Source organism: Clostridium sp. UMB9555A (genome assembly GCF_030222355.1).
In the GTDB taxonomy this organism is placed as follows: Bacteria; Bacillota; Clostridia; order Clostridiales; family Clostridiaceae; genus Sarcina; species Sarcina perfringens.
In genome coordinates, this window is the sequence record NZ_JASORQ010000010.1 from 1 (window position 1) to 50744 (window position 50744).

The window sequence follows — 50744 nt, forward strand, 5'->3', positions numbered from 1 at the left end:
AGGGGCTCGAACCCTCGACCTCCGGCGTGACAGGCCGGCACTCTAACCAACTGAGCTACTGAGCCATTAAAAGTTTTATGGTGGTCGCAACAGGGATCGAACCTGTGACCCCCTGCTTGTAAGGCAGGTGCTCTCCCAGCTGAGCTATGCGACCATGTTGGTGACCCCTAGGGGAATCGAACCCCTGTTACCACCGTGAAAGGGTGGTGTCTTAACCGCTTGACCAAGGGGCCACATTAACTCTTAAAACCACATCATTTTTGACCAGTTTTAGCTTTAAACTAAATTTGTTTATTTTGTTTTTCGTCTTTCGCACTTGGCGACCTGACAAGGAATATAATACCCAAAAACTAAAGTTATGTCAACACTTTTTTTAGTTATTTTAGGCTATTTATAGCTATTTAACAAAATTACAATTATAATTCGCCATTTTGCTCAAAATTACTCTCTTTTTCTATTTTTTCAACTATTTTTTTATAGACATTTAACTGCCTTTCTCTCCAACCTATTTGATTCTTTAATTTTCCTATATTAAAATGGCACATTTCAATGAATTCTGCTTCTTCTAGAACCTTAATATTGAACTTATAACTATCTTCCCTAAAATTTCTTCCACTTGCTTCAATTTTTATTGGATAGCTCTCGTTTAGGTATATAAGTATCTCTTTATCCCAAATTCCTCTTTTACTTGTTGATTTAGTAAAATCATTTAAAACTTTTAAGGATTTTACTTCCTCAATAGATTCTTCAATTGAATCTATTATACCTTTATAAAACAAAGCTGATGTTCCTCTATTTATTTTTATTTTTAATAAATCATTGTATTTTTTAATTATATCATCAACTTCTCCTTCTGAAACTAATTCTCCTTCATTCATTTTAAATGTTTTTATTCCAGAATTATTTTGATAATTTACCACTACTTGATCATAATTCATTCTTCTAATCTTTAATTCTGTATTATACCCCTCTATATTTTCATTGGTAATCCTAAATTTCATAATATTCACCTCATTATTTAGTATTACTCCTTAAATAAAATAATATAACCTTATAATTTCTTCTCTTTAAGTATCTATTACTAGTCAAATATGATACAATTCAAAGTTAGAAATGTTATGATTAAACATATAAGAATTTTAGAAAATTATTTTGATTATTAATATATATAAATTTAGAAGGGAGAAATTAAACTTATGATATACCATGATGTAGTTATTATAGGAGGCGGAGCTTCTGGTATGACAGCTGCAATTACAGCAAAGGATTTTGGATTAGATGTTGCCATAGTTGAAGGAACAGACAGAATAGGTAAAAAAATTCTTACTACAGGAAACGGTAGATGTAATATAACAAATTCATTAATAAGTTTTCCATTTGAGAACTTTCATAGTACAAATGATGGATTTTTTATTAAATCTTTAAATAAATTTTCCGTAGAAGATACAAAAGCCTTTTTTCTTAATCTAGGATTACCAATAATAGAACTTGAAAAAGGAAAGAATTATCCTCAATCTTTACAGGCATCTTCCGTTGTAGATATTTTAAAAATGGCCTTAGAAGAACGTGAAATTCCTGTTTATAATTCTTACAAAGTAAAATCTATCCATAAATCTAAAGGAAAATTTACTTTATCCACAGGAAATGAGTATTCACCTGTGATTAAGTGTAAAAAGTTAATAATGGCTTGTGGAGGAAAATCTGCTCCTAAAACAGGTTCTGATGGCTCTGGATATACTCTTGCTAAAAGTTTAGGCCACTCTATTATTGAACCTAATCCAGCTATAGTACAATTAAAACTATCTCACAATAAACTTAAGGCTTTATCAGGAATAAAGTTTAATGGTTATGCTGAAGTTTTATGTGATGGAAAAAGTATTAGAAAAGAATTTGGAGAGATTCTTTTTACAGACTACGGCATATCTGGCCCTCCAATATTACAAATATCTAGAGAAGCTTCCTTAGGATGCTTTAAAGGTAAAGAGGTTAAAATATTAGTTGATATGATGCCTGATAAATCATTAAAAGAGTTAGAAGATTTCTTAGAAGGACATTTTGCTGTTTTTTCTTGTAGAGAAGTTATAAACTCACTTATAGGTGTTGTTAACAAGAAAATGATACCTATATTATTAAGAGAAGCAGGTATAGATAATTTACATAAACCATGTTATGAACTTACTTGGAAAGAGAAAAAAGCCTTAATAAGCCTTATGAAATCTTGGGAATTTAAATGTATTGGAACAAATGGCTTCCAAGCAGCTCAGGTAACTACTGGTGGAATAAATACAAAGGAAGTTGATTCTGAAACTCTTCAGTCAAAGTTAGTAGATAATCTTTATTTTTGTGGTGAATTGTTAGATGTAGATGGTGATTGTGGAGGATTTAATCTTCAATGGGCTTGGAGTTCTGGATTTACTGCTGCACTTTCTTGTACCCTTCAGTAATATATTTTCTATGAATAATATATTTTTTAATTAAATAAAATTTATTTTTATATAATACAAAACCCTTGGTATAACTAGGCTACAAACTCCTAGCCATACCGAGGGTTTTATTACTTTTAAAACTCTTTTTTCCAAATTGTTTCTATTGAGGCTGAAACTTCACCTAATCTATTGTTTACAATCTTGTAAAGGCACTTATAACCTTCTTCAATCTCATCCCATTGGCAGATAATATTTACATCATCTCCAAGTCTAACTTCCTTCTCATACTTTATTTTAGCTGATATAAGGCTATATTCATCTAAAATACACTCTGGTGTAGCCTCCATAGTCCATTCTAAGTATTTAGTGTTATTAACATGTTTATTAAAATCTATATCACTTCTTCTTACAGAAATATTTGATTCTAAATCTTCTCTAATTAATTTTTCCACCTTAGTTGATTTTAACTCTACTTCTCCAGTATCACTCATGTTTATTAACTCACAATACTCCTTAGGAATTCTCACAGCTCTACGCTTCTCTAAATCTATTAGTAAGAAAATAATCTTACCTTCAGCCACAAGTTCATTTTTTTCATTATAAACTTTATATACTCTACAAGCATAAAATTTCTTTATTCCTTCTAGATAAGTTTCCACATTTATTGAACTTTTATATGGTATTGGCTTTTTTATATCTATTGAATAACTATAAATAATCCAACTTAATTCATGATCTTTTAAATACTTAATTCCTTCATAAGCTAACTCTTCCTCATGGATTGCAGATACATCACCAAAGATTTTCATAAGTGGAACCATTCTTATGTTTTCATTAACATCTGAATCATAATATAGTACATCATATTTTTTCATAAATTTATTTTCGCTCATAATTAATTCTCCTAGAAAAATTTTAATACCAATAAGTTTCTGCTAAAGTAATGCTTTCTCCCTCTTCATTTTCTACTTTATGAAGAACCTTTACTTCATCTTCACCCTTAATTATTTTTGACTTTATAATTACATTATGACCATATGTAATTTCTTTTTCAAATTTTATTTTTATTTTTTTCATTTTGTAATTTAAAACGATATCAACTGGTACTGTTTCTAAAATCCACTCTACATACTTAATATTACTTACATGCATATTTAGATCTATATCTAAATATCTTATGTGAAATTTCATCTCTAAATCTTCTTTATCAAATTTCTCAAAGTTTAATTTTTTTCTTAATAATTTTGAAGACTCCTTACTTAATCCATGAATCTCATATTCTTCGTCGCTTATTCTAGCTGGTCTTCTAGTTTTTTTGTTTATTAAGAATGCTAATACATCAGCTCTAGCTACTAAGGCCCCATCCATATCATAAGCCTCAAATACTCTGTTAGAATAAAACTTTCTTATAGATTCAACATAAGTTTTTACCTTAATTTTCTCTCTATATCTTGGATATCTATTAACTATTATTTCATAATCAAAAAATACCCAAGTAGTTTCACTGCTATTATCTGCATAGTTCATTGAATTCTTTTCTTCTTGACTTAAGCAACAGTCTGAAAAAAAGTTCATCATTGAAGTTATTCTACAGTCTTTTCTTCCATCTGTTTCTCCATAAGTAACTTCATAAACTTTTTCATAAGCTTTCCCCATTTTAATCACTCCTCATTTGGAAGTATATCAAATCAAAAAATACCTTTCAAACTAGAAAAACACCACTAAACTAGGTGTTTTAGTGGTGTTTTCTTTATAAATATATCAATACAAACAATTTGTGATGGATTCTTATTTAAAGTATCTGTTTAATAATCCAGCGAAAGCTTTTCCGTGTCTAGCTTCGTCTTTACACATTTCGTGAACTGTGTCGTGGATTGCATCTAAGTTTAATTGTTTAGCTAAAGTAGCTAAGTCTTTTTTACCTTGGCAAGCTCCATGCTCTGCATTTACTCTTGCTTGTAAGTTAGCTTTTGTATCAGCTTCTACAACTTCTCCTAACATTTCTGCGAATTTAGCAGCGTGCTCTGCTTCCTCGAAAGCTATTCTTTTATAAGCTTCAGCAACTTCTGGGAATCCTTCTCTGTCAGCTTGTCTTGACATAGCTAAGTACATTCCTACTTCTGTACATTCTCCTACAAAGTTAGCTTGTAATCCTTCGATTATTCTTTCATCTACACCTTTAGCAACTCCGATTCTGTGCTCATCTGCAAATGCTAAATCTTCTCCTTGTTCTACGAATTTGTCAGCTCCAACTCCACATACTGGGCATTTTTCTGGTGCTTTTTCTCCTTCATAAACATATCCACATACTGTACAAACAAATTTTTTCATAATCTTATTCCTCCTACAAAACAAACAATTTATCTAATTTCAATTTATATCATAATTTAAAAGTCTTTATTTAAGTGTTTTTTGTTGATGTATTTCCTCATCAACCTTATGTCATTATTATATAATAATAATTATTATTTAGCAATAGTTATTTTTATTTTTTCAAAAAAATTTTTTAAATATACAATTTACAAATAATGTATTTAAATTAATCTTATATTTAAACTTAATAATTAACTTTTAAAGTAAATAGTATAAAAATAAGAAGCACTTATGAAAAAGCACTTCTTATTTTAAACAGAGCTTAAAATTAATATTCTATTTTATTTATAGCTTCTATTAAATCATCTAAGTTTATTCCGTGAACTATTGCAGCCTCTTCTAAAGTTTCTGCTTGAGCTGATGGACATCCAACACATCCCATACCAAAGCTCATTAATACCTCAGCAGCTGTTGGCATTTTTCTTATTACTTCTCCAATTGTCATGTCTTTAGTTATCATAATAAACTACACCTCTCTTAATTAAATTAAAAGTTATATCCTTAATTATACTCCCTATAAATTTCAAATACAAGTATTTCACTCTGGATTATAATTTTTAAAATAAAACTTATATATACTCTTCTATATTTAACTTTCCTATTATATCTTTTATCACAATCCTATCTGGGGGATTAACCTCTTCTAACGAAGGAATATCACTCTTATTAAAAAATACAGCATCTGCGCTTTCTTCTCCATCTAAGACTACTTCTCCTTCATAATCATTGGAAATAAATATAGAAGATGCATTATAAATCTCATCTCCATTAGGATACTTATTGTAACACTCCTTACCAGAGTAAACATTAAACAAGCTTAAACTCTTAACCCTAAGCCCAACTTCTTCATATGCCTCTCTAATAGCAGCTTCCTCAAAACTTTCTCCAAGCTCTAAGCTTCCTCCAGGAAGTCCCCATTTATTATTGTCAGTTCTTTTTTGTAATAATACTCTTCCCTTTTTATCAATTATTATAATTCCAGCTGAACACATTATAAGTGGTCTATGTGGATTAGGAAGTTCTTTTCTTAAATCCATTATATATCCCATACAATTCTCCTCTTAACTTACATACTTTTATTCTAAATTAATTTAAAAATATTATACCCTAAAATAAAAAATAGCTTAAGATTAAATAATCTTAAGCTATTTTAAACTAATTATTCTTTACTACTTATTAAAGTTCTTCTCTTACTCTTATAGTTTGATTTCTCTTTGGTCCAACACCAACTATAGAAACTTTAGTTCCTGTGAACTCTTCTATTCTTCTTAAGTAAGTTTTAGCATTCTCTGGTAACTCGTCGTAGCTTCTTGCATCAGCAACTTCTTCGCCCCATCCTTCGAACTCTTCGTATATTGGTTTACATCTAGCTAAATCTTCTAAACTAGCTGGGAAGTAATCTATAACTTTTCCATCTAATTCATATCCAACACACATTTGTATTTTATCTAATCCAGCTAATGTATCTATTTTAGTTACTACTAATGAAGTTAATCCACAAACTCTTGTAGTAGTTTTTAAGATAACAAGGTCTAACCAACCACATCTTCTTGATCTTCCTGTAGTTACTCCGTACTCATGACCTTTTTCTCTTATCCAATCACCAGTTTCATTTTCAAGCTCTGTTGGGAATGGTCCTTTACCAACTCTTGTAGTATAAGCTTTAGCTATACCAACAGCATTAGTTACCATGTTTGGTCCTATACCTGCTCCACTAGCAACTCCACATGAAGTTGTGTTTGATGATGTAACATATGGATAAGTTCCATAGTCTATATCAAGAAGCATTCCTTGAGCTCCTTCAAATAATACATTTTTATCAGCTTGGATAGCATTGTATATTTCAACTGAAGTATCTTTAACATATGGTCTTAATCTTTCAGCAAATGCCATATATTCATTGTATATTTCATCGAAGTTTAACTCTTCTCCACCTAATAATTTGATGTATCCATTTTTCATTTCGATGTTTATTCTTAATTTTTCAGCAAAAGAATCCTTATGCATAAGGTCACAAACTCTTATTCCTGATCTTTCATATTTATCTGTATAACAAGGACCTATTCCTTTGCAAGTAGTTCCTATATCATTTTTTCCTCTAGCTTTTTCTTTTAACTTATCTAAAGTTATGTGGTATGGCATTATAAGATGTGCTCTATCACTAACTATTAATTTCTCTGGAGTTACTTTTACTCCTAAGCCTTCTAAATAATCTATTTCTGTAAATAGTGCTTTAGGATCTACTACAACACCATTTCCTATTACGTTTAATTTCTCGTCATGTAATATTCCTGAAGGTATTAAGTGTAACTTGTATTGTTTGTCTTCAACTTCAACTGTATGTCCAGCGTTATTTCCTCCTTGGAATCTAACAACTACTTCTGCCTCTTCTGCTAAGTAATCTGTCATTTTTCCTTTTCCTTCGTCTCCCCATTGAGCTCCTAATACAACAAATGCTGACATTTTTTATTTCCTCCTTATAAAAAGAACATTAACATTCTTTTTTTATAAACCATAACGGTTGATTAACTTTTCCCGAGCAGACAACGTTCGTATTTATAGGTATTTTTGCTATAAATTTCATTGTCCTATACCATATTAACAGAGTAAAACTCTTAGGTCAAGGCAATAAAAACGAATATTTTAACATATTTTCAGCCTCAAAGTTCATTTTATTTAATTCAATTAAATAATATTTAATTTAATAATATTTCTTCGTCAAAATTCTCATTAATATTGCTCTTTTTCCTTATACTTATTCTTATCAATAAATTGATTTTTTACTAAATATTTTTGCTTCTAAAACTAATTAAATTATTAACATTAAATTTAGGTAAAATTTCAATTTTGATTTTTAAAAATGTTATACTATATTTAACGAATTAATTACTTAATTAGACACTAAAACATCTTATTTTATTACACATAACAAAGGAGGATAAAAAATGAATACATATGGTGTTTTCGATATCCTTGGACCAATTATGATTGGACCATCTAGCTCTCATACTGCAGGGGCTGCTAGACTTGGAAAAGTAGCTAGAGCTATCTGTGGTAAACCAATGAAAAAAGTTACTTTTCTTTTACACGGTTCTTTTGGTAAAACTTATAAAGGTCATGGTACAGATAAAGCTTTAGTAGCAGGTATCCTTGGAATGGAACCTTCTGATACACACCTTAGAAATTCTTTAGAAATAGCAAAAGAAAAAAATATTGAAATAGAGTTTAAAGAAGTTGATTTAGGAGATGCACATCCTAATACAGTTAAATTTATAATTGAAGATATTGATGGTGTTTTTCATGAAATAGTAGGATCATCAATAGGTGGTGGAAGTATTAAAATCACAGAGGTAAATGGTAGCGTTGTCGAATTTACTGGTGAATACCCAACACTAATAATTTCACATAAAGATATTCCTGGAGCTGTATCTAAAGTAACAGCAATAGTTTATGAGCATAATATTAATATAGCTTTCATGAAAGTCTTTAGAACAGAAAGAGGAAAGGCTGCAAGAATGGTCTTTGAAATGGATAGCCCTATTACAAAGGACATTATTGATGAAATCAAAAAAGTTGAAGCTGTTGAAAAACTAGTTGTTATAAATCCAGTAAAGGAGGATATTTAGATGATTGCAAGAAATGATGCTGAATTATTAAAAATATGTAGAGAGAATAATTTCTCCTTAGCTGAATATGCAATTCAATATGAAATGGAAAGTAAAAACTGTACTAGAAAAGATGTAATCAAAGGTATGGAAAAAGTTCTTCAAGTTATGAAAGAGGCAGCTAATGAAGGACAAGAAAAAGAAGTTTATTCTGTAAGCGGATTAATTGGCGGAGATGCTTATAAATTAAAAAAATACTTAGAAAAAGGTAATACTTTAACTGGTGATGTTATGGTTGGTGCTATGGCAAGAGCCTTATCTTGTTCAGAGGTAAATGCTTCTATGGGAAGAATAGTAGCATGTCCAACAGCTGGTTCTTGTGGAATATTACCTGCTGTAATATTAACAGTAGGAGAAAGATTAAATCTAAGTGATGAAGAACTTATTCAAGGTTTATTAGCTTCCTCAGCCGTAGGTATGATAATTGCGCAAAACGCAACATTAGCCGGTGCTGAAGGTGGATGCCAAGCTGAATGTGGATCTGCTGCTGCTATGGGAGCTGCTGCCACTGTAGAAATGATGGGTGGAACTCCTGAAATGGCTTTAGATGCAGGTGCAATAGTATTTAAGAATATACTTGGTCTAGTTTGTGATCCAATAGCTGGCTTAGTAGAAGTGCCTTGTGCTAAAAGAAATTTTGCAGGAGCAGTTAGTGCCTTAACAACTGCCGACTTAGTTATGGCAGGCATACATAGCAAGATTCCTTTTGATGATACAGTTGAAGCTATGTATAGAGTAGGAAAATCTTTACCTGCTTCTCTAAGAGAAACTGCCTTAGGTGGTTTAGCAATTACTAAAACAGGACTTAAATTAAAAGAAAAAGTTTTTGGTAAAGATAAATAATTCTTTTTTAATGAGCATATGTAATTATATATGCTCATTTTATTTTTAAATAATTAGCATTAAATACTAATATAAGCATTTTAATTTTATATTGGTATTTCTTCAAAGTTACTAGTAAATTATTGACATTTATTATGATAATATTGTAATATTAACTTGTAATAACATCATTATCTTTGGTGCTTTTTTATTTATACCAACTGGTAATGACAACATTATAATAGGGGTGAGATTTATGAATAAAATTTTTGGATTTACTCAAGAGGAATTATCCAACTTAAAAGCCACTTATACAGCTAATGAAATATATCAACAACCAGAATTATGGAGAGAGACTTTAAACATAGTAGAAAATAATAAAGAAGCTATAAATAAATTCTTAGAGAAAAATTTAAATAAAGACAATGTAAGAATAATCTTAACTGGAGCAGGAACATCTGCCTATGTGGGAGATACTATATACCTTTATTTAGCTAAAAAGTTAGGTAAAAGGGTTGAAGCTATAGCAACTACTGACTTTGTTTCAAACCCAGATGAATATATAGATGAAAATGCAAATACTATCTTAGTTTCTTATGCTCGTTCTGGTAATAGCCCAGAAAGTGTTGGAACTTATGATTTATTTGAAAAGAAAGTTAAAAATCTAGCGCACATAGTTGTTACTTGTAATAAAGATGGTGAGCTTGCTAAGAAGTCCCAAGAAAAAGAAGGAAACTTAGTTTTATTAATGCCAGAAAAATCAAATGATAAGAGTTTTGCTATGACAAGTTCCTTTACTTGTATGACATTAGCTACTCTACTTTTATTTGATATAGCTAATCTAGAAGAAAATAAAAAAATCGTTGAAGAATTAGCTACTAAAGGACAAGCTTCTCTTGATACTCAATGGGAAGATGCAAAAGCAATTTCAGATTTAGGATCAGAAAGAATTGTTTATGTGGGTTCTGGCGCCTTAAAGGGTCTTTGCCATGAAATGGCTCTTAAAAATTTAGAATTAACTTCTGGTAAACAAGTTACTGTTTGTGAATCAATCTTAGGCTTTAGACATGGTCCTAAGTCAATAATAAATAATAATACTTTAGTTATATTCTTATGCTCTACAAATGATTATACAGCTCTTTATGATTATGACTTAATAAAAGAAGTTTATAATGATGAAGGTACTCAAAAAGTTGCTGTTTTAAGTTATTTTGACAGAGAAAATCTTAAGGAAATTTCTCATAAATATATAACAGCTAATGGATCTAAATTAGATGATACATTTATAGCATTTAATTATATAATATTTGGTCAAATGATTTCTTTCTTTAACTCTTTAAGACTTGGAATTTCTCCTGATAATCCAAGACCTGATGGAACAGTTAATAGAGTTGTTCAAGGAGTTATAATTCACGAATATAATAATTAATTTATGAGAGGTGTTTTTTATGAATAAAATTAAATCTACTAAAGATATGCTTTTAAGAGCTCAAAAAGGAGGATATGCTATTCCTGCTTTTAACATACACAACCTAGAAACTTTTCAAGTAGTTGTTGAGACTGCCGCTGAGCTTAAATCCCCTGTTATAATTGCAGGTACTCCTGGAACTATTGATTATGCTGGTCCAGATTATATAGTAGCTATGGCTGAGGTAGCCTCTCAAAAATACGATATTCCAATAGCAATTCACCTTGATCATTTTGAAGATCCAAAGCTTATAAAAAGTCATATATTAACTGGATTTAAATCTTGTATGATAGATGCTTCCCATCTTTCCTTTGAAGACAATGTAAGCATGGTAAAGGAAGTTGTAGACTTTGCTCATAGGTATGATGCTACTGTTGAAGCTGAACTTGGTAAACTTGTTGGAATTGAAGATGACTTAGTGGTAGATGAAAATGAAGGAGCATATACAGACCCTGATGCAGCTTTAGAATTTGTTGAAAGAACAGGTGTAGACTCACTAGCTATAGCAATTGGAACTGCTCATGGATTATATAAAGGAACTCCTAAATTAGACTTTGATAGATTAGTTAAAATTAGAGAAAAGGTATCTGTACCTTTAGTTTTACATGGTGCATCTGACGTTCCAGATGAATTAGTTAAGAAAGCTATAGAACTTGGAATATGCAAGGTTAATGTTGCTACAGATTTAAAGATTCCATTTTCAGATGCAGTAAAAGATTATTTCATAGCTAATCCAAAAGCTAATGACCCAAGAAAATATATGACTCCAGGTAAAGAGGCTATGAAGAAAATAGTTGAACATAAGATTCTGCTTTGTGGTAGTAACGGTAAAGCTTAATTATTTAATTTTATATATAAAAGAGACATCAATTTTTTTGATGTCTCTTTACTTTATTAATCTTCTTCTAAAACTACAGTGTATTCAAATTTATCTCCTCTTGAAACACTTACTGTATACTCTATAACCCTTTCATTTTCAAAGGTAATTCTTTCAATTCTCATTGCAGCTGTATCATATTCTACATTTAATAATTTTGAATCACTCTTTGAAATTAATATAGGTTTAAAGCTTTCCTTAGCCTTAGTTAAACTCACATTATAAACTTCTCTAAATATATCATACATAGGCTTTTCTTTAAGCATCTTCTCTTTTAAATCAATAAATCTATATTCAGGTAAATAAGTGCATTCTACCATCATTGGCACTTCATCTGCTATTCTTAGCCTTAATATCTTATATACCAGTGAATTTTCTTCCACTCTTAATTTCTCTGCAATCTTCTTGTCAGCTCTTATTAAATCAAAGGATAATATTTTTGAAGATGGATTTTTCCCAAGCTTTTTCATCTCTTCAGTAAAACTATAAAATTTTAATAATTGCTGTTTATACACTTTAGGAGATATAAAAGTTCCCTTTCCATGTACCTTATATACATACTCTTTTCTTTCTAATTCTCCAATAGCTTGCCTAGCTGTTGTTCTACTAACATTATATTGCTCACATAATTCTCTTTCAGATGGTAACTTATCATTTTCTTTAAGTTCTCCGCTATTTATAAGATCAATTAGCTCTGTTTCTAATTGATGATACAGGGCTATGCCCCTGCTTCTCTTAAACATTCTTCCACCCCTAAATTCTAATAATACTATTTATAGTGTTATCATATTTACTATTTTTTTTCAATATTTTTCTCTATAAAGCATAAACTCACAGTATATAAAAGCTGTGAGTTTTTAAAAATAATTATTTTCAATTTTATAAAACCTTAGAGACACAATACCTTTCTACAGTCATAGTAATATTTTTTGTTTTGTCTATTATAATCTCTACAGTTTCTTTATTAACCTTTGAAACCTTTCCATGTATACCACTACTTAAAACAACATTTGAGCCTACTTTTAAATTAATCTGTTGCTCTATTATCCTAGCTTTATCTTTGTTAACACCTTTAAAACTAACAATATACCAAACTAAAAATATTGCTACTAGAACTAATAAAATAATCATAAAAGTTTTCATTGGTCTCCTCACTTTCTTATATGTTTAATAATTCTCTCACACTACAAACACTATCTTTGCCATCATTTTTTATCTTTTCAACCAATTCTTTTATATCACTAAAACAATCTCTCTCCATTGTTGCAGTAACAACCATAGGCAAGTTTACCCCTGTTATTACCTCTACCTTATCTGATTTATATAAATTTAATGCTGATTGATTCATTGGAGTTGCTCCTAATAAGTCTACAAGAACCACCACTCCCTCATCACTATTTAATTCATTTATTTTTTCTCTAAGCTCTTCACCAAAACTTTCTGCATCTTGTCCTCTTTTTAAAGATACTATGCTAAATTTCTCTTGAGTTCCACAAATCATATCTATTGCATCAAATAATCCCTTTGCCATTTCTCCGTGAGTTGCTACTATTACACCTATCATCCTTCTTTACCTCCTAAAAACCTATTTATTAACATATGGACTGTATCAAAATGACTTTTTAATAAAACTCACAAACAATATTAATAAGTAATTTTAATAATATTCTTTTAAGCTTTATTACTAACCCTTGATACAGCCCACCTTAAATCAAAACAAAATATACTTATTTAAATTATGCAACTATTCCTAAAGCACCTAAAGTTGTGAATAATATGAACATACATATAACAATTTTAACTGGGCTCCACTTTTTATTTCTTAATAAGTGGAATACTCCTAAAACAGCTAAAACCGGAAGTAGTTTAGGGAATAAACTATCTAAAGTTGTTTGAAGAACAAATTCATATCCTCCAAAGTTAGCTTGGATTGGAGTTGTAATATTGATTATTGAACCAATCATACCTCCAACAACTATTAATCCTACGATTCCAGCTCCAAAAGTAACCTTATCCATCATGCCAGCTGAGCTTGTAGCTAAATCTGCACCCTTTTGGTAACCTAAAGTTATAAGTTTCCACTTAACAAATAAGTTCCAGCTTATGAATATGATTTGTGTAATTATAAGAGCTATTAATGCACCAGTAAAGTCTTCAGTTAAAGCCATAGAGGCTGGTATAGATATTAGTAATGGTCCTAAGATTGCAAACATCATACTATCTCCGATACCTGCTAAAGGTCCCATCATACCAGTTTTAATACCTCTTATAAGATCTGGATCTGCTTTTTGTTCTTCTAAAGCAGCAACTATACCTAAGATAACGGTTGCACCATAGTTAGGACAAGTATTAAAGAATTCCATGTGTCTAGTTAAAGCTTTTTTCATACCCTCTGGGTCATCTTTATAAACCTTCTTTAAAATTGGTGATATAGAAATTGCAAATCCTAAAGCCTGCATTCTTTCATATGACCAAGAAATTTGTAATAATAAATGGTTCAAAAAGACTTGCCATAAATCTTTTTTTGTTATTTTAGATTCCATTAGAATTCGCCTCCTATCTGCTCAAAATCTTCCTCATTATTTACTTTAGCTCCATCATTTTTATGATATAACTCAACGTAAATAACAGCAGTTATAAGACCTATTAAACCAACTGCAATCATTGGTAAGTTTAAGAAACATACTAATATGAATCCCATGATAGCGAAATACCATTGTTTGGTTATTGGTAAGTAGTTTAATAATATTGCAACCCCTAATGCTGGCATTGCACGTCCTGCAGCAGCGAATCCATTAGTTAACCATACAGGAACCTTTTCTATAAATGCAGTAGCAACTTCTGAACCAAAGAATGCACCTACGAAAACAGGAATTGCTCTTGATAATCCCCATGGAACTGATCCAAATAAATGCCATCTCCACATTCCTTTTAAGTTTCCATTTGCAGCATGTGCATCAGCTTTATGAGCACAAATTCCAGTAGATAATCTTCCTAATACATCTAAGTATGATCCTAATAAAGCTATTGGAACCCCTAATGCAATACCACTTTCATAACTTCCAGTTAAATGACCAAAAGTAACCCCTAAAATAGCACCAGTAGTATAGTCTGGAACAACAGCCCCACCATATGAGTGAACTCCAAGAGACATCATTTCTAAAGTAGCCCCTACAAAAAGACCAGTTGGAATATCTCCTAAGATAAGACCCGCTCCAAAACCAGCTATTAAAGGCCTATGCCATAAACCTAGATAAGGACCTAGCATCTCATTAATGCTTAGGAAAGCCCATACAGAGAGTAGTAAAATTTGTATAATTCCTATTTCTTGCATAAACATATCCCCCTAATTATTAAATTGTATAATCCCCTTAAAATAATTAACTTTTAAAAGCCTCTACTAACGCCCTAATATCTTGCTTTGAGTCTGTCGGAATCATTTGGAAGTAGCAATTAACCTTTTTATCCAACAAACTTTTTAATGCTTCAAACTCTTTTTCTGTAACAAATAGTTTTTCACTTAATTTTTTAGCATTTGGTTTATGAGTCATGTTGCCTATATTCAAATCCATATGTTTAAATCCACCCTCATAGATCCTATTAGCATCTACTACATCCTTAACCAATAGAAAAACTCTCTCATTTGGAGCTAGTCCTCTATTTAAGTATGCAATAACTTTATCAACTGGCTGCATTGATATTCTTACTTGCTTTGGAGCAGCTAATTTTAATATTGCTTGTTGATTTGGATCGCTAGCAACCATATCATTGGCAACTATGATATGATTGGGATTTGTCATTTTAGACCAAGCTAAAGCTACTTGTCCATGAATAAGTCTTCCGTCAACTCTGAAATGTACTATTGGCATTTTAAATCCTCCTTAATATTGTTTGTACTATTATATGCCACTAAAAATCCAGTAATACATCTTTATAATAATTTTATGATTAAATTATTATTTTAAACGAAAAAAACTCCTAGAAAATCTAGGAGTTCTTGTAGGAGTTTTATTATGTTTGTTTGTGTTTGTTATGTTTGTTTGTGTTTGTCTTTATCCAGTTCATGAATAATAATCAATCTCTAATTGATAATGATTATCATGATTAAAGTATATATGTTTTTTTATTTTTTGTCAATAAAAAACATTACATTTTTTTAGATTTTTTTGAACATTTTTTCATGGCACTCATTACAGAACTTCTAAACCCAGTCGCTTCTAGTTCTAAAACAGCTTCAATAGTTGTTCCTCCTGGTGAGCAAACATTGTCTTTTAACTTAGCTGGATGCTCTCCAGTTTCTAAAACCATCTTAGCCGATCCTAATACTGATTGAGCAGCTAATTTATAAGCTTTTTCTCTGCTTATTCCCTCTCTAACAGCAGCATCTGCCATAGCTTCTATAAACATATAAACATAAGCTGGTGATGAACCACAAAGTGCTATAAATCCATGAAAATCTTTCTCACTTAACACCTCTGATTTTCCAAAAGCATTAAATATATCCATAACTTCTTTTAATTCTTCTTCATTTACTAATTCATTAGGACAAATAGCGCTCATTGCTTCTCCTACTAAAGCTGGAGTATTTGGCATAGTCTTAACTATTTTTGTTTCTTTCTTAAACCATTTTTCAACATCACTTAAATTAATTCCTGCTGCTATAGTAACAATAGTCTTATTTAAGTCTACAAAATCTCTTATTTCTTTTATAACTTTTTCATACATATATGGCTTTACCGCAAGAAATATTATGTCACTGCTATTACAAACTTCTTTGTTATCAAGAGTTGTGTTTATTCCTAATTCATTTTTTATTCTTTCTGCACTTGATTCTCTTGAACATGATGCAATAATATTTTCTTTGCATACAATACCTGACTTTAATATTCCTAAAACCATAGCACTTCCCATGTTACCACAGCCTATGAATCCAATTTTTTTATTCATATTATCCTCTCCTTTTTAATACAGATGGTAATTATTTCATTAACTTAATTTCTTAATAGTCATTTTAACTATTTAGTATCTAATTATAAATACTTTAATTATTATATACCTTTTAATATGTAGCTACCAATAATAAAATTAAAGGGCATATCAGCATTCTGATACACCCTAAATTTATTAAACATCCTTATGAATAGCTTCATAATCTGCAAATTTACTGTATTGACCAAGCCATGCAAGCTTAACTGTTCCAACTGGACCGTTTCTCTGCTTAGCTATTATACATTCTCCAACATTTTTATCTTCTGTTTCCTTGTTATAGTACTCATCTCTATATAAGAACATAACAAGGTCAGCATCCTGCTCTATTGATCCAGATTCTCTAAGGTCAGATAACATAGGTCTATGGTCTGCTCTTTGCTCTGGAGCACGAGAAAGCTGAGATAATGCTATAACAGGACATTCCATTTCCTTGGCTATAGCTTTTATATTTCTTGAAATCTCCGCAACCTCTTGTTGTCTACTTTCACCACTTCCACTCATAAGTTGTAAGTAGTCTATAAGTATAAGATCTATTCCATATTCCATTTTTAATCTTCTACACTTAGATCTCATTTCCATTACAGAAACCCCAGCAGTATCATCTATGTATATCTTAGCTGATGCTAAAGGGCCTGATGCTCTAGCTATATTGTCCCAATCCTCAGGAGTTAATTTACCTGTTCTAAGACTTAACATATCTACATTAGCCTCTGAACATAATAACTTATATGCAAGCTGTTCCTTTGACATTTCCAAAGAGAATATAACAACACTTTTTCCTTCTCTTAAGGCAGCATGTTCTGCTATGTTAAGAGCAAAGGTTGTTTTACCCATAGATGGTCTGGCTGCTATAAGCACCATATCACCCTTTTGGAATCCAGATGTCATCTCATCCAAATCTTTAAATCCAGAACCAACACCCGTAAGTTCCCCTTCATTATTAAATATGGCCTCTATCTGTTCAAAACCTCTTTCAAGAACAACGCTTAAAGGCTCAAAATCATTTGATGATCTCTTTTCAGATAAATCAAATATTTTCTTCTCTGCTGAATCTATAACTTTTTCAACATCTTCTTGATTATTATAACAATTCTCTATAATTTCTGTAGAAGATTTTATAAGTCTTCTAAGCATAGCTTTTTCATCAACTATTTTTATGTATGATTTTATGTTAACTGTACTAAGTACAGATGCACTTATCTCTGTTACATAACTTATACCACCGGCTTTTTCAAGTCTATCAGTAGATTTTAAATACTCTAAGAGAGTTAATTGGTCTACGGCTTGATCTCTTTGGTACATTTCTATTATACTTTGAAATATTACCTTATGAGCATCTCTATAAAATGAATCCTTATTTAAAACCTCAGCGGCTTGAGCTATGGTTGTTCTATCTATTATCATTGCCCCTAAAACAGATTGTTCCGCTTCTATACTTTGTGGCAAACTCTTCATTACTGGTGCTTCCATTATTCCTAGTTTTCCTCCTTTCCCTTAAAATAAATTTCTAATATCATTAAAAGTTTATAAGAGACTCTAAATCTTATAAACTTTTCTTAAACTTAAATATTCTATTATAATTTCATCAGTCATTATCCAATATAACCCAAATAAATTACTTTATACAAAAAAATATAATTTAGTTACATAATATATAATTAATTTTTTAATTATAAACTAATTAATAAAATACTACTCCACTATATATAATACATTAAAATTTATCAATATATATAGAAAAATAACAAGAAAAAATGCTTTATCACAATATATATAATACATGAAATCTTGTAAAAAACCTATAGTTTTATTTATACTATGTAAATTTAAAAGACAAAATAAAAAACCTAGAAATAAATCTAGGTTTTCTGTTTTTTAATTAAAAGCAATTTCCATAAGCTCTTCTATAGAACTTATAGCTTTAACTTCTATATCTTCTAATCCCTTAGGGATTTCATTTTCATTATCCTTAGGAACAGTTACTAACTTAATTCCCTTTCTTCTAGCTCCGTATATTTTTTCAAATATACCTCCAACTGGTTTAATCTTTCCTCTTAAAGAAATCTCTCCAGTTATAGCTAAGTCTTGTCTTATTGGCTTTTCTAATAAAGCACTCATTATACATATAGTAATGGCAGCTCCAGCAGATGGTCCATCTATCTTTCCTCCACCAATTACGTTAACATGTATATCATAGTCATTTATATCCTTATCAGTTAGCCTTTTTATTACAGATGCAGCATTAAATACAGAATCCTTAGCCATTGAACCAGCAGTATCATTGAATCTTATTTTTCCAACACCCTTTTTTTTAGCCTTAAAAGCAGTAGCTTCAATCTCTATTGTTGAGCCTAAGAATCCTGAAACTCCAAGTCCATAAACATGACCTACTTCTTTTTCTTCTAAGTTTTCTAGTATTTCATAAGGAGTAAATCTTCCTATGCTTACAACTTCATTTAAATCCTTTGAAGTTATTTCTAAGTCTTCTGGAACTTCTCCTTCTAAGCCATAAATAGCATGACCATAAGCATCTGCTAATATATTTACAGCTCTTCTACCTTCTATAGTGTAAGAAGCTATTTTCTTTTCTAAACCTTCTTCAAGCTTAACATTAAGCTTCTTAGCTGCGTTTAATACTATCTTTTCAATATCTCTTGATGATAGTGGTTCAAAATAAACCTCTGTACATCTTGAACGTAAAGCAGGATTTATTTCTCCTGGCTCTCTAGTAGTTGCTCCTATTAGAACAAAGTCTGCTGGAGCTCCCTTATCAAAAAGATATTTTATATATTTAGGTGTATTTTCATCATCTGGATCATAGTAAGATGATGAGAATTCAACTCTCTTATCTTCTAAAACTTTTAAAAGTTTATTTTGAAGTATTTCATCTAATTCTCCAATTTCATCTATGAATAATATACCTCCGTGAGCTTCAGTAACTAAACCTGGTTTTGGTTCTGGAACTCCTATTTCAGCTAAGTCTCTTTTGCTCCCTTGATATATTGGATCATGTACTGAACCTAAAAGTGGGTTTGTGATTTCTCTTGGATCCCATCTTAAAGTTGTACCATTAACCTCTATGAATTTTGATCTATCATCAAATGGAGTTGATTTTAGTTTCTTAGCTGTTTCTAAAGCAATTCTAGCAGCTGTTGTTTTACCAACCCCTGGAGGTCCATAAAGTATTATATGTTGAGGATATGGTGAGGCTAGTTTTGAAAGAAGTGACTTAACAGCTCTCTCTTGACCAACTACCTCATCAAATGAATCAGGTCTTAATAAAGACATTATATTCTTATTTGGAACTCTTTCATCTAGTTCTTCAAGTTCCTCAAGCTTTTTCTCTGTCTTAGCATTTTCTGGACCTTTTTTCTTTTTCATTATATTTACTCTAAGTTCATCAACATACTTTTCTTGCTTTTCCATTAAGAATTGTTCAACTTCTTTTTCTATTTTATTTTGAACATATCTTCTAGCAATAGCATCTGATATCATAGCACAAACATCTTCTAAAGCTTCATTTATAGTTTCTTCAGTTGGAACTTCACTTAATCCCTTTCCTTCAGAAACAATTTTACTTAATCCATAAAGTCTTTCATAAGGATCAGTTGAATTTATATAATTTTGTACTTTAAATCTTATAACTCTCGCTCTAAATGCACCTTCGTCTAATATGTTATTTATTATATCTTTTAGTGCTTCAACTTGAGATTCTACTCCAAGTTCACTATTCATAACATCTTGTAGAACCTCTAATTCTTTAATTGATTTCAAAATAGAATCCTCCTCTTATTGAACAGGAACAACCATAACCTTCATTTTTGTTGAAACTTCTGGATATAGTTTAACTTCTATGTTATAAGTTCCTGCAATTTTTATTGTATCCATAACAATTTTCTTTTTATCAACTTCTACATTAAATTGTTTTTTGATAAGTCCTGCTACATCTTTACTAGTTATAGCTCCGAATAATTTTCCATTATCTCCAGCCTTACCATCTATTTTTATTACTTTATCTTTTAAATCAGCAGCTAAAGCTTGAGCAGCTTCTAATTCAGCTAACTTTTGTCTTCTTTCGTTCTCTTTTTTATTATTTAATATATGAAGATTATTATCAGTAGCTTCTTGAGCTAATTTCTTTGGAAATAAAAAGTTTCTAGCATATCCATCTGATGCATTTATAACATCGCCTTTTTTACCTAATTTTTTAACGTCTTGAAGTAATATTACTTTCATTTTATTCACCTTCCCTTGAGTTTTTTGCAATAGCTTCTTTTATTTTTTCTATAGCCTCTTCAATAGTGGCATCCTTAATCTTAGCTCCAGCCATAGTCATATGACCTCCGCCACCAAGTTCTTCAAGAATCACTTGAACATTAATATCCCCTAAAGATCTTGCACTTATAGCAACATCTTCACCTAGTTTTATTAATACAAATGAAGCTTGTATTCCAGTAATATTTAAAAGTTCATCAGCAGCCTGAGCTGCCACAACATTATCAGTAATATTTTCTGGGCAAACTGCTATTGCTATTTTATTTTCTACCTTTGCAGATTTTATTATTTCTGCTTTTGCTATATAATTTTCTAAGTTATTACTAAATATTTTTTTAATCTCTACTGTGTCTGCACCTAATCTTCTTAAAAATGAAGCTGCTTCAAAGGTTCTTACACCGGTTTTAAAAGAGAAATTCTTAGTGTCTATATAAATTCCAGCTAAAAGACCTTCTGCTTCAATTCTATTTAATTTAGGCTTATCTAACATATACTGAACCATTTCAGTAACAAGTTCTGATGTAGATGAAGCATATACCTCAATATAATTTAATAGTGCTCCCTTTATATCCTCAGGACTTCTTCTGTGATGGTCTATTACAACCACCCTTTCAATAAGTTCTGTTAAATCTCTATCTAATACATAGTTTGCACTATTAACATCTGCTATTATTAATAAAGTATTGTCATCTATATTCTTTTTAGCTTCTTCAGTAGATATAAATAGTTTACTATATTCTTCTTTTTCTTTAACTCTATCTAAGAAAAATTCTATAGCATTAGTATCTTTTTCTAATACTATATTAACATTTTTTCCTAACTTCTTCACTACTGAAGCTAAACCAAATGAAGCACCAAAACAATCCATATCAGGATTTTTATGTCCCATTATATAAACAGTACTACTTTCATAGACAAGTTCTTTTAATACATGAGCTACAACCCTAGCTCTAACTCTCGTTCTCTTTTCAAGTTCTTTAGCATTCCCTCCAAAGAACTCAATATTTTTACCTGATTTAATAACTGCTTGATCTCCACCTCTACCTAAAGCTAATTCCTTAGCCTTTGTGGCATCATCTTGGTTTTGTGCAGGAGTTTCTCCACCTCTACCAACACCTATGCTTAAGGTTACTTCTATTTCATTTCCTAAGTTAATTTCTCTTATAGTATCTAGTATATCAAACTTTTTAGAAATTTCCTTGCCAATAATAGCATCGTCTACTGATAAAATATATTTACTATTATCATACTTTTTTATCATGGCATTTAATGAATTTCCATAGTTATTTATTGTTCTTTCTATTTCTGCTATAAGTAATGGTTTTTTGTCATCATCTATTGTTTTTAAAACTTCACTAAAATTATCAACTTCTAAAAGCATTATACTTTCTTTTGTGGCCTTCTTTAAATAAGTAACATCATTAAAAAATACTAAGAAATATTTTTTATCTGATTCATCTAATCTTAAACCCTCACTATAAACTTCATAGATATTACTTTTTATTTTTATATTTTGAGAATTTTCTTTTCCTGTTCTAATGATCTTATCTAAAGCAACACCTTTTATAACAGATACTAAATTCGTTTCTAGCAAATCTTCACTATTTATAAGCTTACTAAACTTATGGTTATACCATATTATTTCACCAGTAGAATTTAATATAGTTAATGGGAAAATCAAATTAAAAATATTATCTTTAACTTTCTCATCTACATCTTTATATAATTTATCTATCTTTTCTTCCTCATCCTTTTCTTCTCTTAAAAAGTCAGATATTTTATAGATTAAATATATTATGTATATAAAAGCTATTATTAAAGATATTATTTTAAAGTTTAGTTTCCAAAATACTAAGCATGCTAAAACTACAAATGCAAAGTAAGCTAAAAATTTATTATAATCTTCCAATATTGATTTCATTTTAACAGCCCCTTACTAAATATAAATATTAGTTATTGCACTTTCTTTTTTAGTTTCTCCTTAATGTAACTTCCTAAACTATTTGGATCTACACCTCTTATATCAATTAATACATCAATCAATCCTAATATTCCAAATAATTGTGGTATTGAAGTAACCATTAATATACTTATAAAAACTATTAAAAAATTGCTAAATCTATATCTATACTTTAATAAATTTGAGACTACAGCCAATCCTTGAATTATAAGCATAGCAAATAATAAGTTTAGTGTAAGCATATACATACCCTTATTACTTATTACTCCCTTGCTTACTAAAAGCATAACAAAAAGATTTATTAATACAACTGCCGCAATTAATATTGGGTTAAAAAACCACTTTGAAAAAGGTGGTAAGCTATTTAATTTAAATCCTAATTTATTAATAATATACTTTCCAACAGTATAACTTAAAAATGCTCTCATTATTATAACCATAACTAATACCATAGGTATGATATTAATTATAAAACTTGCATCCATAGACTTCATAAGTTCTATCATTTGAGTGTTGGCCTGTGAACTTCCCATCATTTGTTCACTTATTTTAGCAGCTTCATTAAAAGTATTTACTAAGTCATTTATATATTGATTAAATGTAATTCCTGTAAATACTGAAAATAATAATGCTATTTCTATTAATACACCAATTGTATTTGCTACAATTAAATATATAAATGATTTTATTCCTGAAAACTTCTTTCTAACACAGGTTCCTAAAACCAAACCTATAATTCCATTTGTTACGGCTAATTGAATTCCATATATAGAACCCATGAAAAATCCAATCAAAATTCCACTAATAACAATAGAACAAATAGAGGTTTTAAGATTATACTTTAAATATAATAAAGCTATAGGAATTGGAATAGCAAAGCTTATTATTGTACCTATTCCTGGTAAGCTAGTAAGCATCATAAGTACAAATGTTATTGCTGACATTATTCCAGCTTCAACTATAGATTTACTCTTATTCTTTTCTTCCATATGTTCCTCCAAATAAATTATCTTCTTTCTTTTAAATGATTAAATAATTTAGTTAAGTTACCTCCTTGTTTTTCTAAATTATCTTCTTCAACTATACCAATCTTTAAACTTTTTTTAATTGTCTCATCTACTTCTATTGCAGAATGACCTAACTTATCTGCTAAAATGTATAATAAAATAATTAAAGATGCTATGCAGTTTACTATGGCATCCTTTGCTACATTACTTCCTCTTGTTAAAAGTGTAAATAGTTCTCCTAATATGCAGATAATTTGAGCCTTTATTTCTTCAATAATCTTTATATCTCCCATGATATTAAAGTTATCTTTTTTCATATTTCCCTCCCAATTATACCCTTTATTATATACCTTTATTTTATTTATTTTTTTAGTCTTATGCAATAAATGAGACTTAATTCAGAGAAGCCTTAAAAACTCTAAATTATAGTAGCATTTATATTAAAGTGTACATGTTTTAATAAGTATACACTTTAATATACTTACCACACAAATAGAATTTTCTTAAACCATTTAATAAGACTATTTAAAAACTTTAATGATTATAATAATTTAATATATAATAAAAAAACCCCTGAAAATATCAGGGGTTTGCAACCATTACTCAGTTGTGAATGGTAATAATGCGATATTTCTTGATCTCTTGATAGCATCTGTTAATTGTCTTTGATGCTTAGCACAAGTTCCAGAAATTCTTCTTGGTAATATTTTACCTCTTTCTGTGATGTATTTCTTTAATTTAGCTACATCTTTGTAATCTATTGATTCAGCTTTATCAACGCAGAATATGCAAACTTTTTTTCTTGCTCTTCTGAATTTTCCGCCTCTTTTTACGTTACTCATCACTATTTCCCTCCTTACCTAAAATCTGAATTAGAATGGAATGTCTCCATCATCAATTGGTGTCATATCATCATTACTATTGAATGATGAATCACTAAATGAATTGTCTGGCATACCGAAAGAACCACCGAAATCATTTCCTGAACCAAAGCCTGAGTTTCCTCTTGCTCCGCCATTTCCTGAATCGATAAAGTCAAAACTTTCAACAACTACGTCAGTAGTATATCTTCTAGTTCCATCTTGAGCTTCATAACTTCCAGTTCTTATATTTCCTGAAACAGCCAATTGTCTGCCTTTAGTAATATATTGAGCTATGGTCTCACCAGTTTTTCCAAAAGCTATGCAACTGATAAAATCAGCTTCATCTTTTTTGAATTGTCTATTTACAGCTAGTGTAAATCTTGCAACTGCTGTACCGCTTCCTGCTGCAAATCTAAGCTCTGGATCTTTAGTAAGTCTACCAATTAAAACTACTTTATTCATTTACGACCACCTCTTATTGCTCTTCTTTAACGATGATGTGTCTGATTATTCCGTCAGTTATTCCGAATACTCTGTCTAACTCTTTTGGTAATTCTGGGTTAGCAGTGAAGTTGATTAAAGTATAGTAACCTTCGTTAACTTTAGCGATTTCGTAAGCTAATTTTCTCTTACCCCAGAAATCAACGTTGTCAACTGTACCATTTCCGTTTTCTATAACACCCTTGAATTTTTCGATTAAAGCTTTAACAGCTTCCTCGTCTAATGATGGGTGAGCTACGAATATAGTTTCATATTTTCTCATCATTTACACCTCCTCCCTCTGGACTACGGCTATGCTCTAGCATAGCAGGGATTACAATTAAATATTCTAACATTAAAAGAGGGTTATTGCAACCCTCTTTATTAATGTAAACATAACTTTTATAAATTTATTTTTTTAAAAATTTTATTCATTAATTTCTTCCTCTGGAGCATTTGATTTTATAATCTTTTTTACTCCCTTTTGGAATTTAGATCTAGGGATCATTACAATTCTTGAGCATCCTAAGCATTTTATTTTAATATCAGCTCCAACTCTTATAACTTCCCACTCATCACTTCCACAAGGATGAACTTTCCTCATTTTAACTATATCGCCAATATAAAATTTGTTTATCAAATTAAATAACCTCCTCTAAAATAAAATTTATATAAATTAACCTGTAATTATTTCTTTCATATATTTCTTTTTATCAAGAGTCATTTTTATTCTCTTTCTTAACTCTACTTCCGTTTCCCAAAGTTTCATTGATTTTACTTTTCCACAAATTCTAAGGTTAACACTAGAACTTGTTAGGTCTGTAACACCCCAAACCTTTAATGGTTCTGTTATATCATTATTTTCTTTATTATATGTATCACAAACTGAATTTATAGTGTTTATTACTTTATTTATATCCTCACTATATGAAATTCCAATATCAATCTGGACTCTCATATCACCTCTACAATTATTTGTTACTATTCTTATCATTCCATTTGGAATAATATGAAGAGATCCATCGTAGTCTCTAAGTTCAGTTGTCCTAAGACCTATTACTTCTACAATTCCACTTACGCCCTCTATTGTTACATAATCACCAACATTGTATTGATTATCAAAAAGTATAAATATCCCATTTATTACATCTTTAACAAAACTTTGAGCTCCTAAACCTACTGCTACGCCTCCTACAGAAGCAAAGGCCCAAGATATATTTCCAAATATAATAGATAATATAGTTGTTATACCTATAAAATAAACAGAATACATTAAAATACTTTTTAATAAAGTTCCCAAAGTATTTGCCTTTCTTGTGTCTAAGGAAAACTTAAAGTTTGTATCTATCTGTTTTTTTACAGCTTTATCTATTAATTTGCTTCCTATTTTAATTACTAAAATCATAAAAATAACTATGACACATATTATTAAAAATTTTTTCAATAAAAAATCAATAGTAGATAAAGAAATACTTATTTTCCCAAGCTTAATGTGATCAAATTCAAAATTAATTCCAAGTAAACTATCTAATAACATTAAACCACCCCTTATGATTTTGAAATAAATAATTATTTATATATTTCGAATCCTTTATTGGTTATTGAATATATGTTTTTAAATTTAATTTCTAAAGTTTCTATCTTTTCTAATTGATCTTTATTAAAGGCTGAACTTATTCCACAACTTTTTGTTATGTAAGTAGGAGTTGGCATTATTATAAATGATATTCCATTTTCTTTAAGTATTCTTTCTCCTTCCATAGCCTCGTGTGTATTATTAAAAACCATGATAAAGTCTTTCATACTATTTTCCTCCTAAAAAGTATATCGTTTTATTAGTATATATTATAAGTATATATCATAAAAGTTAACACTTTCAAAATAAGGGTGAAAGCTTTTCTATTTTGAACTATAATATAATTATGTAAATTTATAAAAACAACTGTAAAAGGAGTTTGAGTATGTCTTTTTTCTATTTAAAGGCTATTTTATCTGGAATTGTAACAGGCCTATTAGTTTCTATACCCTTAGGTCCAGCTGCAATAGAAGCTGCAACACAATCTCTAGATAAAGGATTTAAAAAAGGCTTTGAAGTTTCATTAGGCGCAATAGCTGCTGACTATTTGTATATATTATTAATAAACTTCGGAGTAGCCCAATTATTAAATTTAAATAGGTATGTAGAATGTGCCTTTTGGATTATTTCAGGATTAGTTCTTATAATAGTTAATTTAATATTTAAATCTTCTCAAAAAAGTTTAGACGAAAAATGTGTTAAAACTATAGATAGTCATAAAACTGGTAATGGTTTTTTAAATGGTTTTTTAATAACCTTTGTAAATCCTATGACTTTATCAGTATGGATGGCTGTAAGTGCTGGAATAATGAGTATATGGAAGCTTTCAGGTAGACATTTCTTTCTAGTAGCCATAAGTGCTATGTTTATAACAACTTTAGCTTGGTTTATATTATTAAATTTTATGGCTGCCAAAGGTGGAAGTCTAGTAAAAAAAGAACTTACTGGTAAAGCTGATAAAAGTGTAAAATATTTTATGATTTTACTTGGATTAGGATTTACTATATACGGAATATTTAAAATTTTCATGTGAGGTTTTTGCTTATGAATAAAATATATTTTGATAATGCAGCAACTACTTTCCCTAAACCTGACTCTGTAATAAAAGCAATGTTTGATTATATGAGTTTTGAAGGTGGAAGTGCTAATAGAGGATCCTCATCTACAGCTCTACAAAGTAGTAGAGCTGTCTATGAATGTAGATATGAAATAGCTAAATTTTTTAATTTTCCTAAAAGTGAAAATGTTATTTTCACCAATAATATTACAACATCATTAAATATGTTACTTTTAGGAATAATTAAATCTGATTGGCATATAATTACTACATCTATGGAACATAATTCTGTCTTAAGACCTTTAGTAAAAATTAGCGAGGAACTTCCTAATGTAGAACTAGATATAGTTCAATGTAATAATGAAGGTCTAGTATCAGTTGAAAAAATAAAAGAGAATTTAAAGAGTAATACTAAGCTTATAATTTTATCTCATGCATCAAACCTAGTTGGAACAATTCAACCAATTAAAGAAATAGGGAAGCTTTGCAAAGAAAATGATATCTTTTTTATTTTAGATTCTGCTCAAACAGCAGGGGTTATTCCAATTGATATGACTGAACTTAATTTAAATGCATTAGCTTTTACAGGTCATAAGTCTCTTTTAGGGCCTCAAGGAATAGGTGGTTTTATTATAGATGATAAATTAAATTCTATATGTAAAAATATCTTTTCTGGCGGAACAGGAAGTAATTCCTCACTAATAGAACATCCTCAAGAATTGCCTGATAAATTTGAATATGGAACTTTAAACACTCCAGGAATAATAGGGCTTCTAGAGGGAATAAAATTCATAGAAAAAGAAGGCATTGAAAATATAAAAGCAAAAGAAGAAGTATTATGCCAAAAAGCTATGGATTTATTATCTGAAATTCCAGAAGTTAAGATTTATGGTCCTATGGATGCCAAAAAGAAAACTTCAACAATATCTTTCAATATAGAAGGTATGGATCCTGAATTTACAGGATTCTTGTTAGATAGTGAATTTAACATAACATGTAGGACTGGAATTCATTGTACTCCGCTTGCTCATAAAACAGTTGGTTCATATCCATCTGGAAGCATAAGAATAAGTTTAGGGTACTTTAATACAATAGAAGAAGTCTATAGATTTGTTGAGGTTATAAAAGAATTAATTTCAAGGAGGTAGACTTCTGACCTATGAAAAATTTAATAATCAAAAGTGAAAAAATAAGTGTGTTTTTTATTTTATACACACTTATATTTTTTACGTTTTTTAATACATTAAAATATACTTTGCCCTTTCTACTAGCATTCATATTTTCATTGCTACTAAAGACACCCACTCAATTTTTAATAAAAAAACTCAAATTAAATGTTGGACTTGCTTCCTTTATAAGTACATTTATTTTTTTCTTAATAATAATAATTTTATTTACATTATTTATTACATCTTTAGCTTATGAATCTTCATCCTTAACAAACTATATTCAAGAAATAATAAATACTAACTCTAAGGAATTTCAAAATTATTTTATATCACTACAAAATTGGATTGAAGTAAACTTTATTGATAATGCAGTTTTAAACTTAATAAAAAATACTTTAATATCTTCATTTAAAGAAATAACTGTACTTATTCTCTCTTTTGGAACTGAATTAATTCAAAAAGTTTTTTTATTAATAAGTTATTTACCTTATACCTTTATGCTTCTTATTTTTACTGTACTATCAACTTATTTTTTATCAAAGGAATTAAACACTATTAACTTTAGTAAGACTTTGTCTAATTATCTTAACTCTAATTACAGCAATAGAATTTTAACCATTTTATATGAAATAAAAAAAATGTTTTTGACATACTGTTTCTCTTATTTATTTTTAATTTTTATTTCTTTTGTATTAACCTTTTTAGGATTTTCCTTTTTAAATATTAAATATGCCCTATTACTTAGTGTACTTGCTGCCTTATTAGACTTACTCCCTGTATTAGGTATGCCCTTAATTTATTTTCCTCTTATTTTTATTTCATATAACTCAGGAAATATTTTTTCAGCTATTTCATTATTTATATTGTATATATTTATTTTTTTATTACGCCAATTTTTAGAACCTAAATTAATGTCATCCACTTTAAGAATACACCCTTTATTAATATTAATTTGTATTTTTATAGGATTAGAATTAAATGGACTTTTAGGAATAGTATTTTTCATCTTTCTAATTATTTTTTTCAATATATTTAAAAAAGTTAATGTTTTATAGTATAGACTTTTTGTTTTTGGTAATAATTTCAAGTAAGGAGGTTGGTATAATGTGTACAAGTTTTTATATAAATTCTTTAGATCCTAAAGCTTCTTTTAAAATTAGAGATTATCTTTGCCAAGAACTTTCTCCAGTTATAAAAGAAAATAGACCAATTGTTTTTATATGCATTGGATCTGATCGCTCCACAGGAGATGCTCTTGGCCCATTAATTGGTGAGAAGATTAAATTTTTAAGTAAAAATAATATTTTCATATATGGAACATTAGAAGAAACTGTCCATGCTGGAAACTTAAAAGAGACAGTAAAAATAATTAAATCAAAACATAAAAAACCTTTTATTATAGCCATTGATGCTTGTTTAGGAGCTGTTGATAATGTAGGACACGTACTTATTGAAAAGAGACCTCTTAAACCTGGAATAGCATTAAATAAGGATTTGCCTGAAGTAGGAGACTTAAGCATACTTGGAATAGTAAATATTTCTGGTTCCTTAGAATTTATGGTTTTACAAAATACTAGATTATACACTGTAATGTTACTTGCAAATGCTATATCTAACGGAATTCATCATTGCATATTAAAATCCATAGGATTTAAAAAGAATATATTAGATTCAACTTTAGAAAATATTTTATAAAATTCGCCATAAATACTCATATAGTTTTTTATATACTCCCCCTATTTATTGAAATGTTTCACGTGAAACATTTTGTTTAACACAAAAATAGGTTATATTAAAATCAACTAAAAATAGTTGTTTTAATATAACCTATATTTTTTTCTTAAACTTATTTATTCATTGCAGCATTTAGAACATGTAGTTCTTCTTCTGATAAATCATATCTAGATATTCCTTTATCTATTGGCTTTGCATATGTTGTACTATAATCTCTACCATATATTCCAGTTAAAATAACTCCATTATTTTCTCCATCTAATAAAGCAACTGAAAAGCTTAAATCACTTCCAACATCTTCGAAAGCTTTATATCTTATAACAGATACCTTTTGAGTACATTTTTCAACTTGAGCTTTTAATATTTTATTAGTTTCTAATGTTTCTTCAGAATCTTTTTTAACTTCTTCAACTTTATCTAAGTAAGAGTTAATAAGTTCTTCTAAATTCTTATTATTAACCCCTCTCATGATTTTTCTAAATTTATTTTCTACCTTGCTTAAACTTCTGAAAGCTACTATTAATAGTATGAACTGTATTAAAACTAATACTATTAATCCTATTGTTATATAAGTTGAATATTGTGTAAGTATATTTAGTACATTCTCCATGTAGTTTATCATCCCTTCGTGTTTTTAAAATGTTTCACGTGAAACATTTTAAATATTTATAATGTCTAGTATTCTCTGTAAGTCTTCTTCTGAATAGTATTCTATTTCTATCTTACCTTTATTCTTATTAGCATTTAAATTAACTTTAGTTCCAAAGTGATCCTGAAGTCTATCTCTAACATCTTTGTAATATGGATTAAGTGGTTTTCTTCTTTCTGATGTTTTTTCTTCAACAGCATCATTTAATATCTTTTTAACTAATTTTTCAGTTTCTCTAACTGAAAGAGAGTTATCAATTATTTTTTGAGCTATTTCATATTGTGCCTCATTTTCTAAAGGTAGAATAGCTCTTCCATGTCCTTCTGAAATAACTCCTTCCATTACATACTCTTTAACTCTATCATCTAACTTTAATAATCTCATTGTATTTGTTATTGTAGTTCTTGATTTTCCCATTGTTTTTGAAAGTTCTTCTTGAGTTAAAGCAAATTCTTTTAATAGTCTTTCATATGCTAATCCTTCTTCTATAGGATTTAAATCTTCTCTTTGAATATTTTCTATTAAAGATACTTGTAGAAGTTTTTCATTTGAAATATCCATTATTAAAGCAGGAACCTCTGTTAATTCTGCTATTTTAGCAGCTCTATATCTTCTTTCCCCTGCAATTATTGAATATCCCTTTTCTTCTTTCTTTAATATTAAAGGTTGAATTATGCCATGTTCCTTTACAGACTCAGCTAACTCATTTAATTTATTATTGTCAAAAAACTTCCTAGGTTGTTTTTTATTAGCTTTTATATCTTTAAGCTCAATGTTTATTATTCCACCTTTTTCTTTTTTTTCTTCCTTAATATTATCTTCTGGTATTAAGGCTCCTAATCCTTTTCCTAAACCAAATTTTTTAGCCATCTATATATTCACTCCCTGTCTTTTTAGGAATTCCTCAGTTAGTTTTTCATAAGATTTAGCTCCCCTACATCTTTCATCATATAAACATATTGGCAATCCAAAACTCGGAGCTTCAGCTAGTCTAACATTTCTAGGAATAGTAGTTTCATATAATCTATCCTTAAAGTACTCTTTTACTTCTTTATAAACCTCTGTACTTAAATTAGTTCTTGAATCATACATAGTCATTACTACACCTTCAATATCAAGATCCTTATTTAAAGATTTTTTAACTAAATTTATTGTATTTATTAATTGTCCTACCCCTTCTAAAGCATAATATTCTGCTTGTATAGGTATTAAAACACTATGAGATGCAACTAAAGCATTAATAGTTAGAACTCCTAAAGATGGAGGACAGTCAATAAATATATAATCGAATTTATCTCTAATTTTATTTATTTCATTTTTAAGTATATATTCTCTATCTTTTCTATCTATTATTTCTACCTCAGCACCTGCTAATTCCATTGTTGCTGGTACTACATAAAGATTTTCAACTAATTCACTTTTCATTATTATTGTTTCTATCTCTTCACCAGCAGTTAATAAATCATATATAGACTTGTCTAATTTTCTTTTATCTATACCTAATCCACTTGTAGTATTCCCTTGAGGATCTATATCTATAGCTAAAACCTTAAATCCCTGCATTGCCAAGTAAGAACATATATTTATATTTGTTGTTGTTTTTCCAACGCCACCTTTTTGATTAAAAACACAAATTGTTTTCATTAAACTCATCCAAGAATATCTTATTCTTGAACATCCACCTCCCTTCTAACACATCTATTTTATTATATATTTTTACATTACATAATAAAAGATGATATTGGTTATTTCTGATTAAAAAATGAAAAAATAGGAATGTTTCACGTGAAACATTCCTATTTTTATGGTCTAATATATTTATTATTTTTTAAAAGCTTTTATAACTTTCAATTATAATATTTTCTTAAACTAAAAAGTATTTTAAAAATTATATTTATTTTAATGGTTTCTTAGTTACATTACCTGCTTTTCTAGGAAAAGTCTTTGGCGTACTTTTTATTTTATCTACTATTACTAAGTTATGATTTAAGTCTGTTCCCTCAATTTCAACCTCAGTTATACCTTTAAGCTTACCACCTAAAGTACCAATAGCATTCTTTGAATCATTTAACTCTTCAGTTATATTCGGTCCTTTTAAAGCTATAAAATTTCCATTTACCTTTACATATGGAATACAAAATTCACTTAGAACACACATATTAGCAACAGCTCTTGATGTAGCAATATCAAAATTTTCTCTTAACTCTTTTTTTCTTGCACCATCTTCTGCTCTAGAATGTATAGTTTCAACATTTTTTAATCCTAGTTTATTTACAACTTCATTTAAAAAATTTATTCTCTTATTTAATGAGTCTAATAGAGTAACCTCTACATCTTCTCTCATAATAGCTATAGGTAACCCTGGGAACCCTGCACCTGTTCCAACATCTATTACTGTTTTAGCTTTTTTAAACTCATCTGCTTTAAAAGCTTTTATACAATCTATAAAATGTTTCTTTACTACCTCTTCATCCTCTGTTATTGCAGTTAAATTTATTTTTTCATTCCATTCCTTTAATAAATCTTTGTAAAGCATAAATTTTTGATATTTATCTTCATTAAATTCCATACCCACACTATCGCAAGCTTTTTTCATTAAATCAAAATATTTCATTCTTAATCCTCCAAAACTTTAAGAGTATAAATAATTTATTTTAATAATTTTATTTTCTACTAAAAAACTAAAGTTATCCACATGTGGATAACTTTTTAAAAGGGGTAAAACAGCACCTTTTTTAAGTTTTACACAAGACTTATCCACAGGTGCTGTTGAAAACTTCTGAATAACTTTTAGTTATCAGTATTTTTTCCAGTTTTTCTATAATGCTCTAAGAATATTAACAGAACTGATATATCTGCTGGGGATACCCCTGATATTCTTGAAGCTTGACCTATATTTAAAGGTCTAATTTTATTTAGCTTTTGTATAGCTTCTATTCTTAAACTATTTACGTCATTGTAATCTAAATCCTCTGGAAGAACTTTTTTCTCAAACTTTTTAAATTGAGCAACTTGTTCTAATTGAGTTTGAATATATCCTTCGTATCTAGCAATTATGTTTATTTGATCCCCAATATCCTTTGGTAAATCAGGTCTTTCAGGATCTAAACATGCTAATGAGAAGTAGTCTAACTCTGGTCTTTTTATAAGTTCATACATTCTTATTGGCTTTTTAAGCTCTGTTGAACCTAATTCAACTATTTTCTCATTATTTTCTGTTTTATTAGTTATTTGAAGTTCCTTAAGTCTCTCAAGCTCACGTTCTAAGTTTTGCTTTCTTTCCTGAAACTTATTCCATCTTTCTTCTGTAACTAATCCAACATTGTGTCCAATTTCAGTTAATCTGAAATCAGCATTATCTTGTCTTAATAATAATCTATATTCAGCTCTTGATGTCATCATTCTATATGGCTCATTAGTACCTTTAGTAATTAAATCATCAATTAAAACTCCTACATATCCATCTGATCTTGTAAGTATCATAGGATCTTTTCCTTGAACTTTTAATGCTGCATTTATACCAGCTACTATTCCTTGAGCCCCAGCTTCTTCATATCCTGAGCTACCATTAATTTGTCCAGCACTAAAGAATCCATCAATGTTTTTAAATTCTAGTGAAGCCTTTAATTGTGTTGGATCTATACAATCATATTCTATTGCATATGCAGTTCTCATAATCTCAGCATTTTCAAGACCTGGAACTGTTTTTATCATTTGAACTTGAACATCTTCTGGAAGAGATGATGACATTCCTCCAACATACATTTCTTCTGTATCATCACCTTCTGGTTCTATGAAGATTTGATGTCTATCCTTATCTTGGAATCTCATTACCTTGTCTTCTATTGATGGACAATATCTTGGCCCAACACCTTTTATACTTCCATTATACATTGGTGATCTATGTATATTTTCTTGAATTACCTTATGAGTTTCCTCGTTAGTATATGTTAACCAACATGAAACTTGGTCTCTATCTATATTTCCACTGATAAATGAGAATGGTATTATTTCCTCATCTCCTGGTTGTTCTATCATTTTTGAAAAATCAACACTTCTCTTATTGATTCTAGCTGGAGTACCAGTTTTAAATCTTCTAAGGTCAATTCCTAAATCTATTAATGATTTTGAAAGTTCATTAGCATTGCTAAGTCCATTTGGTCCTTGGCTATAGCTAACATCTCCGATTATTATTCTACTTTGTAAGTATGTTCCACTTGTCATTATAACAGCTTTACACTCAAAAAATGCACCATTTTTAGTTAGAACACCTTTAACTTTTCCATCTTCAACTTCTACAGAAACTACCTCTAATTGTCTTAAGTGAAGATTTTCTTGTGTTTCTAAAACCTTTTTCATTCTTTCTTGGTATTTCTTTTTATCAGCTTGTGCTCTTAGAGAGTGTACAGCAGGCCCTTTTGATGTATTTAACATTTTAGATTGGATAAATGTATGGTCTATATTTACTCCCATTTCCCCACCTAAAGCATCTATTTCTCTAACTAGATGTCCCTTAGCAGTTCCACCTATATTAGGGTTACATGGCATCATAGCAACGGAATCTAATGTTAATGTACAAACTAAAGTTTTACATCCCATTCTAGCTGCCGCTAATCCTGCCTCACAACCTGCATGACCAGCACCTATAACAACTATATCATAACTTCCTGCATTATATCTCATATTTCATCATTCTCCTATTTTCCACAACAAAATTCTGCAAATATTTTGTTTACTAAGTCTTCCTCTAGCTCTGCTCCAGTGATTTCCCCTAAGGCTCTTAAAGCAGATGTAACATAAATTGATACTAGATCTAAAAACTCATTATTATTAAGTCCATTTAATGCACCATCTAAGTTTTCAGAAGCTCTATATAAGGCCTCTTTATGTCTAGTATTAGTTACCATTACACTTTCAGCATCAATTGATCCATTAAAGAATAAATCTTTTATCTTTGATTTTAAATCATCTATACCAAAACCAGTTTTTGCAGATAGTTCTATTTTATTTTCTAAGTTATCCACAATTTCTGAGGATAACTTTCTATCTAAATCAACTTTATTTAAAAGTACTATGTATTTTCTATCTTTAATGTAATCAATGATTTCCTTGTCTTCATCATCTAGTTCTCTACTTGTATCTAACATTAGTATAACTAAATCAGCTTCATTGATTTTTTCTTTAGATTTTTCTACACCTATTTTCTCTACAACATCTTCAGTTTCTCTGATTCCTGCTGTATCTACTAGTCTAACAGGTATTCCATCTAAATTTATATATTCTTCTATTACGTCCCTTGTTGTTCCTGCTATATCAGTTACAATAGCTCTCTTTTCATTTAATAGAGCATTTAAAAGTGATGATTTTCCTACATTAGGCTTTCCTACTATAACCATGCTTAAACCATCTCTAATAAGTTTACCTTCATCAGCAGTATCAATTAAATTATTTACTTTACCTCTAAGAGTTATAACATCCTCTTTTACCTTAACTGGTATAGTTTCATCTGGTTCTTCGTCATCCTCTGTAAAGTCAACAGCATATTCAATTAGAGCTAATATATCTAAAGCCTCTTTTCTAAGATTGTTTATCTCAGTAGAAAGTCTTCCTTGACTTTGAGTCATAGCTGATTTCATTGAAAGTTCAGTCTTAGCAGTTATTATGTCCATAACCGCTTCTGCTTGGCTTAAATCTATTCTTCCATTTAAAAAGGCTCTTTTTGTAAATTCACCTGGCTCAGCAAGTCTTGCACCAGCTTTTATTACATTTTGTAGAACTTTATTAGTAGCTACAATACCACCATGACAGTTTATTTCTACTGTATCCTCAGCTGTAAAGCTTCTAGGACCTTTCATAAAACTAACTATAACTTCATCTATAATCTCATTATTTTCATCTATCATATGACCATATCTCATAGTATATGGTTTTATATCTAATAAATCTTTTCCGTTTATTCCTCTGAATATTTTATTTACAATCTCAAGAGCTTTATTTCCTGATACTCTAATTATAGCTATTCCACCTTCTCCTAATGCTGTAGCTATAGCAGCAATAGTATCGAATTCTTTCATAAGCTCCTCCTTTATAATGATATTCTCAAATTTGAACTAATATTGATTTTACCCAACAAAATAGAATAAGTCAAAATTTTAAATCATATTATTTATGGCAAAAAAATATGATTTTACTAAATTGTTTAATAGATTACTTACTTAAAAATACTATCCAATTAATTAAATCATATACTTGATAAAAAAATAAGGTGAAAATATAATATTTTCACCTTATTTTTTAAATTTATCAACAATTGTAGCCTTTGATATGACTACTTTTCTATAGTTACTAACAAGTTATCCACAATTTATCTACAGTTAATTGTGGATAAAAAAAGGAAAGCTTTAAGCTTTCCTTTTTATTTCTTTAATTCTACTACAACTCTTCTGTAAGGTTCTTCACCTTCACTAAAAGTTCTAACAAAATCATTATTCTGTAACTCTGAATGAATAACTCTTCTTTCATAAGGATTCATAGGTTCAAGCTTTAATATCTTACCTGACTTTCTAACCTTATAAGCTATTTTATTAGCTAATCTTTTAAGAGTTTCTTCTCTTTTTTGTCTATAATTCTCAGTGTCTAAAACCACTCTTTTGTACTTGTCTTCCTTAGCCTTATTAACAACTAAACTAGTTAAATATTGAAGTGAGTCTAAAGTTTCCCCCCTGTATCCTATGATGGCTCCCATCTTAGGTCCAGTAAGATTTATCTTTACTAGGTCTTTACTTTCTTCAATATTAATTTCAGCTTCTATATTCATGTTATCAAGAATATCACTTAAAAACTTTTTAGCCTCTAAGATTCTATCTCTTTTCATCTTAACTGAAATTTTAGCAGGCTTTGCACCAATTAGATTAAAGAAGCCTTTACTTCCTTCTTCTATAACAGTAACCTCTACTTTATCTTCTGTAGTGTTCAACTGTTCCAATGCGCTTTTTAAAGCTTCTTCAACAGTCTTTCCAGTAATCTCAATTGTATTCATACCCTTGTTTCACCACCTTAGAAAAGCAAAATAAATTCTTATTACTTAATATCTTTATATTGTTCTTTTTCCTTAGCTCTCTTTTTGCTAGGTAAAACAACTATGAAGTATGTTTGAACCATTTGAATTAGGTTACCTATTACCCAGTATAATACAAGCATTGATGGGAATTGTATTGACATTACACCCATCATACCAGCCATTACTATATTCATAGTATTCATATTCATTCCACCAGGTGCTCCCCCAGCTTGTGACTGAGTAAATTTTGTCATTAATAAAGATGATAAATATGTTGTTGCAGCTGATAATATTGGTAATATGAATGTTCTATCTGGAGCCCATAAATCTCCTAACCATAAGAATGATACACCCTTTAACTCACCTAATCCAGTGAATACATAGTATAATGCAAATAATATTGGCATTTGGATTAATAAAGGTAAACAACCACTCATTGGGTTTACATTATTCTCCTTATAAAGCTTCATCATTTCTTGTTGAGCTTTTTCAGGGTTATTTTTATATTTCTTCTGAAGTTTAGCTATTTCTGGCTGTATTTCTTGCATCTTTTGTTGAGATCTAGTTTGCTTTATATTTAGCGGTAATAATATTAATCTTACTAATAAAGTTAATAAGAAAATAGTTATTACGTATCCAGCACCTACACCAAAAATATCTAGTGAGGCAACAAAGCCGTGGATAGCTTGAAATATCATTGTGAATAAATTAGTTATCGGCTTTAAAATTGACTGCAATACATTACCCTCCTATATTTAAACCGTATATATTTATTTTACAGGATCATATCCACCCTTACAGAATGGATTACACCTTAATATTCTTCCTATACTCATAAATCCCCCTTTAAAAGCACCATATTTTTGTATTGCTTCTAGTGCATATTGAGAACAAGTTGGATAAAATCTACAACAAGGTCTCTTTAAAGGTGAAATATATTTTCTATAGAATTTAATCATTACTATGAACAATTTTTTCATTATCACGTAGACCTGCCTTTTTTATTAAATTATTCATGGCTTTCCCTACTTGCTTAAAATCCTTACCGTTTATAGCAACTCTAGCAATAAACACAAAGTCATAGCCTTCCTTAAGTTCACTAGAATTAAGTCTGTAATTTTCAAGTATAAGTCTTTTAACTCTACTTCTAACTACACTTTTTCCAACCTTCTTGCTAACTGAAACTCCTACCTTATTGAAACGTTCTCCATCCTTTGTAACATTTTTTCTGTTAGGATAAATATAAAGAACTAGTAGGTCATTAGCATAAGACTTTCCTCTTCTATAAACTGTTCTAAACTCATTGTTCTTTCTTAAACTTAGTAACATTTAAATTTGCTCTCCTTTTTTCTGCTTTTTAGTGCAGAAAAAGGCCACAAAATGCGGCCCTTATGCTGTTAATCTTTTTCTACCTTTTTGTCTTCTTCTCTTTAAAACATTTCTTCCAGATTTAGTTTTCATTCTCTTTCTGAAACCATGCTCTTTGCTTCTTTGTCTTTTTTTAGGTTGATATGTCATGAACATTTAAATACACCCCCTTCAACCAATATTTTATTCTAGTAAAAAGCTAAAAGCTTTTTTACTTATTCGCTAATTTAGGTTTTACTGTTTAATTATATCTTTCAAGTCGCCCTCTGTCAAGAAAATAACTCACTTAAAGATTTGTTACATCTACCTTATTTTCCTTTTTTAAATATATAAATAACAATTATTTATACATTAAAATTAAATCACTACATTAATAACTCTAAAAAATATATAAACTGTATTCTAATAAAACTATCTATTATTTTATCCACAATTTATTAAATTACTCATTTACTTAATTAATACTAATTACTTCAATAAAAAGTTTATTTAAATCTTAAAGATATACAATTACATATAATATATATCTGGATTAGTTCATTTATCATAAATAAACTTAACTTTATAACTTTAGTTATAAAGTTATCCACATATAAATAACAATATGTTATTAACTTTTTACCTTTATATTATCTCTTCCTCTTTTTACTCCCTAATTTATCCTTATTATATTTAAATATTGATTCTCTTAACTTCTATTATGTTAAAAATTCAAATTTCAAAAGATATTTTTCCTAATATGTACCTTTAAATTTTAATATTTTCACTTAACTTTAAATCTAAATAAGTTTTACACAAAATAAGTTATCAACAGCTGTTATTTTTGTGGATAACTTATTGAATCCAACTATACCTTTATGTTATCATATTAATGCATTGTGAATAACTTTATCTGATATAACAACTTATCCACACTTGTGAATAATCCTGTTGATAACTTGTATATTATTCTTATTATTTTTTATTTATAGTCTTTATAATCCTTTTATTTCAACGATTTTATATATTTTAAACTTTCAACAAGAACTGTGTATATTTCTTGTTGATAATTTTTTTATAATAAAATTTATCCACATTATCAACAGCCTGTTAATAATTTTATTCACAACATGTAAAGTAATAATCTAATATGTTAATTATATGTGCATAACTAAAAGTTAAAATCATTTTATGATTGGAGGATAGAAGATGGATGCCCAACTAAATAATCTCTGGGAACAAGCATTGAACATAATAAAAGGAGAAATTTCTGAAATCAGCTTTAACACTTGGATTAAAAGCTGTACTCCTATATCAATTTCAGATAATATCTTAAAACTTTCTGTTCCTAATGAATTCACTAAAGGGATTCTAGATACAAGATATAAAGACTTATTAATTCAAGCTTTAAAGATAGTTACATCTAGAAAGTTTAAAATAGAGTTCTATCTTGAGTCCGATTTAGAAGAAGAAAAAGAAAATGAGGAAAAGCAGAAAGAAGAGAAGAAAGAGAATACAAATGATGTCGATGGATCTATAGTTGTAAGTGATGAAATGTCAGCTACATTAAATCCTAAATATACTTTCCAATCCTTTGTAATAGGTAATAGTAACCGCTTTGCTCATGCAGCATCTCTAGCCGTTGCAGAATCACCAGCAAAAGCTTATAATCCATTATTTATCTATGGAGGAGTAGGACTTGGAAAAACTCACTTAATGCATGCAATAGGACATTATATTCTTCAAGAAAATCCTAAAGCAAAAGTAGTTTATGTATCATCTGAAAAATTCACTAATGAACTTATTAATGCTATTAAAGATGATAAGAATGAAGAGTTTAGAAATAAATATAGAAAAGTCGATGTTTTATTAATAGATGATATTCAATTCATAGCAGGTAAAGAACGTACTCAAGAAGAGTTCTTCCATACCTTTAATGCTCTACATGAAGAGAATAAACAAATTATACTATCATCAGATAGACCGCCTAAGGAAATTCCTACATTAGAAGATAGGTTAAGATCTAGATTTGAATGGGGTTTAATAGCAGATATTCAACCACCTGATTTCGAAACTAGAATGGCAATCCTAAAGAAAAAAGCTGATGTTGAAGGCTTAAATGTACCAAATGAAGTTATGGTATATATAGCTACTAAAATTAAATCAAATATAAGAGAATTAGAAGGCGCACTTATAAGAATAATAGCTTATTCCTCTCTAACTAATAGGGATGTAAGTGTTGATTTAGCTTCAGAAGCACTTAAAGATATAATATCTAATAAAGAAAGTGCTCCAGTTACAGTAAAAACTATTCAAGAATCCGTAGCAAATTATTATAATTTAAGAATAGAGGATTTAAAATCTCAAAGAAGAACTAGAAATATAGCTTATCCTCGTCAAATTGCTATGTATTTAAGTAGAAAACTTACAGATATGTCTTTACCTAAAATAGGTGAAGAATTTGGTGGAAGAGATCATACTACAGTAATTCATGCTTATGAAAAAATTTCTGAAAATTTAAAGACTGATGAAGGTCTACAAAGCATGATTAATGACATTACTAAAAAGCTTACTCAAAAGTAATTAACAAAGTACATAATAACTGTATATTATCTGTGGATAACCTGTGAATTATTATGTTTATTATTTTTTGCCTGTTATTTTATTGTGGATAATTGTTCACAGTAATCTACAGGTTATCCACAAGCAAAAAATCCCTGTAAGCCTTGGTATACAAAGGTGTCCAGGTTTTATCCACAAATCCACAGGTACTATTACTATTATTATTATATTTATTATCTATTAATATATCTATTATGCAAAAATTCACACTGTGTATAACTTATGTGAATAAGTCCTAAAAGGAGGGTTTTTATTTTGATATTTACATGTGACAAAAATAAATTACAAGAATCTATAGCTATAGCTCAAAAAGCTATAACTGGAAAATCAACAATGCCTATTTTAGAAGGTCTATACATAGAAGCTTCTGAGAACATAGTAACTATAATAGGATCAGATAAAGATGTTAGTATAGAAACTAAATTTAAAGCTGATGTTACTGAACCAGGGAAGTTAGTTGTTGATGCTAAAATATTTGGAGAGATAATAAGAAAGTTACCTAACGATAAAATTAAAATAGAAACAGTATCAGAAGAAGCTATAAGAATAACTTGTCAAAAATCTGTATTTGATTTATTACATATGAATGCAGAAGATTTTCCAAGCTTACCTAAGATAAACGAGAACATGATATTCTCAATAAACCAAGGAATTCTTAAAAATATGATAAAAGGAACTTCTTTTGCCATAGCTCAAGATGAAACTAGACCTATTCTTCAAGGTATATTATTCGAAATTAAGGACTCTAAATTAAACTTAGTAGCTTTAGATGGATATAGATTAGCAATAAGAACAGAGAATATAGATACTAACAATACAATTAATGCTGTTATACCAGGAAAGACACTTAACGAAGTGGCTAAGATATTAGAAGATTCAGAGGAAATAGTCAACATAACATTTACTCCAAATCACATATTATTTAATATGGGAGATACAAAAGTTATTTCTAGATTGCTAGAAGGTGAATTCATAAAGTATGATGCCTTATTACCAAAAGAACATAAGTTACAAATTGAAGTTGATAAACAAACTCTTCAAAATGGTATTGAAAGAGCATCTCTTATGGCTAAGGAAGGAAATAGTAACTTAGTTAAGTTTGATATAACTGATGAAAATATAGTAATCACATCTAATTCTCAATTAGGAAAAGTTAGAGAAGAGGTTACTATTAAATTGCAAGGAGATGAAATTCAAATTGCATTTAACTCAAAATACTTACTAGATGTTTTAAAAAATATGGAAGAGGACAAAATAGAATTAAGAATGACAAGTAGCATATCTCCATGTATTATAAGAAATAAGAACAATGATTTATGTGAGTATTTAGTTCTACCTGTTAGAATAGCAAGATAATTTAAATTAGATTTTTATAACTATGGTGAGTTTAGTATTGCTAAACTCACCATAGACTATTTTTTATTTTATTTTTTGAAAGGAGAAACAATGTAATTTTTAAATATACATTGTGTGTATAATTATGCAAGAGGTAAAAATTAATACAGAGTTTATAAAGTTAGATTCATTTTTAAAATGGTGTGGAGCAGTTAGTTTAGGATCAGAAGCTAAAATGTTCATAATGAACGGAGAAGTTTTAGTAAATGGTGAAGTATGCACTCAAAGAGGAAAAAAATTAAGAGTTGATGATACTGTAGAGTTCAATGGGGAAATTTATAAGTTAATTTAAAGATACATAGCCTAAAGAACATAAGAATATGGTATAATTAAATATAGGTGTTTTTATGTATATAAAAAGTTTGCAATTAATTAATTATAGAAATTATGAAAATTTATCAATTAAGCTTTGTCCTAATGTAAATGTCTTTATAGGTGATAATGCGCAAGGTAAAACCAATGTAATAGAAGCTATATATTATTGTGGATTTGCTAAGTCACACAGAACTAATAGAGACAAGGAGCTAATAGAGTGGAATAAGGACAGAGCTTTTATAAGGTTAGATGTTCATAAGGATAGATTAGACAAAATCATAGATGTGAATATTTTAAAAGACGGAAAAAAAGCTATTAGCATAAATTCAATAAAGATAAGCAAAATTGAAGAATTAATTGGAACATTTAACGTAGTTATGTTCTCTCCAGAAGATTTAAAAATAGTAAAAGAATCTCCTGGAATAAGAAGAAGATTTATTGATATGGAACTTAGCCAATTAAATAAAAGGTATTATCATAATTTAGTTCAATATAATAAAGTCTTACATGAAAGAAATTTAGTTTTAAAGAATAAAAATATAAATGAGGAAATGTTAGACATATATGATATACAATTGGCTCAATATGGAGAGAATATTATAAAGACTAGATTAAAATATATAGAACAGTTAAACAAATATTCTAAAGAAATTCATAAAGAGATAACTTCAGGAAAAGAAGAAATTGAATTTAAATATATTTCCACAGTAAAAGATTTAGATAATATTAAAGATTCTATGATAAAACTATTAGAACAAAATAGAAAAAAGGATATAGATAAAAGAGCTACATCTATAGGTCCACATAGAGATGATTTTAATATATATTTAAATAATATAGATGCAAAGATTTATGGTTCACAAGGTCAGCAAAGAACTAGTGTATTAACAATAAAATTTGCATCTTTAAAAATAATAAAAGAAATAACTGGTGAATATCCTGTGTTATTATTAGATGATGTATTGTCAGAATTAGACTTTAATAGAAAAAGATATGTTTTAACATCAATAAAAAATATACAAACGGTAATAACATGTACGGGAATAGAAGATCTAACCAGTTATTTAGATGAAAACTCAAAAGTATTTAGAGTTATAAATGGACGTATTCAATGTTAAAGGAGGAGTATTTGTGTTTTTACACTTAGGAGAGAATGTAGTAGTTCCAGTTAAAGATGTTATAGGAATATTCGATATACAAACTGCTATGTATAGTTCAGATACTATACAATTCTTAAGAATGGCTGAAGAGGATGGCTTTGTTGAAAGAATTACAGATGAAAAGCCAAAATCTTTTGTTATAGCTGAGATAGATAAAATGAGTAAGGTATATCTTTCACCTATTTCATCATCTACATTAACAAAGCGTACAGATATTAATTATAATCCTTAAATTTTTGAATTAAGATAAATTTGAGGTTATTACTAAAGATTTATTTTTAAAAGATTTTATAAAAATAGGATTGCCACATTTATTTTGGGAAGGGTTAACCCATAGCCTTTAAATTAATAGCTCTTAAATAATGTTTACATTAAGTGTGAGGATTGAAGGAATTTCGACTAAGTTGTTTGAGATTATTCACGGAAGACCCTATAAAAGGTAAATTGCTGCTATATAGGAGGAGTTATATGTTGGAGCAAAACAATCAAAATTATGATGCAAGTCAGATTCAAGTCTTAGAGGGACTAGAAGCTGTAAGAAAAAGACCAGGAATGTACATTGGTAGTACTAGTTCAAGAGGTCTTCATCATTTAGTTTACGAAATTGTTGATAACAGTATTGATGAAGCATTAGCTGGATACTGTAAAAATATAAAAGTATACATACACAAGGATAATTCAATTACTGTAGTTGATGACGGAAGAGGTATGCCAGTAGGAATTCATCCAAAGATGGGAAAACCAACAGTAGAAGTTATAATGACAGTTCTACATGCTGGAGGTAAATTCGGAGGAGGCGGATACAAAGTATCTGGTGGATTACATGGTGTTGGTGCATCTGTAGTTAATGCTCTTTCAGAATTATGCGAAGTAATTGTAACAAGAGGTGGATATATTTGGAAACAGTCTTATAAAAGAGGGGCTGTGCTTACAGGTTTAGAGAAAATAGGAGAAGCTGAAGGTAGTGGAACTAAAGTTCACTTTAAGCCTGACCATGAAATATTCGAAGAAACTGAATATGATTTTGAAATTTTATCACAAAGACTTAGAGAGTTAGCTTTCTTAAATAAGGGAATAAACATAACTCTTATTGATGAAAGAGAAGATGAAGTTAAAGAAGAAGTATATCACTATGAAGGTGGTATAAAATCTTTTGTAAGTTATCTAAACAGAAATAAAGAGGTTTTACATGATGAACCAATTTATGTAGAAGGTCTTAAAGATGGAATTGCTGTAGAAGTTTCTTTACAATACCATGATGGTTTCAATGAAAATATCTTTACTTTTGCTAATAATATAGACACTGTTGAAGGTGGTACTCACCTAGCAGGATTTAAAACTGCTTTAACAAGAGTAATGAATGATTATGGTAGAAGATTTGGTCACCTAAAGGAATCAGATAAGAACTTATCAGGAGATGACATAAGAGAAGGTTTAACTGCTGTTGTTTCTGTTAAAATATCTGAGCCACAATTTGAAGGGCAAACTAAAACTAAATTAGGAAATAGTGAAGCTAGAAGTGCTGTTGATTCAATTTCAGGAGAAGGAATTTCTACTTTCTTAGAAGAAAATCCTGAAGTTGGTAAAATCATAATAGAAAAAGCTTTATTAGCATCAAGAGCTAGAGAAGCTGCAAGAAGAGCTAGAGAACTTACAAGAAAATCTGTACTTGAAAGAAGTTCATTACCAGGTAAGCTTGCTGATTGTTCATCAAAAGATCCAAAGGAATGTGAAATTTACATAGTTGAGGGAGACTCAGCTGGTGGATCTGCAAAGCAAGGAAGAGATAGAAAATTCCAAGCTATATTACCTTTAAGAGGTAAAATAATGAACGTAGAAAAGCAAAGATTAGATAAAATCTTAGGTTCAGATACTATAAGATCAATGGTAACTGCAATTGGAGCTGGTATAGGACCTGAGTTTGATATAGAAAAAATAAGATATAATAGAATAATAATCATGACTGATGCTGACGTTGATGGTGCTCACATAAGAACTCTATTATTAACATTCTTCTATAGATATATGAGAGACTTAGTTGAGCAAGGACACGTTTATATAGCGCAACCACCACTATATAAAATTTCTAAAGGAAAACAAGAGAGATATGCATACTCAGATGCTGCTGCAGATGAAATAATAGAAGAGTTTGGTGGAAAGGATAGTAGTGTAAATGTTCAAAGATACAAAGGTCTTGGAGAAATGAACGCAGGACAACTTTGGGAAACTACTATGGATCCAGAATCAAGAATATTATTAAGAGCAGACATTGAGGATGCTATGGTAGCTGATGAGATATTTACAATTCTTATGGGCGATAAAGTAGAGCCAAGAAGAGAATTTATTCAGAAGAATGCTAAAAATGTTAGCAATTTAGATATATAGTACTAATATGAGGTGAAGTACATGAGCTTAAATGAGGGAAAAGTAATACCCATAGATATAAATAAAGAAATGAAAAAGTGCTACATAGATTATGCTATGAGCGTTATTGTTGGTAGAGCATTACCAGATGTTAGAGATGGTTTAAAACCAGTTCACAGAAGAATTTTATATTCAATGCAAGAATTAGGACTATATCCTGAAAGAGGATATAGAAAATGTGCCAGAATAGTTGGGGAAGTTTTAGGTAAATACCACCCACATGGTGATTCATCAGTTTATGATGCATTAGTTAGAATGGCACAGGATTTCTCTTTAAGATATATGCTTGTTGACGGACATGGTAACTTTGGTTCTGTTGATGGAGACTCAGCAGCGGCAATGAGATATACAGAGGCTAAAATGAATAAAATAGCTTCTGAAATGCTTAGAGATATTAATAAAAATACAGTTGATTTCACTCCAAACTTTGATGGTGAGGAAAAAGAACCAGTTGTATTACCTTCAAGATATCCTAACCTTTTAGTTAATGGTTCATCAGGTATAGCTGTTGGTATGGCTACTAATATACCACCACATAACTTAGGTGAGGTAATTGATGGAACTATAGCTCTTATAGACAATCCAGAATTAACAAGCTTAGAATTAATGACATACATTAAAGGACCAGATTTCCCTACAGCAGGAATAATAATGGGTAAATCAGGAATAAGAGCTGCTTATGAAACTGGAAAAGGTAGAATAGTAGTAAGAGCTAAAGCTGAAATTGAAGAGGAAAATGGAAGACATAAAATAATAGTAACTGAACTTCCATACCAAGTTAATAAGGCTAAGCTTATAGAATATATTGCAGATCTTGTTAAGGACAAAAAGATTACTGGAATATCAGATTTAAGAGATGAATCTGATAGAGAAGGTATGAGAATAGTTATAGAACTTAAGAGAGATGCAAATCCAAATGTTACATTAAACCTTTTATATAAACATACAAAGATGCAAGACACATTTGGAGTTATAATGCTTGCTTTAGTTGATAATCAACCACAAATATTAAACTTAAAGCAAGTTTTAGTTCACTATATAAACTTCCAAAAGGATGTTATAACTAGAAGAACTCAATTTGAGCTTAATAAAGCTAAAGAGAGAGCTCACATATTAGAAGGATTAATAATAGCCCTTGATAATATTGATGAGGTTATAAACATCATAAGAAGTTCTAAGACTTCAGAAATAGCTAAAAACACACTTATTGAAAGATTTAGTTTAAGTGAAAAGCAAGCTGCTGCAATCTTAGAAATGAGACTTAGAAGACTTACTGGTCTTGAAAGAGATAAGATTGAAAATGAGTATAATGAGCTTATGAAGTTAATAGATTACTTAAATGCAATTTTAGCTAGTGAGGAAAGATTATTAGAGGTTATAAAAGAAGAGCTTCTAGAAATAAAATCTAAGTACTCAGATGAAAGAAGAACTCAAATAGAAAAACAAGAAAATGAAATAGATATAGAAGATTTAATACAAGAAGAGGATGTTGTAATAACTCTTACTCACACTGGATATATTAAGAGAATATCTTCAGATGTTTACTCAGCTCAAAAGAGAGGTGGTAAGGGAATACAAGCAATGACAACAAAAGAAGATGACTTTGTTGAAAATGTACTTGTAACATCAACACACTCAAACTTATTATTCTTCACAACTAAGGGTAAGGTTTATAAGATAAAGGCTTATGAGGTACCAGACGCAGGAAGAACTGCTAAGGGAACAAATCTTGTGAATATATTACCATTAGAAGCAGATGAAAAAATACAAACTGTTCTTTCATTTAAGGATGTTCAAGAAGATGGATACTTATTTATGGGAACTAAACTAGGAATAGTTAAGAAAACACCATTAAAAGACTTTAAGAACATAAGAAAGAATGGATTAATAGCATTAAACCTTAGAGAAGGTGATGAGCTTCTAAGAGCTAAAATAACATACGGAGACGCAGATATTATATTTGTAACTCAAGACGGTAATGCCATAAGATTTAATGAAACAGATGTTAGACCTATGGGTAGAACTGCATCTGGAGTTAAAGCTATAAGCTTAAGAGAAGGCGACGTTGCTGTTTGTATGGATATAGCTGTAGAAGACGAAAAATTATTAGTTGTCAGCGAAAATGGTTATGGTAAGAGAACTAACCTAGATGAATATAAAGTTCAAAATAGAGGTGGAATAGGTCTTATAACATATAAAGTATCTGATAAAACTGGTAAAGTAGTTGGTGCTACTGTATGTAAAGAAGATGATGAGCTTATGCTTATAAATAACCAAGGGGTAGCTATAAGAATAAATGTAAGTGATATTTCAGTTACAAGTAGATCTGCAATGGGAGTTAAACTTATGAGAACTCTAGAAGATGAAGCTGTTGTAACTATTGCTAAAATCTCTGGAGACACTAATGAAGAGGAAGAAGAAATAACTTTATTAGATGAATCAGAAGATACAAATATAATTGTAGAAGAAGTAGCTACTGAAGTTAAGGATGAAGAAAACTAATAATTTTTAATGAAACTCTGGTGCTTTTAGCATCAGAGTTTTTTTATTTCTTAAATTTTTCTATTAAAATTCATATTTTTTAAGTTAAATAATAAAATATAAATAAAAATTAACTAGATTAAAAAGAGTTTTATTAGACATATTATTATATTAAAATATCTAAAAATACTTACGAATAGCAAATAAATAGTATAAATACAATATAAACTTTACCAAGTGTATCAATAATTAAATTTTAGAGAAAAATAAAGAAATTAAGAGAAAATATAATATAATTTTATAATATAGAGTGTAAAATAAATGATTATGTAACCTTATGTGATAAGATATTACTTGTCGCTGACGAACAGCAACAAAACAAAAAACAAAACTTAGCAAATAAGTTAAAAAAGTTTTTTGAAGAAAAATGTTGACAAAGTTCGAAAGAGATGTTAAACTAAAGAAGTCGCTTGAGGGCGATAACGAAATGGTCTTTGAAAATTAAACAGAAGATATTAACATAAACCAGCAATTCTTTTATAAGTAATAT

General features: G+C 29.3%; 53 protein-coding genes and 2 tRNA genes. 16 read left to right on the top strand and 39 right to left on the bottom strand.

Annotated features, from left to right (window positions below; genetic code table 11):
• Positions 1–78: 78 nt before the first annotated feature.
• The 3 genes from QP548_RS15245 to QP548_RS15255 form a co-directional block, all read right to left on the bottom strand.
• Positions 79–154, bottom strand: a tRNA-Val gene (locus tag QP548_RS15245).
• A gap of 4 nt (positions 155–158) precedes the next feature.
• A tRNA-Glu gene (locus tag QP548_RS15250) sits at positions 159–233 on the bottom strand.
• Positions 234–416: 183 nt separating this feature from the next.
• On the bottom strand, positions 417–1001 hold the full coding sequence (locus QP548_RS15255) for a hypothetical protein (protein WP_004455729.1): 585 nt from the start codon (positions 999–1001) through the stop codon (positions 417–419).
• Between the two features lie 195 nt (positions 1002–1196).
• On the opposite strand from QP548_RS15255, the gene QP548_RS15260 reads away from it, so the two are divergent.
• Positions 1197–2444, top strand: a complete 1248-nt coding sequence (locus QP548_RS15260) for an NAD(P)/FAD-dependent oxidoreductase (RefSeq protein ID WP_061429374.1) — start codon at positions 1197–1199, stop codon at positions 2442–2444.
• 116 nt (positions 2445–2560) lie between these two features.
• Here the strand turns inward: QP548_RS15260 and QP548_RS15265 are convergent, their stop codons facing one another.
• From QP548_RS15265 to QP548_RS15290, 6 genes are all read right to left on the bottom strand, one after another.
• Positions 2561–3319, bottom strand: coding sequence for an acyl-ACP thioesterase domain-containing protein (locus QP548_RS15265; protein ID WP_011010993.1), 759 nt, complete (start codon positions 3317–3319; stop codon positions 2561–2563).
• 22 nt (positions 3320–3341) lie between these two features.
• On the bottom strand, positions 3342–4082 hold the full coding sequence (locus tag QP548_RS15270; protein WP_003466879.1) for an acyl-[acyl-carrier-protein] thioesterase: 741 nt from the start codon (positions 4080–4082) through the stop codon (positions 3342–3344).
• A 132-nt stretch (positions 4083–4214) separates the two neighbouring features.
• Positions 4215–4757 (bottom strand): NADH peroxidase, encoded by a 543-nt coding sequence (locus QP548_RS15275; RefSeq protein ID WP_003479396.1) that lies wholly within the window; start codon positions 4755–4757, stop codon positions 4215–4217.
• Between the two features lie 310 nt (positions 4758–5067).
• A complete protein-coding gene (locus tag QP548_RS15280) occupies positions 5068–5259 on the bottom strand; it encodes a DUF1858 domain-containing protein (RefSeq protein WP_061429375.1) in 192 nt (63 codons plus the stop codon).
• Positions 5260–5368: 109 nt separating this feature from the next.
• A complete protein-coding gene (locus tag QP548_RS15285) occupies positions 5369–5848 on the bottom strand; it encodes an NUDIX hydrolase (RefSeq protein ID WP_061429376.1) in 480 nt (159 codons plus the stop codon).
• Between the two features lie 127 nt (positions 5849–5975).
• Positions 5976–7262: an adenylosuccinate synthase gene (locus QP548_RS15290; RefSeq protein ID WP_061429377.1), complete on the bottom strand. Its 1287-nt coding sequence runs from the start codon at positions 7260–7262 to the stop codon at positions 5976–5978.
• Between the two features lie 482 nt (positions 7263–7744).
• Between QP548_RS15290 and sdaAB the strand changes: the two genes are divergently transcribed.
• The 4 genes from sdaAB to QP548_RS15310 all read left to right on the top strand — a co-directional run bounded on the left by sdaAB (position 7745) and on the right by QP548_RS15310 (position 11592).
• Positions 7745–8425 (top strand): L-serine ammonia-lyase, iron-sulfur-dependent subunit beta, encoded by a 681-nt coding sequence (gene sdaAB / locus QP548_RS15295; protein WP_060671275.1) that lies wholly within the window; start codon positions 7745–7747, stop codon positions 8423–8425.
• A complete protein-coding gene (gene sdaAA, locus QP548_RS15300) occupies positions 8426–9307 on the top strand; it encodes an L-serine ammonia-lyase, iron-sulfur-dependent, subunit alpha (protein WP_061429378.1) in 882 nt (293 codons plus the stop codon).
• Positions 9308–9542: 235 nt separating this feature from the next.
• A complete protein-coding gene (locus tag QP548_RS15305; RefSeq protein ID WP_061429379.1) occupies positions 9543–10715 on the top strand; it encodes an SIS domain-containing protein in 1173 nt (390 codons plus the stop codon).
• Positions 10716–10734: 19 nt separating this feature from the next.
• Entirely contained in the window at positions 10735–11592 is an 858-nt protein-coding gene (locus QP548_RS15310; RefSeq protein WP_061429380.1) for a tagatose bisphosphate family class II aldolase, read from the top strand.
• A 56-nt stretch (positions 11593–11648) separates the two neighbouring features.
• Here QP548_RS15310 and QP548_RS15315 read toward each other — a convergent pair whose 3' ends face one another.
• The 19 genes from QP548_RS15315 to QP548_RS15405 form a co-directional block, all read right to left on the bottom strand.
• Positions 11649–12374 (bottom strand): GntR family transcriptional regulator, encoded by a 726-nt coding sequence (locus tag QP548_RS15315; RefSeq protein WP_061429381.1) that lies wholly within the window; start codon positions 12372–12374, stop codon positions 11649–11651.
• Between the two features lie 136 nt (positions 12375–12510).
• A complete protein-coding gene (locus tag QP548_RS15320; protein WP_003450987.1) occupies positions 12511–12774 on the bottom strand; it encodes a preprotein translocase subunit YajC in 264 nt (87 codons plus the stop codon).
• A gap of 16 nt (positions 12775–12790) precedes the next feature.
• Positions 12791–13195 (bottom strand): PTS sugar transporter subunit IIA, encoded by a 405-nt coding sequence (locus tag QP548_RS15325; protein WP_061429382.1) that lies wholly within the window; start codon positions 13193–13195, stop codon positions 12791–12793.
• 172 nt (positions 13196–13367) lie between these two features.
• A complete protein-coding gene (locus QP548_RS15330; protein ID WP_061429383.1) occupies positions 13368–14174 on the bottom strand; it encodes a PTS system mannose/fructose/sorbose family transporter subunit IID in 807 nt (268 codons plus the stop codon).
• Complete coding sequence (locus QP548_RS15335) at positions 14174–14965, bottom strand: PTS mannose/fructose/sorbose/N-acetylgalactosamine transporter subunit IIC (RefSeq protein ID WP_061429384.1); 792 nt, start codon at positions 14963–14965, stop codon at positions 14174–14176. Before QP548_RS15335 ends, QP548_RS15330 begins: the two co-directional genes overlap by 1 nt.
• 46 nt (positions 14966–15011) lie before the next feature.
• Positions 15012–15500 (bottom strand): PTS sugar transporter subunit IIB, encoded by a 489-nt coding sequence (locus QP548_RS15340; RefSeq protein WP_061429385.1) that lies wholly within the window; start codon positions 15498–15500, stop codon positions 15012–15014.
• A gap of 277 nt (positions 15501–15777) precedes the next feature.
• Complete coding sequence (gene proC / locus QP548_RS15345) at positions 15778–16578, bottom strand: pyrroline-5-carboxylate reductase (protein ID WP_061429386.1); 801 nt, start codon at positions 16576–16578, stop codon at positions 15778–15780.
• 177 nt (positions 16579–16755) lie between these two features.
• Entirely contained in the window at positions 16756–18090 is a 1335-nt protein-coding gene (locus QP548_RS15350; RefSeq protein WP_003451036.1) for a replicative DNA helicase, read from the bottom strand.
• 405 nt (positions 18091–18495) lie between these two features.
• Positions 18496–20394, bottom strand: a complete 1899-nt coding sequence (lonC, locus tag QP548_RS15355; RefSeq protein WP_061429387.1) for a Lon family ATP-dependent protease — start codon at positions 20392–20394, stop codon at positions 18496–18498.
• 15 nt (positions 20395–20409) lie between these two features.
• The gene (gene rplI, locus QP548_RS15360) at positions 20410–20856 is read right to left on the bottom strand and encodes a 50S ribosomal protein L9 (RefSeq protein ID WP_003451030.1); all 447 of its coding nucleotides are present in this window, start codon (positions 20854–20856) and stop codon (positions 20410–20412) included.
• A gap of 1 nt (position 20857) precedes the next feature.
• Positions 20858–22816: a DHH family phosphoesterase gene (locus tag QP548_RS15365; RefSeq protein WP_061429388.1), complete on the bottom strand. Its 1959-nt coding sequence runs from the start codon at positions 22814–22816 to the stop codon at positions 20858–20860.
• Between the two features lie 32 nt (positions 22817–22848).
• Positions 22849–23844 carry a YybS family protein gene (locus tag QP548_RS15370; protein ID WP_061429389.1) on the bottom strand — a complete coding sequence of 332 codons (996 nt, stop codon included), beginning with the start codon at positions 23842–23844 and terminating at the stop codon, positions 22849–22851.
• Between the two features lie 17 nt (positions 23845–23861).
• Positions 23862–24179 (bottom strand): MazG-like family protein, encoded by a 318-nt coding sequence (locus tag QP548_RS15375; RefSeq protein ID WP_003459975.1) that lies wholly within the window; start codon positions 24177–24179, stop codon positions 23862–23864.
• 282 nt (positions 24180–24461) lie between these two features.
• The gene (gene rpsR, locus QP548_RS15380; protein WP_003451020.1) at positions 24462–24704 is read right to left on the bottom strand and encodes a 30S ribosomal protein S18; all 243 of its coding nucleotides are present in this window, start codon (positions 24702–24704) and stop codon (positions 24462–24464) included.
• A gap of 30 nt (positions 24705–24734) precedes the next feature.
• Entirely contained in the window at positions 24735–25187 is a 453-nt protein-coding gene (locus tag QP548_RS15385) for a single-stranded DNA-binding protein (RefSeq protein ID WP_003451037.1), read from the bottom strand.
• A 13-nt stretch (positions 25188–25200) separates the two neighbouring features.
• The gene (gene rpsF / locus QP548_RS15390; protein ID WP_003479405.1) at positions 25201–25488 is read right to left on the bottom strand and encodes a 30S ribosomal protein S6; all 288 of its coding nucleotides are present in this window, start codon (positions 25486–25488) and stop codon (positions 25201–25203) included.
• A gap of 144 nt (positions 25489–25632) precedes the next feature.
• Complete coding sequence (locus tag QP548_RS15395; RefSeq protein ID WP_003459977.1) at positions 25633–25845, bottom strand: DUF951 domain-containing protein; 213 nt, start codon at positions 25843–25845, stop codon at positions 25633–25635.
• A 36-nt stretch (positions 25846–25881) separates the two neighbouring features.
• A complete protein-coding gene (locus QP548_RS15400; protein ID WP_075808033.1) occupies positions 25882–26742 on the bottom strand; it encodes a mechanosensitive ion channel family protein in 861 nt (286 codons plus the stop codon).
• A gap of 32 nt (positions 26743–26774) precedes the next feature.
• Positions 26775–27008: a DUF3343 domain-containing protein gene (locus QP548_RS15405; RefSeq protein WP_003460020.1), complete on the bottom strand. Its 234-nt coding sequence runs from the start codon at positions 27006–27008 to the stop codon at positions 26775–26777.
• A gap of 158 nt (positions 27009–27166) precedes the next feature.
• On the opposite strand from QP548_RS15405, the gene QP548_RS15410 reads away from it, so the two are divergent.
• From QP548_RS15410 to yyaC, 4 genes are read left to right on the top strand one after another with little or no spacing between them, the layout of a single operon-like run.
• On the top strand, positions 27167–27814 hold the full coding sequence (locus QP548_RS15410; RefSeq protein WP_061429391.1) for a LysE family translocator: 648 nt from the start codon (positions 27167–27169) through the stop codon (positions 27812–27814).
• 11 nt (positions 27815–27825) lie between these two features.
• Complete coding sequence (locus QP548_RS15415; RefSeq protein ID WP_061429392.1) at positions 27826–28986, top strand: aminotransferase class V-fold PLP-dependent enzyme; 1161 nt, start codon at positions 27826–27828, stop codon at positions 28984–28986.
• 11 nt (positions 28987–28997) lie between these two features.
• Complete coding sequence (ytvI, locus tag QP548_RS15420) at positions 28998–30062, top strand: sporulation integral membrane protein YtvI (protein ID WP_061429393.1); 1065 nt, start codon at positions 28998–29000, stop codon at positions 30060–30062.
• Between the two features lie 49 nt (positions 30063–30111).
• A complete protein-coding gene (gene yyaC / locus QP548_RS15425; protein WP_075808034.1) occupies positions 30112–30702 on the top strand; it encodes a spore protease YyaC in 591 nt (196 codons plus the stop codon).
• 151 nt (positions 30703–30853) lie between these two features.
• Here the strand turns inward: yyaC and QP548_RS15430 are convergent, their stop codons facing one another.
• The 11 genes from QP548_RS15430 to rpmH form a co-directional block, all read right to left on the bottom strand.
• Positions 30854–31351, bottom strand: a complete 498-nt coding sequence (locus tag QP548_RS15430) for a DUF4446 family protein (protein WP_003451034.1) — start codon at positions 31349–31351, stop codon at positions 30854–30856.
• 48 nt (positions 31352–31399) lie between these two features.
• A complete protein-coding gene (locus tag QP548_RS15435) occupies positions 31400–32260 on the bottom strand; it encodes a ParB/RepB/Spo0J family partition protein (protein ID WP_061429394.1) in 861 nt (286 codons plus the stop codon).
• The gene (locus QP548_RS15440; RefSeq protein WP_003451027.1) at positions 32261–33034 is read right to left on the bottom strand and encodes a ParA family protein; all 774 of its coding nucleotides are present in this window, start codon (positions 33032–33034) and stop codon (positions 32261–32263) included.
• Between the two features lie 250 nt (positions 33035–33284).
• Complete coding sequence (gene rsmG, locus QP548_RS15445) at positions 33285–34004, bottom strand: 16S rRNA (guanine(527)-N(7))-methyltransferase RsmG (RefSeq protein ID WP_061429395.1); 720 nt, start codon at positions 34002–34004, stop codon at positions 33285–33287.
• Positions 34005–34180: 176 nt separating this feature from the next.
• Positions 34181–36073, bottom strand: coding sequence for a tRNA uridine-5-carboxymethylaminomethyl(34) synthesis enzyme MnmG (gene mnmG, locus QP548_RS15450; RefSeq protein ID WP_003469710.1), 1893 nt, complete (start codon positions 36071–36073; stop codon positions 34181–34183).
• A 14-nt stretch (positions 36074–36087) separates the two neighbouring features.
• Positions 36088–37464: a tRNA uridine-5-carboxymethylaminomethyl(34) synthesis GTPase MnmE gene (mnmE, locus tag QP548_RS15455; RefSeq protein ID WP_061429396.1), complete on the bottom strand. Its 1377-nt coding sequence runs from the start codon at positions 37462–37464 to the stop codon at positions 36088–36090.
• 341 nt (positions 37465–37805) lie between these two features.
• Positions 37806–38429 carry an RNA-binding cell elongation regulator Jag/EloR gene (gene jag / locus QP548_RS15460; protein ID WP_061429397.1) on the bottom strand — a complete coding sequence of 208 codons (624 nt, stop codon included), beginning with the start codon at positions 38427–38429 and terminating at the stop codon, positions 37806–37808.
• A gap of 41 nt (positions 38430–38470) precedes the next feature.
• The gene (locus QP548_RS15465) at positions 38471–39187 is read right to left on the bottom strand and encodes a membrane protein insertase YidC (protein WP_003482579.1); all 717 of its coding nucleotides are present in this window, start codon (positions 39185–39187) and stop codon (positions 38471–38473) included.
• A 33-nt stretch (positions 39188–39220) separates the two neighbouring features.
• Positions 39221–39430: a membrane protein insertion efficiency factor YidD gene (gene yidD / locus QP548_RS15470; protein ID WP_003451050.1), complete on the bottom strand. Its 210-nt coding sequence runs from the start codon at positions 39428–39430 to the stop codon at positions 39221–39223.
• The gene (gene rnpA / locus QP548_RS15475) at positions 39402–39779 is read right to left on the bottom strand and encodes a ribonuclease P protein component (protein WP_061429398.1); all 378 of its coding nucleotides are present in this window, start codon (positions 39777–39779) and stop codon (positions 39402–39404) included. Before rnpA ends, yidD begins: the two co-directional genes overlap by 29 nt.
• 60 nt (positions 39780–39839) lie before the next feature.
• Positions 39840–39974, bottom strand: a complete 135-nt coding sequence (gene rpmH / locus QP548_RS15480; protein ID WP_003451019.1) for a 50S ribosomal protein L34 — start codon at positions 39972–39974, stop codon at positions 39840–39842.
• 1032 nt (positions 39975–41006) lie between these two features.
• On the opposite strand from rpmH, the gene dnaA reads away from it, so the two are divergent.
• The 7 genes from dnaA (at position 41007) to gyrA (ending at position 50215) form a co-directional block, all read left to right on the top strand.
• On the top strand, positions 41007–42380 hold the full coding sequence (gene dnaA / locus QP548_RS15485) for a chromosomal replication initiator protein DnaA (protein WP_003451025.1): 1374 nt from the start codon (positions 41007–41009) through the stop codon (positions 42378–42380).
• A gap of 294 nt (positions 42381–42674) precedes the next feature.
• On the top strand, positions 42675–43775 hold the full coding sequence (gene dnaN, locus QP548_RS15490; protein WP_061426017.1) for a DNA polymerase III subunit beta: 1101 nt from the start codon (positions 42675–42677) through the stop codon (positions 43773–43775).
• Between the two features lie 124 nt (positions 43776–43899).
• On the top strand, positions 43900–44106 hold the full coding sequence (gene yaaA, locus QP548_RS15495; protein WP_003466076.1) for a S4 domain-containing protein YaaA: 207 nt from the start codon (positions 43900–43902) through the stop codon (positions 44104–44106).
• Between the two features lie 55 nt (positions 44107–44161).
• Positions 44162–45247 (top strand): DNA replication/repair protein RecF, encoded by a 1086-nt coding sequence (gene recF / locus QP548_RS15500; protein WP_061426018.1) that lies wholly within the window; start codon positions 44162–44164, stop codon positions 45245–45247.
• 13 nt (positions 45248–45260) lie between these two features.
• Positions 45261–45521: an extracellular matrix regulator RemB gene (remB, locus tag QP548_RS15505; RefSeq protein ID WP_003451015.1), complete on the top strand. Its 261-nt coding sequence runs from the start codon at positions 45261–45263 to the stop codon at positions 45519–45521.
• Between the two features lie 236 nt (positions 45522–45757).
• A complete protein-coding gene (gene gyrB, locus QP548_RS15510) occupies positions 45758–47674 on the top strand; it encodes a DNA topoisomerase (ATP-hydrolyzing) subunit B (RefSeq protein ID WP_081109923.1) in 1917 nt (638 codons plus the stop codon).
• 21 nt (positions 47675–47695) lie between these two features.
• On the top strand, positions 47696–50215 hold the full coding sequence (gene gyrA / locus QP548_RS15515; RefSeq protein WP_061426019.1) for a DNA gyrase subunit A: 2520 nt from the start codon (positions 47696–47698) through the stop codon (positions 50213–50215).
• Positions 50216–50744: the final 529 nt, after the last annotated feature.

Coding starts and splice junctions, on each gene's coding strand:
- QP548_RS15255 (WP_004455729.1), bottom strand. CDS start 1,001: ATGAAATTTAGGATTACCAATGAAAATATAGAGGGGTATAATACAGAA.
- QP548_RS15260 (WP_061429374.1), top strand. CDS start 1,197: ATGATATACCATGATGTAGTTATTATAGGAGGCGGAGCTTCTGGTATG.
- QP548_RS15265 (WP_011010993.1), bottom strand. CDS start 3,319: ATGAGCGAAAATAAATTTATGAAAAAATATGATGTACTATATTATGAT.
- QP548_RS15270 (WP_003466879.1), bottom strand. CDS start 4,082: ATGGGGAAAGCTTATGAAAAAGTTTATGAAGTTACTTATGGAGAAACA.
- QP548_RS15275 (WP_003479396.1), bottom strand. CDS start 4,757: ATGAAAAAATTTGTTTGTACAGTATGTGGATATGTTTATGAAGGAGAA.
- QP548_RS15280 (WP_061429375.1), bottom strand. CDS start 5,259: ATGATAACTAAAGACATGACAATTGGAGAAGTAATAAGAAAAATGCCA.
- QP548_RS15285 (WP_061429376.1), bottom strand. CDS start 5,848: ATGGGATATATAATGGATTTAAGAAAAGAACTTCCTAATCCACATAGA.
- QP548_RS15290 (WP_061429377.1), bottom strand. CDS start 7,262: ATGTCAGCATTTGTTGTATTAGGAGCTCAATGGGGAGACGAAGGAAAA.
- sdaAB (WP_060671275.1), top strand. CDS start 7,745: ATGAATACATATGGTGTTTTCGATATCCTTGGACCAATTATGATTGGA.
- sdaAA (WP_061429378.1), top strand. CDS start 8,426: ATGATTGCAAGAAATGATGCTGAATTATTAAAAATATGTAGAGAGAAT.
- QP548_RS15305 (WP_061429379.1), top strand. CDS start 9,543: ATGAATAAAATTTTTGGATTTACTCAAGAGGAATTATCCAACTTAAAA.
- QP548_RS15310 (WP_061429380.1), top strand. CDS start 10,735: ATGAATAAAATTAAATCTACTAAAGATATGCTTTTAAGAGCTCAAAAA.
- QP548_RS15315 (WP_061429381.1), bottom strand. CDS start 12,374: ATGTTTAAGAGAAGCAGGGGCATAGCCCTGTATCATCAATTAGAAACA.
- QP548_RS15320 (WP_003450987.1), bottom strand. CDS start 12,774: ATGAAAACTTTTATGATTATTTTATTAGTTCTAGTAGCAATATTTTTA.
- QP548_RS15325 (WP_061429382.1), bottom strand. CDS start 13,195: ATGATAGGTGTAATAGTAGCAACTCACGGAGAAATGGCAAAGGGATTA.
- QP548_RS15330 (WP_061429383.1), bottom strand. CDS start 14,174: ATGGAATCTAAAATAACAAAAAAAGATTTATGGCAAGTCTTTTTGAAC.
- QP548_RS15335 (WP_061429384.1), bottom strand. CDS start 14,965: ATGCAAGAAATAGGAATTATACAAATTTTACTACTCTCTGTATGGGCT.
- QP548_RS15340 (WP_061429385.1), bottom strand. CDS start 15,500: ATGCCAATAGTACATTTCAGAGTTGACGGAAGACTTATTCATGGACAA.
- proC (WP_061429386.1), bottom strand. CDS start 16,578: ATGAATAAAAAAATTGGATTCATAGGCTGTGGTAACATGGGAAGTGCT.
- QP548_RS15350 (WP_003451036.1), bottom strand. CDS start 18,090: ATGGAAGCACCAGTAATGAAGAGTTTGCCACAAAGTATAGAAGCGGAA.
- rplI (WP_003451030.1), bottom strand. CDS start 20,856: ATGAAAGTAATATTACTTCAAGACGTTAAAAAATTAGGTAAAAAAGGC.
- QP548_RS15365 (WP_061429388.1), bottom strand. CDS start 22,816: ATGAAATCAATATTGGAAGATTATAATAAATTTTTAGCTTACTTTGCA.
- QP548_RS15370 (WP_061429389.1), bottom strand. CDS start 23,844: ATGGAAGAAAAGAATAAGAGTAAATCTATAGTTGAAGCTGGAATAATG.
- QP548_RS15375 (WP_003459975.1), bottom strand. CDS start 24,179: ATGAAAAAAGATAACTTTAATATCATGGGAGATATAAAGATTATTGAA.
- rpsR (WP_003451020.1), bottom strand. CDS start 24,704: ATGAGTAACGTAAAAAGAGGCGGAAAATTCAGAAGAGCAAGAAAAAAA.
- QP548_RS15385 (WP_003451037.1), bottom strand. CDS start 25,187: ATGAATAAAGTAGTTTTAATTGGTAGACTTACTAAAGATCCAGAGCTT.
- rpsF (WP_003479405.1), bottom strand. CDS start 25,488: ATGAGAAAATATGAAACTATATTCGTAGCTCACCCATCATTAGACGAG.
- QP548_RS15400 (WP_075808033.1), bottom strand. CDS start 26,742: ATGTTATTAGATAGTTTACTTGGAATTAATTTTGAATTTGATCACATT.
- QP548_RS15405 (WP_003460020.1), bottom strand. CDS start 27,008: ATGAAAGACTTTATCATGGTTTTTAATAATACACACGAGGCTATGGAA.
- QP548_RS15410 (WP_061429391.1), top strand. CDS start 27,167: ATGTCTTTTTTCTATTTAAAGGCTATTTTATCTGGAATTGTAACAGGC.
- QP548_RS15415 (WP_061429392.1), top strand. CDS start 27,826: ATGAATAAAATATATTTTGATAATGCAGCAACTACTTTCCCTAAACCT.
- ytvI (WP_061429393.1), top strand. CDS start 28,998: ATGAAAAATTTAATAATCAAAAGTGAAAAAATAAGTGTGTTTTTTATT.
- yyaC (WP_075808034.1), top strand. CDS start 30,112: ATGTGTACAAGTTTTTATATAAATTCTTTAGATCCTAAAGCTTCTTTT.
- QP548_RS15430 (WP_003451034.1), bottom strand. CDS start 31,351: ATGGAGAATGTACTAAATATACTTACACAATATTCAACTTATATAACA.
- QP548_RS15435 (WP_061429394.1), bottom strand. CDS start 32,260: ATGGCTAAAAAATTTGGTTTAGGAAAAGGATTAGGAGCCTTAATACCA.
- QP548_RS15440 (WP_003451027.1), bottom strand. CDS start 33,034: ATGAAAACAATTTGTGTTTTTAATCAAAAAGGTGGCGTTGGAAAAACA.
- rsmG (WP_061429395.1), bottom strand. CDS start 34,004: ATGAAATATTTTGATTTAATGAAAAAAGCTTGCGATAGTGTGGGTATG.
- mnmG (WP_003469710.1), bottom strand. CDS start 36,073: ATGAGATATAATGCAGGAAGTTATGATATAGTTGTTATAGGTGCTGGT.
- mnmE (WP_061429396.1), bottom strand. CDS start 37,464: ATGAAAGAATTCGATACTATTGCTGCTATAGCTACAGCATTAGGAGAA.
- jag (WP_061429397.1), bottom strand. CDS start 38,429: ATGAATACAATTGAGATTACTGGAAAGACTGTTGAAGAAGCTTTAAAA.
- yidD (WP_003451050.1), bottom strand. CDS start 39,430: ATGAAAAAATTGTTCATAGTAATGATTAAATTCTATAGAAAATATATT.
- rnpA (WP_061429398.1), bottom strand. CDS start 39,779: ATGTTACTAAGTTTAAGAAAGAACAATGAGTTTAGAACAGTTTATAGA.
- rpmH (WP_003451019.1), bottom strand. CDS start 39,974: ATGTTCATGACATATCAACCTAAAAAAAGACAAAGAAGCAAAGAGCAT.
- dnaA (WP_003451025.1), top strand. CDS start 41,007: ATGGATGCCCAACTAAATAATCTCTGGGAACAAGCATTGAACATAATA.
- yaaA (WP_003466076.1), top strand. CDS start 43,900: ATGCAAGAGGTAAAAATTAATACAGAGTTTATAAAGTTAGATTCATTT.
- recF (WP_061426018.1), top strand. CDS start 44,162: ATGTATATAAAAAGTTTGCAATTAATTAATTATAGAAATTATGAAAAT.
- gyrB (WP_081109923.1), top strand. CDS start 45,758: ATGTTGGAGCAAAACAATCAAAATTATGATGCAAGTCAGATTCAAGTC.
- gyrA (WP_061426019.1), top strand. CDS start 47,696: ATGAGCTTAAATGAGGGAAAAGTAATACCCATAGATATAAATAAAGAA.